Source organism: Bradyrhizobium yuanmingense, from assembly GCF_900094575.1.
GTDB lineage: Bacteria > Pseudomonadota > Alphaproteobacteria > Rhizobiales > Xanthobacteraceae > Bradyrhizobium > Bradyrhizobium yuanmingense.
The window spans coordinates 166058-221616 of record NZ_FMAE01000008.1 but is presented as its reverse complement, the minus strand read 5'-3'; the positions used below and the strand labels follow the sequence as shown (position 1 = coordinate 221616).

Genomic DNA, 55559 nt, shown 5'->3' with positions numbered 1-55559 from the left:
TCGTCGATATCGATAATGCATCACTCGCGATGGCAGGCTCGAGCCTGCCCGGAGATCAACCTATCTTCATGATCAATCTTCTCCGTTATCGGAATGAGGCCTTGTACCGGGACAAGTCCGAGCTTCCGGCCTGTTGCGGCCGCGAAGCCTATTTTACGCGCTATGTCCCCGCATTTCGCAAGATCGCGACTCCGCAAGGGGTCAGGCCAACTTGGCTTGGATCTGTCGGAGCTCTGCTGGTGGCCGCGCAAGGCGAAGCCTGGCACGACGCCGCAATCGTCCGTTACCCTGACTTCGCGACCTTTCGAGCGATCGTCTTGAGCTCCGATTACCGGCGTGAGGCCGAGCCCCACCGTTTGGCCGCGCTCGCCGATTGGCGCCTGATTGCGACGACCGAGGTTCAGGTGCCGGCTGATCTGCAACCGCGCGCTTAAGCTGACCGTGTGGGATCGGGTTGCTTCTCCATCAACCACACGGTCGCGCTAGATCGCGCCGATCTCGGCAAGGCAGGCTTGCATCAGCGTCATGCGAGCCTCGATGTGCCGTGGCTCTTTGCAATCCATGTTGAGCGCGAACACGGTATGTGCCTCGCCCTTCTCGGCCCAGCCGACCATCCAGCCGAGCGACGGCTCGCCGCGCTCGGCGCCCAGGAGACCGGATTTGGCGCGGATGACGGCGTCGCCGACCTTCGTCGCCGGCAGGATATCGGCAACGAGATCCTGGCTGCGCTTTGAGATCGGCAGCGCGCGGCGGCGCAGCCGGTCGACGAAATCGACCTGCTCGACCGGATCGATGCGCAAGGCCCCGGTGAGCCAGAACTGGTCGATGCCGCCGCCGATGTCGCGATTGCCGTAGTCGAACGCGTCGACATATTGCTGCATGCGCGCCTCGCCGATGCGGCGCGCGATCTCCTGATAGACCGGCACCGCGCTCACCGCGATCGCGCTGCGCAGCGTGTGATCCTTGTTCCAGGCCTCGATCGGGCGCTTGACGCCGTCCCAGGCAAACACGTCCTTGTCGGGGTCAGTGACGACACCGGCCTCGAGCGCAATCAGCGAGTTGGGAATCTTGAAGGTCGAGGCCGGCAACTTGCCCTCGCCCGAGCGCTCCTTGTCGCTGGCGACGATCAGATAGTCCTCGACCTTGTAGCCGACGAAGGTGCCCGACGTGCCGAGGTCGGTGAAGCGCTTTGCAAGAGCGTCGCGGATTTCATTGCGCGGCGGCGCGACATGGGCGCGCGCGCGTCGAGGCAGGATCGCGGTTGCGGCGAGGAGGCCGAGGGTGGAACGGCGGGTCAGCAAAAGCGATATCCGTGAGCAGCGAAAACCAGCGCGACCATGCAGCCGCTAAGTGTTGAAACGATGACAGGTTGTGTTTACCGCCCCCGGCCCGACAGCCGCAGCACGAACACCAGCACCTCGGCGACGGCCTTGTAGAGATCTGGCGGGATCTCGTCGCCGAGCTCGACCTTCGACAGCGCGCCGGCCAGAACCTCGTTCTCCTCGATCGGAATGTCGTGGGCCTTGGCGATCTCGACGATCTTCTCGCCGATCGTGCCCTTGCCCTTGGCGACGACGACGGGCGCGCCAGATCCCTTCTCGTAATGCAGCGCGATCGCGAGCTTGGAGGGATTGCTCATGTGGCGCGATCCAGGAAGTGGCCGGCGCGAGCGGGCGCCGGAGCCGGCGGCGTGCCGTCGCGGACCACGATATCGCCGGGCTTGAGCTCGGCCTTCGTCAATGCCTGGCTGAGCTCACCGATGCCGGCGCGGAGCTGCTGCGCCGTGACCGGCCGCTCCGCCCACATCCGAACGAAGGTCTTGTCGCCGTTCAGCGTGATCAGCGCATGCACGGGTCCGGCCGGCTCGACATCGAGCGAGAAGCGCGCGCGCCAGGCGCGCTTGGCGGGATCGTCCGACTCATTGCCGCCGTCGCGCGAGATCTCGAACTGCGCCATCGCGGTACCTTGCGGGGTCGCGAACGGAATCTCGAAATTCCACTGCGGCACGGCCGGATCGATGCGGTGGCCGCTGGCGTCGGTGCGATCGGGAAGCGAGGCAATTTGCAACAGCGTCTGCCGCGCGATCGCGGCATCGGTGTCATCGAGCAGACGATGCACGGTCGCAGCCAGCGGCGTATCCGGTGCGAGCGACGGCGCGGCGATGGACTGAGGCGCCGGCAGCGCACCGCGGACCGGTGGAGGTGTCGGGTGTGCGGCCGCCTCGAAGATATGGGCGTCCGGCACGGACTTGTTGGAGCCCGGCACGTTGCCGGTCAGGCGCGGCAGGTTTTCGGTGACCTCCTGCAGCAAGCTCGCGGCAAGGCCCCCGGACATGGTGCGCGACACCAAGGCTTGCGGATTGTTCCCCGCCGCATGGGCCAGCACGGCGACAGCGAGCGCGCCGCGCGACGCTTGCGCCGGTTGAGCGAGTTCCGGCGACGCCGCTTGGGCCGTTTCGCCCGCCAGCGCGGAGGCTGCGGTCTGCGTCGTGGCCGCAGCACTCGCCGGCAACGGCACAGCTGACGCAGTTGCCTGCGCCGCGCCGGAGGTCGATGCCAGGGTCTGGCGCAACACCAGCAGTGCGGCCTTCAAGTCCGGGATCGCGCCGGAGGACGGTGTCGTGCCTGCGGCCAATGACGACTCGAGAAACAATCCGGATTTCTGGAAGGCGGATTCGATATCACCGCCGTCGAGGGCGGTGTTGAGCGGCGTCTGCTGCGCCAGCACGTCGAGCACCGCCTGCTTCAGCCCGGCGGGCAGATTGCTGCTCGTCACGACGGAGGCCAGGTTGGCAAACAGCGGCGCCTGGCTGCCCTGTTTGGTCACGGCCCCGGCAGAGGCCGTTTGGACGGCGACCTGCTCGGACGGAGTGAGGGTGTTCCGTGCCGTCGCCACCGACGGCGCCAGCGGCGGGCTGTCCACCAGCGAGGCCGCGCGCGGGGTCAGCGTGACCTGATCTCCCGCCGCCTCGCCCGCCCCGGCCATGACTGCAAGGCGAATGGTGCCGTTGCTCTGCGAGACCGCGAGCTGGAGATTCTGCCCCGGCGTCAGCGCCACCTCCGACATCACGTCCATCGCCAGGTTGGCGATCGCGATCCGCACCAGATTGTCGGCGAGCACGCTGACCACCCTGGCATCGACGACACTGCCGGCTTGCAGCACGAGATCCGGCGTCGCCGCATCAGCCGGGCGGCTGGCAGCGTTGACGGGAGCGATGGGGGTGACCGGCGTCGGCATCTCGGCAGCCCTAGGGGAATGCTGGCTACCGTAACCGCTGCCTCGTAAACCTCTCGTTAACCTGGCACGGCCGGCGGCTTCACCGCCGCCAGAACCGTCGCAGCGGCCTGGAAATCCTTCAGGCGGGCGGCGCGGCGGGCGGCCGCCTCCTCGTCCAAGCCCCATTGCTCGACGTTCCAGTCCTCGTCGACATGGGCGGCGGCCCAGACCTGGTCGGCATCGCGCACGTCCTGGTCCAGCGCCAGCGCGAGCAGCGCCGATCCGGTCAGGGTGGTCACCATGTGGAGCGCGGCGACCGACCAGGGGTCGCCGGGCAGCGCGGCCCGTACGGCCTTCACCGCCTCGTCCGGCTGCTTCACGTGCATGACGCCTTCAGACAGGATGAAATGCGCACCCAGCGTCTGCGCCGCCCAGGACAGCACAGGATCCCAATGCGCGGCCTCCCGGGCGACCAGTCCCTCAGGATGGCCGGCACGATAGAACAGCAGGTCAGACTCGAAATATTTGGCGAGGTCGTCGCTGACGAGCTCGACGCGATCGACAACGCCCTCGACCACGCTGTTGGCGATGCGCGTCAACGGCATGGTCACGGGATCGATCGCCTCGCCTTGGGCGGACCATTCTGCGGCGACACTATCTGCGAGCGCGCGCGTCGGGATCACCAATTGGCGGCCGGAGGGCGTACGGATCGGCTTGCCGTCGAGAGTGATGGCGAAGCCGCCCTCGGCATCGACGACGCCGGCCTCCTTGTAGAAGCGCTTGCGCAGCGGCGTGCGCGCGGACGCGCGCGCCGATTCCCGGGGATCAGGCGGGAGCTGCCCCGCAGCTTCTTCGAACAATTCGCGCATGTCGTTTTCTTGTTCCTGTCGTCAGTCGAATTACCAGTGTCGTCACGACCTCGCCAGTAGGACCAGGAGTGCTGCTAGTTCGCACACATGCGCGCGTACGTGCCGCGATCGGCCGGCCCCAGTCCTGCGGCTGCGCCGTCGTGAAGACATTTCGTGACGCGATCGCTGAACGAATTGCGCGGGAGCGGCTGGTAATTGTAGCGCGGCGGCGCGTCAAACTGCGGAACCTTGGGCACCTCGATCTTCGGCGGCGGTGGCGGCGCAGGCAGCGGTGGAGCGAGCCGCGCGGCGTCCGGCGAGACATATTGCGCGCGGGCGGCAGGCTCTACCAACAGAGTAGCCAAGAGCGCAAAGCAGATCGACAATCGTCTCATGGGGGAACATGTCGTGCGCCAGCCGCCCCTATTCAACCTCACTATTCTTCAGGCGCGTTCTCGATCGGATCAAATCTGGTTGCGTCCAGACCCAGCAGGTTCCACGACTGCTGCATGTGCGGCGGCAACGGCGCGGTGGCGTCGATCACGCCGCCGCGCGGATGCGGGATGACGATCCGGCGTGCGAGCAGATGCAGCCGGTTCTGCAAGCCGCCCGGCAGCTGCCAGTTCTCGATGTTGAAATATTTGGGATCGCCGACGATGGGATGGCCGATATGGGCCATGTGGGCGCGCAGCTGGTGGGTGCGGCCCGTCACCGGCTTCAGTGACACCCAGGTCAGCTTGTTGCCGGCGGTCTCGACCACGGCGTAGTACGTCACCGCGTGACTGGCGCCCTCATCGCCATGCTGGGCGATGCGCATGATGGTGTCGTCCTCGCCCTCCTCCTTTGCAAGGAAGGTCGAGATGCGGCCCTGCTTCGGCTTCGGCAGGCCCGGCACCAAGGCCCAATAGACCTTTCGCGCCGAGCGCGAGCGGAACGCGCCGGTCAGGTGTGAGGCAGCGAAGCGCGTCTTGGCGATCAGGAGACAGCCCGAGGTCTCGCGATCGATACGGTGGACGAGACGCGGCTTCTGGCCTTTGGCATCGCGCATCACCTCAAGCATCTGGTCGATGTGCCGCGTCATGCCCGAGCCACCCTGCACGGCAAGGCCGGCCGGCTTGTTCAGGACGAGGACGTCGTCGTCCTCCCAGATCGTCATCTCCTTCAGCGCCTTCAGCGTCTTCTGCGCGGCCTCCGAGAGCTCGCCGACGACCTTCGGCGCATCGAGCTTGAGCGGCGGGATACGGACGCTCTGTCCCTCCTCCAGCCGGTCTTTGCTGTCGACGCGCTTGCCGTCAACGCGCAGCTCGCCTTTGCGTACGACGCGCTGGATGTGGGAGAACGACAGGCCGGGAAAGCGCGCCTCGAGGAATCGATCCACGCGCATGTTGTTCTCGTCGGCCGTGACCGTGACGGTCTGCACCTTGGTCGGTAGCAGCGCCTCGACGGACTTTTCAGGCGCAGGCCTCTCCTGGACCGCTTTGGGCGGACGCCGCTCGGCGCGCTCGCCAACAAAGCGCGGCGGCTTACCGCCGGGCTTGCCACCCGGACGCGGTCCGGCCTTCTTCGCGCTACGCGCCTGATGCGCCCGCGAGTCGTCGCGCTCGTCACGCGAACGCGGCTTTGGGTTCATTCTCTTGATGCGGCGGCTCATGGTTGCCTGCGTACCCTAAAAGCGGCCTTCCGTCACGACGAAATGGCCGCTTCTAGGGCGAGCCGCCCCGCTCCTTGCGCAGCTTGGCCCAGTAATCCAGCCGCTTCCTGATCTCGCGTTCAAAACCGCGCTCGGGCGGGTCGTAGAAGGTCTGACGTCCCAGGGCCTCCGGGAAGTAGTCCTGGCCGGAGAAGGCGTCCGGCGCGTCGTGGTCGTATGCGTAGCCGGAGCCGTAGCCTTCCGACTTCATCAGCTTGGTCGGGGAATTGAGGATGTGCTTTGGCGGTAGCAGCGAGCCGGCCTGCTTGGCGACCTGCATCGCGCTGCCAAAGGCGGTGTAGACCGCGTTCGATTTCGGCGCGGTGGCGAGATAGACCACGGCCTGGGCGATGGCGAGCTCGCCCTCGGGATGGCCGAGGAAGTCGAAGGCGTCCTTGGCGGCATTGGCGATGACGAGCGCCTGCGGATCGGCCAGCCCGATGTCCTCGACCGCCATGCGCACGACGCGGCGGGCCAGGAACAGCGGGTCCTCGCCAGCGTCCAGCATGCGCGCGAGGTAATACAGCGCGGCATCGGGATCGGAGCCGCGCACCGATTTATGCAGCGCCGAGATGAGATTGTAGTGGCCGTCGGCCGATTTGTCGTAGATCGGCGCGCGGCGCTGCAGAATCTCCTGCAGCTGCGCGGCATTGAAAATCTCGTCCGCCCGCGCCGAACGCCAGACTTCTTCGGCGAGCGTCAACGACGCACGGCCATCGCCGTCGGCCATGCGCACCAGCACCGCGCGCGCCTCCGCATCGAGTGGCAGCTTCCTGCCCTCGACGGCTTCGGCATGCACGAACAGCTTTTCGATCGCGGCGGCATCGAGCGAGCGAAACACCAGCACGCGCGCACGCGAGAGCAACGCCGCATTGAGCTCAAAGGACGGGTTCTCGGTGGTGGCGCCGACCATGACGACAGTGCCGTCTTCCATCACCGGCAGAAAGGAGTCCTGCTGGGCGCGGTTGAATCTGTGCACCTCATCGACGAACAGCAGCGTGCCCTTGCCCATCTCGCGCCGGGCGCGCGCGGCATCGAACGCCTTCTTGAGGTCGGCGACGCCGGAGAACACCGCGGAGATCTGCTCGAAATGCAGATCCGTCGCGTCAGCCAGGAGCCGCGCCACCGTTGTCTTGCCGGTGCCGGGCGGGCCCCAGAACACCAGCGAGCCGAGCGTGCGCGTTTCCAGCATGCGCGTCAGCGCACCGTCCGGGCCGAGGATGTGGTCCTGGCCGACGACCTCCGACAGCGTGCGCGGGCGCAGCCGGTCCGGCAGCGGATGCGGAGCATCGTGTTCGAGCCCCGCCGCAGCAAAGAGAGTCGGTGTCTCCGTTGGTCGCTTCGGACTCATCCGCCCAGCGTGACGTTGATCTGCTGGCCACCACGCACCAGCGTGATGCGCCAGATCCGTGCCCGTTCACCTGCAGCCTTCTCGAGGTCGCCGGTCTTGCTGATCTTCTGATTGTTGACGGCCAGGATGATGTCGCCCTTCTGGAAGCCGACACTCGCAGCCGCGGTATCGCCGCCGATATCGGTGATCACGACGCCTTCAGTGTCGGCATCCAGACGCAGCTCATCGGCGACGGCCGGCGTGATGGTCGAAACCTTCGCGCCCTGGAACGGCGACCGCGCGGTGACGACGAGCTCGTTGCGCCCGGTGTCGGGCGCGGTCTCCAGCGCCACCGTCAGCTTCACCGACTTGCCGCCGCGCTGCACGTCGAGCTGCGCGGTGCCGCCGAGCGGACGGGTTGCGAAGCGATAGTCGAAGGCGTTGGGATCATCCACGATCTGGCCGTCGATCCCGGTGATGAGGTCGGAGGATTTCAGGCCGGCTTTCGCCGCCGGACCGTTCGACACCACGCTCGCGACCAGCGCACCGGTCGGCGAGCGCAAGCCGAGGCTCTCGGCGATGTCGGGCGTCACCGCCTGCAATTTTGCTCCTAACCAGGGCCGCTTCACCGCCTTGCCGCCGCTCTTGGCGGAGGCGACGACGACGCGCACCATGTTGGCGGGAATCGCAAAGCCGATGCCTTGCGAGCCGCCGGAGCGCGAATAGATCGCGGTATTGATGCCGGCGAGCTTGCCACCCATGTCGACCAGCGCGCCGCCGGAATTGCCCGGGTTGATCGCCGCATCGGTCTGAATGAAGAACTGATAGTCGGTGATGCCCACTTGCGTGCGCGCCAGCGCCGAAATGATACCCTGGGTCACGGTCTGGCCGACGCCGAACGGATTGCCGATCGCGAGCACGACGTCGCCGACCAAGAGCTCATCGGAATTGGTGAAGTCCAGCGTCGGGAACTTCTCCTTGCTGTCCTTCAGGCGCAGCACGGCGAGATCGGTCCGGGAATCCTTGAGCAGGATCTCGGCCTCGAACTCGCGCTTGTCCGACAGCGACACCTTCACCTGGTCAGCGCCCTCAATGACGTGGACGTTGGTGACGACGAGGCCGGAGGCATCGACGATGACGCCGGAGCCGAGCGAGCGCTGCATCTGCTCGGGCTGCTGGCCCGGCACACCGAAGAAGCGGCGGAAGATCGGATCGTCCAGTAGCGGATTGCGGTTCTGCACCACCTTTGCGGCATAGACGTTGACGACCGCCGGCTGCACCCGCTGCACGATCGGCGCATAGGACATCCGCAGCTCGGCCGGCGACGACGGGACCCGACGGTCCTGCGCTGCAGTCGGATTGAAGGTGGCCGAAAAGGCTATGCACAGCGCCGTAAGGGCGGCAGTCCAGGTCGCTCGAAACATTCCTACCTCTTGGAAATGACGCCGGAATATAGGCGCGTTCGCCCCCCAATAGAAGAGCGCCGGAGGGCAATATTCGGCCGCCTCGAAGCCGTGTCCGGGATGCAAGGGTGCCGTGCGAATCGGCCATTTGCCCGGCGGCGGATTGGCATGATGTGCGTCATCTTGCATGGTGGTGTGAGGCGGATTCGGTTGCGGCGAATTTGCATCAGTAGGAACCGACGCAACCGCTCGCAGCGTCGCGGGGCAGTCATCGATCACACCTAGGCTCTCCGTTCGCGACTTGGGGAAAACAGTCAGATGATGGAGCGTAACGTGAGCAGAACAAGAATTGCGGCCACCGCGATTGGTCTCGCCGGCGCGCTGGCGGCCTCGCAGGCCCAGGCCCAGTCGGCAAGCAGCAGCGAGCAGGAGATCGCGCTGTTGAAGCAGCAGTTGAAGATGCTCGAGCAGAAGCTCGACAAGCTGCAGAGCCAGACCGCGGCGAACACGGCAGCCGCAGCAAAGGCGAAAGTCGAAGCCAAGGCAGAGGCAAAGGCCGAGGCGCGCGCGGAGGCAAAGGCCGCGGTGGCCAATGCCAACGCGGCAATCCCCGTCAAGGGGCCGGCGCCGGCGTCCGGCGTCGTCGTGACGATGCCGAACAACCGGCCGACGATCTGCACCGCCGACCAGGCCAACTGCGTCGCCATCACCAGCCGCCTGCATTGGGATGTCGGCGGCTATGACTATCGTCCCAACACCGCGGCCACCGTGCCGCAAAAGCTCGATAGCGGCCAGAACGTCCGCCGCGCGCGCATCGGTGTCACCGGCAAGTTCTTCCACGATTGGAATTTCGCACTGGTCTACGATTTCGGCGGCTCGTCCGACGGATTTGGCGGCGCCGCGCCGGGATCGCTGCCCGGCGGCGGCGTCTCCGGCGTCGAGAACGCCTATATCAGCTATACCGGCCTGAAGCCGTTCGGCGGCAAGATGGCGATCGAGGCCGGCATCATGGACCTGCCCTACACCATGGATGAAGCCACGAGCTCCAACGACATCATGTTCATGGAGCGCGCCTCGCCCGGCGTGATCGCGACCAACATCGCCGCCGGTGACTTCCGTTCCGCAGCCGGTGCGCGCTGGTTCAACGACCAGCTCTGGATCGGCGGCTATGTCACGGGACCGACGACCGGTGCGATCCATTCCGCCTCGAGCGCGGCGCCGCCCGGCACCAGCGAGCAATATGGTGCCGTGGCGCGCGTCGCCGGCAATCCGATCAGCACCAAGGACTACTCGGTGCATATCGGCGCCAATGCGCAATGGCTGATCCAGCCGCCGCGCAATCTCATCGCCAACACCCAGACGGTCACGCTCAGCGATCGTCCGGAATTGCGTCTCGACCCGACCACGCTGATCTCGACCGGCGCTATCGCCAATGCCTCGGGCGCGCAGGTCTACAGCGTCGAGGCGGCGGCGACCTACGGTCCGTTCATCGTCCAGGGCGAGTATTTCTGGTACAATGTCGATCGTACCGCCAACACGGCCGTGCCGCTGACGGGTGCACCGAGCCTGAAATTCCAAGGCGGCTACGCGCAGGCCGGCTATGTGCTGACCGGCGAAGGCCGCTCCTACAATGCGGCGAACGCGGCCTATAGCGGCGTCAAGCCGGCACATCCGTTCTCGCTCGACGGCGGCGGCTGGGGCGCGTGGGAGATCGCAGGACGGTTCTCGACGATCGACCTCAACGATCAGCTCGCGACCGCGAGCGGCGTCGCAGGCGGCCGGCAGACCGTCTATACGCTCGCGCTCAACTGGTACGTCAACGGCAACGTGCGCTTCATGCTCGATTATCTGCACGGCACGGTGTCGCGACAGGCCTCGCCGATCTCGACCGCCGACGTCGGCTCGAAGTTCGACGCGGTCGCGATGCGCACGCAGTTCGCGTTCTAGAGCATGATCCGGAAAAGTGTGAAGCGGTTTTCCGAAAAGATCATGCTCAAACAAAACCTAAAGCGCGATCGCGCTTTTGAACGCGCTCGTTCGGGAGCGGCAGCGTCCGCTCCCGAACGATCACGCCGCGCGCTTCTTCTTCACGACCACGGGCGGCGGCGCGCAGGACAACCGCTCCTGGTGGCTCTCGCCCCAGGCCTTCAGGATGTCGATCACGGGCCTCAGGCTCTCGCCCAGTTCGGACAGGCAATACTCCACCCGCGGCGGCACCTCGGCATAGACCTTGCGGATGACGAGCCGGTCTTCCTCCAGCGCGCGCAGCTGCTTCGTCAGCATGCGCTGGGTGATGCCAGGCATCCGGCGGCGCAATTCGCCGAAGCGCTGGGTGCCGCTCTGCAGGTGGTAGAGGATCACGCCCTTCCACTTGCCGTCGATCAGGTCCAGCGTCGCCTCGACCGAGCAGCCTGGACGGCGGGCGAAGTTACGGCGTTTCATGCGGCTTTTTCCCAATAGTATCCAAACAGGGACTATATCCCCAAATTTACAGTACTTGCCAAATCGGAGCCAGAGCGACAGTTAAGGCAGCGGGCGAACAAAGCCATCTGATGGAGACACGCCATGAAAGCCGTCGGCTACAAGAAATCGCTTCCGATCGAGGACGCGGAATCACTGTTCGATTTCGAGACCGCTAAACCCGACCCCAAAGGGCGCGACATCCGCGTCGCGGTGAAAGCGATCTCGGCCAATCCGGTCGACTACAAAGTGCGCAAGCGCGCCGCCCCGCCCGAGGGCGAGACCAAGATCCTCGGCTATGACGCGGCCGGCGTGGTCGATGCGGTCGGGTCTGAGGTCACGCTGTTCAAGCCAGGGGACGAAGTGTTCTACGCGGGCTCGATCCTGCGCCAGGGCACCAACGCCGAATTCCATCTGGTCGACGAGCGCATCGTCGGCGCCAAACCGAAGAGCCTGTCGTTCGCCCAAGCCGCCGCTCTTCCCCTCACCTCGATCACCGCCTGGGAGCTGCTGTTCGACCGGCTCGGTGCGGTGCCGGGCAAGAGCGTCGATCCGCGCACGCTGTTGATCACCGGCGGCGCCGGCGGCGTCGGCTCGATCCTGATCCAGCTCGCCCGCCGCCTCACCGGGCTGACGGTGCTCGCCACCGCGACACGGCCGGAGTCGCAGAAATGGTGCCTCGATCTCGGCGCGCATGCGGTGATCGACCATGGCAAGCCGATGAAGGAGCAGATCGAGAAATTGAAGCTGCCGCCGGTTGCGCTGGTGGCCAGCCTCACCTTTACCGACCAGCACTACAAGGCGATCGCGGAATTCATGGCACCACAGGGCAAGTTCGGCCTGATCGACGATCCCCCGGAGTTCACGATTGCCGCATTCAAGGGCAAGGCAATCTCGGTGCATTGGGAATCGATGTTCACGCGCTCCTCGTTCCAGACGCCTGACATGATCGCGCAGCATCATCTGCTCAATGACGTGGCCGACCTCATCGACAAGGGCGTGTTGCGCACCACGCTCGACCAGACCTTCGGCACAATCAACGCAGCCAACCTGAAGCGCGCGCACGCGCTGTTGGAGAGCGGCAAGTCGCGCGGCAAGATCGTGCTGGAGGGATGGTAGCTTTCGTCGGGTGGGCAACGCGCACTTGCGCAGTGCCCACCATCTCTCTCTAGTCGCGACAATGGTGTGCACGCTTCGCTTTGCCCACCCTACGGCACCGGCGTCCCTTCAACGAACAACAGCCGCCGCTCCAGCGCCGTCTGCCGCACCTTGAGCGCTTCGGCATATTCCCGCGAGGCGTACCATTCCTTCAGCCGCGCCATCGACGCGAACTCGACGATGATAATGGCCTTCGGCGGCAAATTGCCTTCGGCAAGCTCGGCCTTGCCGCCGCGGACGAGATAACGCCCGTCGTACTGCGCGATCGTCTTGGCAGCCAGGGCGCGATAGGCCTCGAATGCGGCGGGATCGCGCACCTCGACCTCCGAGATCACATAGGCCGCCATGCGCATCTCCTCAGGCGATCGTGTTGACGATGCCACCTTCTGCGCGCAGCGCTGCGCCGTTGGTGGCGGATGCCTCCTTCGAGGCGACATAGACCACCATGTTGGCGATCTCGTCGACGCTGGCGAAACGCTGCAGCAGCGAGCTCGGGCGATGCTGCTTGACGAAGTTGGCGGCGGCTTCATCCACGGACTGGCCGTTCTGCTTCGCGAGATCCTTGACGAACGTCTCGACGCCCTCCGACATGGTCGGGCCCGGCAGCACGGAATTGACGGTGACGCCGGTGCCGCTGGTGAGCTGCGCCAGGCCGCGCGCCACCGAAAGCTGGGCCGTCTTGGTCATGCCGTAATGGATCATCTCGACGGGAATGTTGAGCCCGGATTCCGAGGAGATGAAGACGATGCGGCCCCAATTGCGCTTCAGCATGCCCTTCATGTAGGCGCGCGACAACCGCACGCCGCTCATCACGTTGACCTCGAAGAAACGGCTCCAGTCCTCGTCGGAGATGTCGAAGAAATCCTTGGGCTCGAAGATGCCGGCATTGTTGATGAGGATGTCGACCTCGGGCAGCGCCGCAACGAGTGCCTTGCAGCCAGCCGCGGTCGAGACGTCGGCCGCGATGCCGCGGACCTTCCCGCCCGTCCCTTCCAGCCTGCGCACCGCCGCATCGACTTTGTCCTGGCCGCGGCCGTTGATCACGACGCTGGCGCCGGAGCCGGCGAGACCCCTGGCGATGGCGTGGCCGATACCGGCGGTCGAGCCGGTCACGAGAGCGGTTTTTCCGGAAAGGTCGATCTTCATGCGATATCTCCATGGATGCGGATGGAGATATCGGAAGCGGCTCCCTCAGCTGCAATCGGGGCTCACCGACGCGTGAGGAGCGTGAATGGTGGGCACGGCGCGCTAAGAGCGGGCCTTTGTCCACCCGACCGTTCCAACAAAAAAGCGGCGCCAAAGGCGCCGCTCTTGAAACGTCATGCCGATCGGGCTTTACGCCGCCTCGGCTTCCTTCTCCTGCACCGGGCCGGAATCCTGGCCCTTGGCATCGACGTCGCGATCGACGAACTCGATCACGGCCATCGCGGCGTTGTCGCCGTAGCGGAAGCCGGCCTTGATGATGCGGGTGTAGCCGCCCTGGCGGTCCTTGTAGCGGGTCGCCAGCGTGTCGAAGAGCTTCTTGACCATGTCGACGTCGCGCAGCTCGGAGATGGCCTGACGGCGCAGCGACAGGCCGCCCTTCTTGCCGAGGGTGACGAGCTTCTCGACGATCGGGCGAAGCTCCTTGGCCTTGGGCAGCGTGGTGACGATCTGCTCGTGCTTGATCAGCGCGGCCGCCATGTTGGCGAACATCGCCTTGCGGTGCTCGGCCGTGCGGTTGAGCTTCCGATGAACCTTGCCGTGACGCATGTGTGTAGTCCTTCTTCGATTGTGTCGCGGTGGTTCAGCGACTGGTTTTCAGGTGGGCTTCCTGCGTTCGCCCTAGGCTGCGAGTGGCGAATGGTGAGTAGCGAATAGATCTTCTTCCCCTACTCGCCACTCCCTACTCGCCATTCGCTCAGTAATGATCCTCGAAGCGCTTGGCGAGCTCGTCGATGTTCTCCGGCGGCCAGCCCGGCACTTCCATGCCGAGGTGCAGACCCATCTGGGCCAGCACTTCCTTGATCTCGTTCAGCGACTTGCGGCCGAAGTTCGGGGTGCGGAGCATTTCCGCCTCGCTCTTCTGCACGAGGTCGCCGATGTAGACGATGTTGTCGTTCTTCAGGCAGTTGGCCGAACGCACCGACAGCTCGAGCTCGTCCACCTTCTTGAGGAAGGCTGGGTTGAAGGCGAGGTCCGGGATGATCTCCTGGGCGACTTCCTTGCGCGGCTCTTCGAAGTTGACGAACACGTTGAGCTGATCCTGCAGGATGCGGGCGGCGTAGGCCACCGAGTCATCCGGCGTGATCGCGCCGTTGGTCTCGATCGTCATGGTCAGCTTGTCGTAGTCGAGGATCTGGCCCTCGCGGGTGTTCTCGACCTTGTAGGAGACCTTGCGGACCGGCGAGTACAGGCTGTCGACCGGGATCAGGCCGATCGGCGCATCCTCGGGACGGTTGCGCTCGGCGGGCACGTAGCCCTTGCCGGTCGAGACCGTGAACTCCATGCGGATCTCGGCGCCCTCGTCGAGCGTGCAGATCTGCAGATCGGGATTGAGTACGACCACATCGCCGACGGTCTGAATGTCGCCGGCGGTGACGACACCCGGGCCCTGCTTCTTCACGACCATGCGCTTGGGGCCTTCGCCCTGCATCTTGATCGAGATGTCCTTGATGTTGAGCACGATGTCGGTGACGTCCTCACGGACGCCCGCGATCGAGGAGAACTCGTGCAGCACGCCGTCGATGTGCACCGACTGCACCGCCGCGCCCTGGAGCGAGGAGAGCAGGATGCGGCGCAGCGCATTGCCGAGGGTCTGGCCGAAGCCACGCTCGAGCGGCTCGGCGACGATGGTCGCGAAACGCGAGGAATCGCTGCCGGGCGTGACCTGGAGCTTGTTCGGCCGAATCAGTTCTTGCCAATTTTTCTGGATCGTCACTGTTTCACCCATACAGGCCAGTCAATTTGACGGTGCAAATACTGGCGTTGGAGAAAGGCCGCAGATCATTCCCGCGGCTTCTTGCAAAGTCGCCGCGGGCGCCGACGCGCCCGCAGCTCGTCAAAATCAAACGCGCCGACGCTTGCGGGGACGGCAGCCGTTGTGCGGGATCGTGGTCACGTCGCGGATCGAGGTGACGGTGAAGCCGGCAGCCTGGAGCGCGCGGAGCGCCGATTCGCGGCCCGAACCGGGACCGGCGACCTCGACTTCCAGCGTGCGCATGCCGTGCTCCTGCGCCTTCTTGGACACGTCCTCGGCGGCAACCTGCGCGGCATACGGGGTCGACTTGCGCGAGCCCTTGAAGCCCATCGTGCCGGCCGAGGACCAGGCGATCGTATTGCCCTGCGCGTCGGTGATGGTGATGGTCGTGTTGTTGAACGACGAGTTCACATGCGCGACGCCGGAGGCGATGTTCTTGCGCTCACGACGACGAACGCGGGTGGCTTCCTTGCCCATTGAGTCCCTTTCCTGAAGATCTCAAACGCCGCCGTAATGCCAGCGGCTACACCTATGGAAGCGAATAGCGAGTAGCGAGTGGCGAATAGGGAAGCCCCCTACTCGCCACTCGCCACGTCCAATTCGCCAGTTTACTTCTTCTTGCCGGCGATGGCCTTGGCCGGGCCCTTGCGCGTGCGCGCATTGGTGTGGGTCCGCTGACCGCGCACCGGTAGACCGCGACGATGACGCAGGCCGCGATAGCAGCCGAGGTCCATCAGACGCTTGATGTTGATGCCGACCTCGCGACGCAGGTCGCCCTCGACGAGATAGTCGCGGTCGATCACTTCGCGGATCTGGAGCACTTCGGCGTCGCTGAGCTGATTGACGCGACGATCCACGGGGATCTTCACCTTCTCGAGGATCTCACCAGCGATCTTCTGGCCGATGCCATGGATGTACTGGAGCGCGATCAGTACGCGCTTGTTGGTGGGAATGTTCACGCCGGCAATACGGGCCACGGCCTTCTCTCCTGTTGCCGATCCCTCGTCAGGGCTCGGGCTTTAAGTGCTTGCTTTCTCGGGCAGGTGTTCACAAACGCGAACACGACGCCCACCCCCGGTCTTCCTGGGGCCCGGCATCGTCTGAAACTATCCGACTTGGATGCGGGGCTTATTAGGGGATTCCGGGGGCTTTCGTCAACCGCTGCTAGCGCTTGGCTCGCTTTTTCGTGACCTTTTTTGCGGCCTTTTTGGCACCCTTTTTGACCGACTTCTTGGCTGCTTTCTTGACGGTTTTCGTGGTGGCTTTCTTGGAGGCTTTCTTGGCCGCCTTCTTTGGGCCTTTCACCGCCGATTTGGCGGCCTTTTTAGCCGATTTGACGCCCTTTTTGGCCGTTTTTGCCGGCCTTGCCGCCGCCTTCTTCCCCGCCTGGGCCTTTTTAGCCGGCGCCGCCTTGGCGGCGCTCCGGGCATGCGTCTTGGGCTCGACCGCCCCCAGAGCCAGCAGCTGGCGATGGATGGCGCGGGTGACCTCGTCTATGGTCATCATGCCGTCGATGGTCGAGAGCTTCCGCCGCTCGGAATAGTAGTGAATCAGCGGTTCCGTCTGGCTGCGATAGCTGGCCAGCCGCTTGGTCAGGACCTCCGGGGTATCGTCGAGCCGGACCTCCTCGCCGCGCTCCCGCATTTGGGCGACGCGGGTCTCGACGCGGCTCAGAAGCGCACTCTCATTGACCCGGAGCTCGATCACGGCGTCCAGCTTGAGGTGCTTGCGCTTGAGCAGCTCGTCCAGCGCCTCGGCCTGCGGCACGGTGCGGGGGAAACCGTCGAGGATGAAACCGCTCTTGGCGTCCGGCTGCTCGATGCGGTCGGAAATGATTCCCACCACGACGTCATCGGGCACGAGGCCGCCGCTCGCCATGATCTCCTTGGCCTTCAACCCGACCGGGGTGCCGGCCGCAACCGCGGCACGCAGCATCTCGCCAGTCGAGAGCTGGACGATGCCATAGCGCTGCACCAGGAGCTGGGCCTGGGTCCCCTTGCCCGACCCCGGCGGTCCCAGAAGTATAATTCTCATCGGCGTACGCCCCCCGGATTGGTGAGCGACACCTCGCGCACCTGCGTTTTGATATCAAGAACGGTGCAAACCACAACCAGCACTGCACCACCATTGACGACCATACTATAAGGCAGCCCGATCCCGTAAAGCTCGAACACCTCCGGAATCAACTGCAACGCCGTCAGGTAGACGGCTCCGACGACTGTCGTCAATGACACGACGCGATCGAGATAGTCCGCGGTGGCCTCGCCGGGAGCGACACCGGGAATTGCGCCCTCATGGCGGGTCAGGGATTTGGCGGTGTATTCGGGATCAATCACATAAGCAGTGTAGACGAAGGCGAGCACGAACACGGCGATCGACACGAGAATGAGGTGCGCCGGCTGCCCCAGCTGGAGATGCCGGTAGGTTGCGGCAACCAGGGGATGATCGCCTCCCAGGATGAAGCCCGCAAAGGCAAGCGGCAGATAGAATATCCACGGCGCCACGGTGACGGGAATCACGAACCCGGCGCTGTTGAGCTTGATCGGCAGTACTGCATCGCGCACAGGCAGTTGCCGCGTACCGACGCTTTGTGCTGCGAACTGGACCCGGATATTTCGCCGCGCACCTTCGACAAGCACGATCACGACGACGATCGCGATCCAAAACACGACATGGCCGAGCACAAGATTGCCCGAGATCGTCCCGCTCCTCACGAGATCCGCGATACCGGCAATGTTTTGCGGAACGGCGACGATGAAGCCGGCACTCAAGATCAGCGCCAAGCCATTGCCGATGCCGTAGCGGGTCATCTGTTCGCTGAGCCACACCAGCACGACGACGCCGCCGACCATCGAGGCCGTAGCCGTCGTCACGAACCAGCCGTCGGGATTTTTGACGAGGCCCGAGATCGACGTCAGTGCCGAGGCGATGCCGTAGGCCTGAAAGGCCGCAATTCCGAGTGTGAGCCCGAGCGTGGCACGTGCGATCTTACGCCGTCCGCCCTCGCCGGATCGTTCGAGCGAACTCAGGCCGCGCCAGACCATGGACAGCAGCCGGATCAAGATTGCCGCAGTCAGATAGGGAATGAGGCCGAGCGCAAAGATCGAAAGCCGGGAGACGAGATCCAGCGCCGGCGAGACGTCGGAGAGATTCAGTCCCGCAATCGGGATCTGCGTGCCGAGCCTGAAAAGGAGCAGCGCGCCGATCGTGAAAGCGATTCGGCGCGCGAGCTCCCTGCTCATCTACGGCGGCCCCGCAGCTTGGACTTGCGGATCAGACCTTCATACTGGTGCGCCAGCAGATAGCCCTGGACCTGCGCCACCGTGTCCATGGTGACGCTGACGACGATCAGCAGCGAGGTGCCGCCGAAATAGAACGGCACCGAAGCGTAGGAGATCAGGATTTCCGGGATCAAGCAGACGATGGCGAGATAAATCGCACCCAGCACGGTGATGCGCGACAGCACATAGTCGATGTATTCCGCGGTGCGTTCGCCCGGGCGAATGCCGGGAATGAAACCGCCGTGCTTCTTCAGATTGTCCGCGGTCTCGGTCGGGTTGAACACGATCGCGGTGTAGAAGAAGGCGAAGAACACGATCAGCGCCAGATACATGATCAGGAACAGCGGACGGCCATGGCCGAGCTGTGTCGTGATCCACTGGAACCATTCCGGCCCGCTGCCCGTGTTGAAGTTCGCAACCGTCGTCGGCAAGAGGAGCAGCGAGGATGCGAAGATCGGCGGGATCACGCCGGAGGTGTTGAGCTTGAGCGGCAGATGCGAGGACTGGCCCTCGAACATCTTGTTGCCGACCTGGCGCTTCGGATACTGGATCAAGAGGCGGCGCTGGGCGCGCTCCATGAAGACGATGAAGGCGATCACGACGACGGCCATGATGATGACGACCAGGATCAGGCCGGTCGACATCGCGCCCTGACGGCCGAGCTCGAGCATGCCGGCGAGTGCCGCGGGCAACTCGGCGACGATGCCGGCCAGAATGATCAGCGAAATGCCGTTGCCGATGCCGCGCGAGGTGATCTGCTCGCCGAGCCACATCAGGAACATGGTGCCGCCGGTCAGCGTGATAGAGGTCGAGAGCAGGAAAAACAGTCCAGGTTCGCTGACGACATTGCCGGCGCCCTGAAGTCCTACCGCGATGCCGTAGGACTGGAACGCGGCCAGGATCACCGTGAGATAGCGGGTATACTGATTCAGCGTCTTGCGGCCGGCTTCGCCTTCCTTTTTCAGCGCTTCGAGCTGCGGCGACACCGTGGTCAACAGCTGGATGATGATGGAGGCCGAGATATACGGCATGATGTTCAGCGCGAAGATCGCCATGCGGTTGATGCCGCCGCCGGCGAACATGTTGAACATGCCGAGGATGCCGCCGGCCTGCGAGCGGAACACCTGTTCCCAGGCGCTCGGGTCGATGCCGGGCAGCGGAATGTAGGTCCCGAGCCGATAAACGAGCAGCGCACCCAGGGTGAACCAGATGCGCTTCTTCAGTTCGTCGGCCTTGGCAAACGCGCCGAAATTGAGATTGGCTGCCAGTTGTTCCGCTGCAGAGACCATCTTGGACTTTCTCCCGCCGCCTATTGCGCCGTTGATGCCCGCGGCCGGGCTGAATTAGCGGACGCCGGACATTATCTGGGGCTCGGCTTCGATAAGTCCACGTCCCGCATGCGTAAAGGCCCGCGCGCCGCGGGCCAATGACGCAGTTGTTACGCCGCCTCGCCTTCTTCCTTGGGCTGGGCGAGGATCTTCACCGAACCGCCGGCCTTCTCGACCGCGGCGATCGCGGTCTTGCTGGCGCCGTGCACTTCGATGTTGAGCTTGGACTTGAGCTCGCCTCGGCCGAGCAGCCGCAGGCCGCCCTTGGCGCGGCGCAGCACGCCGCCTTTCACCAGGGCCTCGACGTTGACGACGCTGCCGGCGTCGATCTTCTTGGCGTCGACCGCTTCCTGGAGCCGGTCGAGATTGATCTCGGCGAACTCGACGCGGAAGATGTTGTTGAAGCCGCGCTTGGGCAGACGGCGATGCATCGGCATCTGGCCGCCTTCGAAACCCTTGATGCGCACGCCCGAACGCGCGGTCTGGCCCTTGCCGCCGCGGCCGGACTGCTTGCCCTTGCCGGAACCGATGCCGCGGCCGACGCGCATACGCTTCTTGCGCGAGCCGGCGTTGTCGGCGATATCGCTGAGCTTCATCGCCCTTCTCCTTGTGTCTTGCGCACGATCTTCACCGAAAACCGCTTCCCGCTCTCCGGGACCGTGCGCCTTTGCTTACTTCTCGTCGATGATGCGGACGAGATGGTGAACCTTCTCGATCATGCCGCGGACCGCCGGGGTATCCGGCAGTTCGCTGGTGCGGCCGATCTTGTTGAGCTTGAGCCCGATCAGGGTCGAACGCTGCGAGTGGTGGCGGCGGATCGCGCTGCCGGTCTGCTCGACCTTGATCGTCTTTGCGGCCTTGGCCATGGGAGTCTACTCCGAAAAGCTTCCGTTAGTCGGCGGCCGCCTCGGCATCGCCGCCGATACGACGGGACTGGAGGGTGGACACCTTGATGTTGCGGCGGGCTGCGACCGAACGCGGCGAATCCTGGTGCTTGAGCGCGTCGAAGGTCGCGCGCACCATGTTGTACGGGTTCGACGAGCCGATCGACTTCGCCACCACGTCCTGGACGCCGAGCGTCTCGAACACGGCGCGCATCGGGCCACCGGCGATGATGCCGGTACCGGCCGGAGCTGCACGCAGATAGACACGGCCCGCGCCATGACGGCCGGCGATGTCGTGATGGAGCGTGCGGCCCTCGCGCAGCGACACCCGCGTCAGGTTGCGCTTGGCGGACTCGGTCGCCTTGCGGATCGCCTCAGGCACTTCGCGCGCCTTGCCGTGACCGAAGCCGGCGCGGCCCTTCTGGTCGCCGATCACGACCAGCGCTGCGAAACCGAAGCGCTTGCCGCCCTTGACGACCTTGGCCACGCGGTTGATGTGGACGAGCTTGTCGACGAACTCGCTGTCGCGCTCCTCGCGCTCCCTGCGTTCACGTCCGCCGCCGCGTTGATCGCGTCCACCACGTTGTTCGCGTTCTGCCATTTTTCTAATCCTTCAGAGACTTACGCCTCAATCCTCAAATTCTGTTAGAAGCTCAGCCCACTCTCACGCGCTGCATCGGCAAGAGCCTTGACGCGCCCGTGATAGAGATAGCTGCCGCGATCGAACACGACTTCCTTGACACCCTTCTCTGCAGCGCGCTCGGCCAGCAGCTTGCCGACCGCCTTCGCCGCATCGATGTCGGCGCCGGTCTTGCCGCCGTCGCGCATCGACTTCTCGAGCGACGAAGCAGAGGCCAGCGTCTCGCCCTTCAGGTCGTCGATGACCTGGGCGTAGATGTGCTTGGACGAGCGGAACACCGACAGGCGCGGACGGCCGCCGGCGGAACGGCGCAGCTTCAGCCGCACACTCCGCTTGCGCCGGGCATTCGTAACCTTGGCTTTCGACATGACCGGCTCCGTTACTTCTTCTTGCCTTCCTTGCGGAAGATGAATTCGCCCACATACTTCACGCCCTTGCCCTTGTAGGGCTCCGGCGGACGATAGGAGCGGATCTCGGCGGCGACCTGGCCGACGCGCTGGACGTCGCTGCCCGCCACCGTGATCTCGGTCGGCTTCGGCACGGTGATCGTGATCCCCTCGGGGATCGGGTAGATCACGTCATGGCTGTAGCCGAGCGCGAGCTGCAGGTTCTTGCCCTGCATCGCGGCGCGATAGCCGACGCCGGTGATCTCGAGCTTCTTCTCGAAACCTTTGGTGACGCCTTCGACCAGATTCGCAACCTGGGCGCGAGCGGTGCCGTAGAGGGCCCGCGCGCGGTTGGTCTCGGTCCGCGGCTTGACCTTGACCTGGCCGTTCTCGAGCTTCACCTCGACGTCGTCGTGGACGACGAACTGAAGCTGGCCCTTCGGCCCCTTCATCTTGACGGTCTGCCCATCGACGGTCGCGGTCACACCCGACGGAACCGCCACAGGCCTTTTGCCAACTCGTGACATGGATGAAAAATCCTTCTCAGAACACCGTGAAGAGGACTTCACCGCCCACATTCGCGTCGCGCGCGCTGTGGTCGGCCATGATCCCCTTCGGCGTCGACAACACCGAAATGCCGAGACCGTTGTTCACCCGCGGCAGGTTCTTCACCGAGGCGTAGACTCTGCGCCCGGGCTTGGAAACGCGCTCAATCTCGCGAATGACGGGCTCGCCGTCGAAATACTTCAGCTCGATCTCGATCTCGCTGCGGCCCGAGGAGTGCTCGAGCGTGGCGTAACCGCGGATGTAGCCTTCGGCCTTCAGAACCTCGAGCACGTTCTCGCGCATCTTCGAGCCAGGCGTGGAAACCTTGGTCTTCGAACGCATCTGCGCGTTGCGGATACGGGTGATCAGATCGCTGATTGGATCGTGCGTAGACATCTAAACGACCCTCCTTACCAGCTGGACTTCACGAGGCCCGGGACCATGCCCTTGGAGCCAAGTTCGCGCAGCGCGATACGGGACAGCTTGTTCTTGCGATAGTTCGAGCGCGGACGGCCCGACAACTCGCAACGCAGGCGGATGCGGGTCGCCGACGAGTTGCGCGGCATTTCCGCCAGCTTCAGGGTCGCGGCGAACCGCTCCTCCATCGGCAGCGTCTTGTCGGCGATGATCGCCTTCAACCGCTCGCGCTTGGCGGCGGCGTTCTTCACCATCCGCTTGCGCCGGTTGTTCTTCTCGACTGAACTCTTCTTTGCCATGCTTGGCTCCTGGGTATCCGCGTTTGAGAGGCTCTAAGTCAGCGTCTCACTGCCGGAACGGGAAATTGAAAGCGGTCAACAAGGCCCTCGCCTCTTCGTCGGTCTTGGCCGTGGTGCAGACGGTGATGTCCATACCGCGGGCTTCCGTGACCTTGTCGAAGTCGATCTCGGGGAAAATGATGTGCTCCTTGATGCCGAGCGAGTAGTTGCCGCGGCCGTCGAAGCTCTTCGGGTTCAGGCCGCGGAAGTCGCGCACGCGCGGCAGCGCGACGTTCACCAGGCGATCGATGAACTCGTACATGCGGGCCTTGCGCAGCGTGACCTTGCAGCCGATCGGCTGGTTCTCACGCAGTTTGAAGGTCGCGATCGCAATGCGCGAATAGGTGACGATCGCCTTCTGGCCGGCGATCTGGGTCAATTCGGCAGCGGCGGTCTCGGCCTTCTTGCGGTCGTTGACGGAATCGCCAACGCCCATGTTCAGCACGACCTTGTCCAGGCGCGGAACCTGCATGACATTCTCGTAACCGAACTTCTCGGTCAGAGCCGTGCGGATCTTCGCGTCATATTCCGCGCGCAGGCGCGGCGTGTAAGCGGCCTCAGCCATCGATCTCAGCTCCCGAGCTCTTGGCGATGCGGACCTTCTTGCCGTCCGCCAGAATCTTGAATCCGACGCGGGTCGGCTTTCCGTCCTTGCCGACATACGCGATGTTGGACAGTTGGATCGGCGCCTCTTTCGAGATGATGCCGCCCTCCTGGGCCTGCGTCTGCTTCTGGTGACGCTTGACCATGTTGATGCCGCGCACCAGCGCGGTGCCGGCGTCGGGGCGAACCTCGAACACTTCGCCGGTGCGGCCCTTGTCGCGGCCGGTCAGCACGACGACCTTGTCGCCCTTGCGGATCTTCGCAGCCATCACAGCACCTCCGGCGCGAGCGAGATGATCTTCATGTGGTTCTTGGCGCGCAGCTCGCGCGGCACGGGCCCGAAGATACGGGTGCCGACCGGCTCGGACTGGTTGTTGATCAGCACGGCGGCGTTGCGGTCGAAACGGATGACCGAGCCGTCGGCGCGGCGGATGTCCTTGCGGACGCGCACCACGACGGCCTTCATCACGTCGCCCTTCTTCACCTTGCCACGCGGAATGGCTTCCTTGATCGACACGACGATGATGTCGCCGATCGTGGCGTAGCGGCGCTTGGAGCCTCCGAGCACCTTGATACACATGACACGGCGTGCGCCAGAATTGTCGGCCACGTCGAGGTTGGTCTGCATCTGAATCATTGATGCACCTCGTCCTCTTTCTCTTTGCGCCAGCCCAGCCGGCGCTCAACATTTCCCTGAAGTCAGTCGGCTAAAGCCAACAGATCAGGCGCTTTTCTTGTGTTCGCCCCGGATCACGACCCAGCGCTTCAACTTCGAAATCGGCTTCGTTTCCTCGATCCACACCATGTCGCCCGGCTTGAACTGGTTGCTCTCGTCGTGCGCGTGGTAGTTCTTCGAACGGCGGATCGTCTTCTTGTAGATCGGGTGCGTGAAGCGGCGGTCGACGCGCACCACGATGGTCTTGGCTTGCTTGTCGCTGACGACCACGCCCTGCAAAGTACGTTTCGGCATCTTCGTAAGCCTCTTACTTCTTCTTCGCGCGCGTCTGCGCGGCGATGGTCTTGATCCGGGCGATGTCGCGGCGGGCCTCGCGCAGGCGCGAGGTGTTCTCGAGCTGCCCGGTGGCGCGCTGGAAGCGCAGGTTGAAGCGCTCCTTCTTCAGGTTCAGGATGGCCTCATCCTGCTGGTCGGGGCTCATCGCGCGGATGTCTTCGATCTTCATCTGTGCCATGGCCATTACTCCGCAATGCGCTCGACGAAGCGCGTCTTGATCGGCAGCTTGGCGGCCGCCAGGGTCAGCGCCTCACGCGCCGTCTGGGTATTGACGCCGTCGATCTCGAACAGCACCCGGCCCGGCTTGACGCGCGCGACCCACAATTCCGGCGAACCCTTGCCGGAGCCCATGCGGACTTCGGCCGGCTTCTTCGACACCGGAACGTCGGGGAACACGCGGATCCAGACGCGGCCGGCGCGCTTCATGTGGCGGGTCAGCGCGCGGCGGGCGGCTTCGATCTGGCGCGCGGTGACGCGCTCAGGCTCGGTCGCCTTCAGGCCGAACTGGCCGAACGCCAACGTCGCGCCCGAAGACGCAACGCCGTGGATGCGGCCCTTATGCGCCTTCCGGAACTTCGTTTTCTTAGGTTGCATCATGGCTTTAAGCCCTCAAATTCCTGTCTGGCCTTAGGCAGCGGCCGTCTCGCGGCGCTGACGGCCACCGCGATCGCCACTGCCGCCGGTCTCGCCTTCGGCCATTCTCTTGTCCTGGGCCATCGGATCGTGCTCGAGGATCTCGCCCTTGAAGATCCAGACCTTGACGCCGCAGGTGCCGAAGGTCGTGAACGCGGTCGCAACGCCGTAGTCGATGTCGGCACGCAGCGTGTGCAGCGGCACGCGGCCTTCGCGGTACCACTCCATGCGCGCGATTTCCGCACCGCCCAGACGTCCCGAGCAGTTGATGCGGATGCCCTCCGCGCCGAGACGCATTGCCGACTGCACGGCGCGCTTCATGGCACGGCGGAACGCCACGCGGCGCTCGAGCTGCTGCGCGATCGATTCGGCCACCAGCGTCGCATCGAGCTCCGGCTTGCGGATCTCGACGATGTTGATGACGACGTCGGACGAGGTGATGTCCGCGACCCTCTTGCGCAGCTTGTCGATGTCGGCGCCCTTCTTGCCGATCACCACGCCCGGACGGGCCGAGTGGATGGTGACGCGGCACTTCTTGTGCGGACGCTCGATCACGATGCGGGCGACGGCCGCCTGCTTGAGCTCCTTGTGCAGGATCTCGCGGATCTTGACGTCCTCGTGCAGCAGCTTGCCGTATTCCTGCTTGCCGGCGAACCAGCGGGAATCCCAGGTCCGGTTGATGCCGAGACGCAGACCGATCGGATTGATCTTTTGACCCATCGTGTTCTCCTGCGCCCTTAAGCGGCGGCTTCAGCTTCGACCTGACGAACGATGATCGTCAGCTGCGAAAACGGTTTGTAGACACGGCCCGAGCGGCCGCGGCCGCGGGCGGCGAAGCGCTTCATCACGAGGCCATTGCCGACGAAGGCCTGCGCCACGACGAGATCGTCGACGTCGAGGTCGTGGTTGTTCTCGGCGTTGGCGATCGCCGATTCCAGGCACTTCTTCACGTCGACCGCGATCCGCTTGCGCGAAAACTGCAGGTCGGCGAGCGCGGCAGACGCCTTCCGGCCGCGAATGAGCTGGGCGACCAGGTTGAGCTTCTGCGGGCTCACCCGCAGCATCCGGGCGACCGCCTTGGCCTCGTTGTCGGCGAGGCTCCGTTCGCGCTTAGGTTTGCTCATCGTTTAATCCTCAAGCCTTCTTGGCTTTCTTGTCGCCGGAGTGGCCATGGAAGGTCCGGGTCGGCGAGAACTCGCCGAACTTGTGACCGACCATTTCCTCGTTCACGGCCACCGGCACGTGCTTCTGACCGTTGTAGACGCCGAAGGTCAGGCCGACGAATTGCGGCAGGATCGTCGAGCGACGGCTCCAGATCTTGATGACGTCGTGACGGCCGGACGCGCGCGCGGCATCTGCCTTCTTGAGCAGAGAACCCTCGACGAACGGGCCTTTCCAGACTGAACGAACCATGTCCGGCGTTCCTTACTTCTTCCGCTTGTGGCGGCTTAGGAGAATGAATTTGTTGGTCGACTTGTTGGTGCGGGTCTTCTTGCCCTTGGTCGGCTTGCCCCACGGGGTGACCGGGTGGCGGCCGCCCGAGGTACGACCTTCACCACCGCCGTGCGGATGGTCGATCGGGTTCATCGCGACACCGCGGTTGTGCGGCCTGCGGCCCATCCAACGCTTGCGACCGGCCTTGCCGATCGAGGTGTTCATGTGATCCGGGTTCGACACCGCGCCGATCGTGCCGCGGCAACGACCGTGCACGAGGCGCTGCTCGCCCGAGTTCAGGCGGATGATGACGTAATCCTGGTCACGGCCGACGAGCTGGGCGTAGGTGCCGGCGGAACGCGCCAGCTGGCCGCCCTTGCCGATCTTGACCTCGATGTTGTGGATGATCGTGCCGACCGGCATGTTGCCGAGCGGCATGACGTTGCCCGGCTTCACGTCGACGTAATTGCCGGCGATGATCGTGTCACCCACCGCCAGGCGCTGCGGCGCCAGGATGTAGGCCTGCTCGCCGTCCTGATACTTGATCAGGGCGATGAAACCGGTGCGATTGGGATCATACTCGAGACGCTCGACGGTCGCGGGCACGTCGATCTTCTCACGCTTGAAGTCGACGGTACGCAGCGTCTGCTTGTGACCACCGCCGCGGAAGCGCACGGTGATGCGGCCGGTGTTGTTGCGGCCGCCCGAGGACTTCTTGCCTTCGGTGAGCGCCTTGACCGGCTTGCCCTTGTAGAGGGCCGAACGATCGACCATGACCAGCTGGCGCTGGCCCGGCGTCGTGGGATTGAATGTCTTCAGTGCCATCGTCGTACGACCTTACAGACCGGTGGTGACGTCGATCCGGTGACCCTCTTCGAGGGTCACGATCGCGCGTTTGCTGTTCGACTGCGAGCCGATGGTGCCGCGGAAGGCCTTGACCTTGCCCTTGCGGACCAGCGTGTTGACGCTCTTGACCTTGACGTCGAACAGCTTCTCGATCGCTTCCTTGATTTGCGGCTTGGTCGCCTTGGCGGCCACCTTGAACAGCACCTTGTTGTGCTCCGAGGCGATCGTCGCCTTTTCGGTCACGACCGGCGACAGGATCACGTCGTAGTGGCGAGGCTCGATGTTCTTGCTCATTTGAAGCGCGCCTCCAGCGCATCGATGGCGGCCTTGGTCAGAACGAGCTTCTGACGGCGCAGGATGTCATAGACGTTGATGCCCTGGATCGGCAGCACGTCCATGTTCGGGATGTTGCGAGCCGCAGCGGCGAAGCCGTTGTTGAGCTCGGCACCGTCGATGATCAGCGCGTTGGTGAGGCCGAGGCCCGAGAAGTGGCCGAGCAGCGCCTTGGTCTTGGCGGCTTCCAGCGCGGCCTTCTCGATCACGACGAGATCGCCGTCCTTGGCCTTGGCCGAGAGCGCATGCTTCAGAGCGAGCGCACGGACCTTCTTCGGCAGGTCGGTGGCGTGCGAACGCACCACCGGACCGAAGGCACGACCGCCGCCGCGGAACTGCGGCACGCGGGCCGAGCCGTGACGAGCACCGCCGGTGCCCTTCTGCTTGTACATCTTCTTGCCGGTGCGCCAAATCTCGGCGCGGCCCTTGGCCTTGTGCGTGCCGGCCTGGCGCTTGTTGAGCTGCCACTGCACGCAGCGCGCGATGATGTCCTCGCGCGGCTCGAGGCCGAAAATGGCGTCGGACAGCTGGACGGAGCCGGCTTCCTTACCTTCGAGGGTGGTGACCTTCAATTCCATCTCACGCCTCCTGCGCAGCCGGAGCGGCTTCCGCGTCGCCAGCAACCTTGAACTTGCCGGGCTTCGGGGCTTCCTTCGGCAGCGGCTTCTTGACGGCGTCGCGCACGCGGATCCAGCCGCCCTTGGAGCCGGGAACGGCGCCTTCGACGAGGATCAGGCCGCGCTCGACATCGGTCTGGACGACGCGAAGGTTGAGCGTGGTGATGCGGTCGACGCCCATGTGGCCGGGCATCTTCTTGTTCTTCCAGGTCTTGCCGGGGTCCTGACGGCCACCGGTCGAACCGATCGAGCGGTGCGAGATCGACACACCGTGCGTGGCGCGCAGACCGCCGAAGTTCCAGCGCTTCATGCCGCCGGCGAAGCCCTTACCGACCGAGGTGCCGGTGACGTCGACGAACTGGCCGACGACGAAGTGGTCGGCCTGGATCTCGGCGCCGACCGGGATCATGGCGTCCGCGGTCACGCGGAATTCCTCGACCCGGCGCTTCGGCTCGACCTTGGCGACCGCGAACTGGCCGCGCTCGGCCTTCGGCATGTAGACGGTCTTGCGGCTGCCCGAACCGAGCTGGAGCGCGACGTAACCGTTCTTCTCTTCGGTGCGGTGGCCTACGACCTGGCAATTGCCGAGCTTCAGCACGGTCACGGGGATATGTTCGCCGGCCTCCGTGAAGACCCGCGTCATCCCGACCTTTTGTGCGATCACTCCGGAGCGCATCGGCTTGCTTCCTGTTCTCTTTGTCCGCTTTTGGCGAACGGGATCCAAAATCTTAGAGCTTGATCTCGACGTCGACACCGGCGGCCAGGTCGAGCTTCATCAAAGCATCGACGGTTTGCGGGGTCGGATCGACGATGTCGAGCAGGCGCTTGTGAGTGCGCATCTCGAACTGTTCGCGGCTCTTCTTGTCGACGTGGGGCGAACGGTTGACGGTGAACTTCTCGATGCGGGTGGGCAGCGGAATGGGTCCGCGGACCTGCGCGCCGGTGCGCTTCGCCGTGTTCACGATCTCACGGGTCGACGTATCGAGGATACGATGGTCGAACGCCTTGAGACGGATACGAATGTTTTGGCCGTTCATTGCCGAATCTTTCTTAGTGAGTGGCGAGTAGCGAATAGCGAATAGAAACTATTCGCCACTCGCCATTCCCTATTCGCGTTGTTACTCGATGATCGAGGCGACGACGCCGGCGCCGACAGTGCGGCCGCCTTCGCGGATCGCGAAGCGGAGCTTCTCTTCCATCGCGATCGGCACGATCAGGTGCACTTCCATCGCGATGTTGTCGCCCGGCATCACCATCTCGGTGCCTTCCGGCAGGTGCACGACACCGGTCACGTCGGTGGTGCGGAAGTAGAACTGCGGACGGTAGTTGGTGAAGAACGGGGTGTGGCGACCGCCCTCTTCCTTGGTGAGGATGTAGGCCTCGGCCTTGAACTTGGTGTGCGGCTTGACCGAACCCGGCTTGGCCAGAACCTGGCCGCGCTCGACGTCTTCGCGCTTGGTGCCGCGGAGCAGCGCGCCGATGTTGTCGCCGGCCTGGCCCTGATCGAGCAGCTTGCGGAACATTTCGACGCCGGTGACGGTGGTCTTCTGGGTGGCGCGGAGACCGACGATCTCGATTTCCTCGCCGACCTTGACGACGCCGCGCTCGACACGGCCGGTCACGACGGTGCCGCGGCCCGAGATCGAGAACACGTCTTCAACCGGCATCAGGAACGGCTGGTCGATCGGACGCTCCGGCTGCGGGATGTACTCGTCGACGTTCTTCATCAGCTCGAGGATGGCGTCGTGGCCGAGCTTCTTGTCGGAGTCTTCGAGAGCGGCGAGCGCCGAACCCTTGATAATCGGGATCTTGTCACCGGGGAATTCGTACTTGGAGAGCAGCTCGCGGACTTCGAGCTCGACGAGTTCGAGCAGCTCCGGATCGTCGACCATGTCGCACTTGTTGAGGAACACGACGAGCGCGGGCACGCCGACCTGGCGGGCGAGCAGGATGTGCTCGCGGGTCTGCGGCATCGGGCCGTCAGCGGCCGACACGACCAGGATCGCGCCGTCCATCTGGGCAGCGCCGGTGATCATGTTCTTGACGTAGTCGGCGTGGCCGGGGCAGTCGACGTGGGCGTAGTGGCGGTTCGGCGTCTCGTACTCGACGTGCGCGGTCGAGATGGTGATGCCGCGGGCCTTCTCTTCCGGCGCCTTGTCGATCTGGTCGTACGCGGTGAACGTCGCACCGCCGGCTTCGGCGAGAACCTTGGTGATCGCCGCGGTCAGCGACGTCTTGCCATGGTCGACGTGACCGATGGTGCCGATGTTGCAGTGCGGCTTGGTACGTTCAAACTTTGCTTTGGCCATTTGACTCTCCGTTCAATCGTCAGCTTTCAACCGACGACAATCAGGCAAACTTCTTCTGGACTTCTGCCGACACGTTGGCCGGCGCTTCTGCGTAGTGATCGAACTGCATGGTGAAGGTCGCGCGACCCTGGCTCATCGAGCGCAGATTGTTCACGTAACCGAACATGTTCATGAGCGGCACCATCGCGTTGATGACGTTGGCGTTGCCGCGCATGTCCTGCCCCTGGATCTGACCGCGCCGGGAATTCAGGTCGCCGATGACCGAGCCGGTGTAGTCTTCCGGGGTCACCACCTCGACCTTCATGATCGGCTCGAGCAGGACCGACTTGCCCATCTGCAGCGCTTCGCGGAAGCAGGCGCGCGAGGCGATTTCGAAGGCGAGCGCCGACGAGTCGACGTCGTGATACTTGCCGTCGACGAGCTGCACCTTGACGTCGACCACGGGGAAGCCCGCGACCACGCCGGACGACAGCACGCTCTCCAGGCCCTTCTCGACGCCCGGGATGTATTCCTTCGGCACCGCGCCACCGACGATCTTCGATTCGAACTCGAAGCCCTTGCCGGCTTCGTTCGGCTCGACGATGAACGACACGGCCGCGAACTGGCCGGTACCGCCGGTCTGCTTCTTGTGGGTATAGCTGTGCTCCACCCGCTTGGTGATGCGCTCACGGAACGCCACCTGCGGCGCGCCGATGTTGGCGTCGACCTTGTAGGTGCGCTTGAGGATGTCGACCTTGATGTCGAGGTGGAGTTCGCCCATGCCCTTGAGGATGGTCTGGCCGGACTCGTGGTCGGTCGACACGCGGAAGGACGGATCCTCCGCGGCGAGCTTGGCCAGCGCCACGCCCAGCTTCTCCTGGTCGGCCTTGGACTTCGGCTCGATCGCGATCTCGATGACCGGCTCGGGGAACTCCATCTTCTCCAGGATCACCTGCTTGTCGGGATCGCACAGCGTGTCACCGGTGCGCGCTTCCTTCAGACCGGCCAGCGCGACGATGTCGCCGGCATAGGCTTCCTTGATGTCCTCGCGGTTGTTCGCATGCATCAACAGCATGCGCCCGATCCGCTCCTTCTTCTCGCGGGTCGAGTTCACGACGCCGGTGCCGCTCTGCAGGATGCCGGAATAGATGCGGCAGAAGGTGATGGTGCCGACGAACGGGTCGTCCATGATCTTGAACGCGAGCAGCGCCAGCGGCTCCTTGTCGTCCGCCTTGCGCACGACCTCGTTGCCCTTGTCGTCGGTGCCCTTGATCGCGGGCACGTCGAGCGGCGACGGCAGATAGTCGACCACGGCGTCGAGCAGCGGCTGCACGCCCTTGTTCTTGAAGGCCGAGCCGCACAGCACGGGATAAAACGCGCCGGTCAGCACCGCCTTGCGGATCAGGCGCTTCAGGGTCGCCTCGTCCGGCTCCTTGCCATCGAGATAGGCGGCCATGGCATCGTCGTCGAGCTCGACGGCGGCTTCCACCATCTTCTCGCGGTATTCCTTGGCCTGGTCGGCAAGGTCTTCCGGAATATCGACATAATCGAACTTGGCGCCGAGCGATTCATCGTTCCAGACGACGCCCTTCATCTTCACGAGGTCGACGAGACCCTTGAAGTTGTTCTCGGCACCGATCGGAAGCTGGATCGCGACGGGCTTGGCGCCCAGACGGTCGACAATGTCCGCCAGACACTTGAAGAAGTCGGCACCGATCTTGTCCATCTTGTTGGCGAAGACGATGCGCGGAACCTTGTACTTGTCGCCCTGGCGCCAGACGGTCTCGGTCTGGGGCTCGACGCCCTGGTTGGAGTCGAGCACGCAGACGGCGCCGTCGAGCACGCGGAGCGAACGCTCGACTTCGATGGTGAAGTCGACGTGACCGGGCGTGTCGATGATGTTCAGGCGCTTGCCGTTCCAGAACGCGGTGGTCGCAGCCGAGGTGATCGTGATGCCACGCTCCTGCTCCTGCTCCATCCAGTCCATCGTCGCGGCACCTTCGTGCACTTCGCCGATCTTGTGGCTCTTGCCGGTGTAATAGAGGATGCGCTCGGTCGTCGTGGTCTTGCCGGCGTCGATATGCGCCATGATACCGAAGTTACGGTAGTCCTCGATGGCATGTTGGCGGGGCATGGGTCGTTCCTTGCGAGTCCGAGTGTGTCGCCGTTACCAGCGGTAGTGCGAGAAGGCGCGGTTGGCTTCCGCCATGCGGTGCACGTCTTCGCGCTTCTTGACGGCGTTCCCCCGGTTGTTCGATGCGTCCAAGAGCTCCGCCGAGAGCCGCTCGGTCATGGTCTTCTCGTTGCGCTCGCGCGCAGCCGCGATCAGCCAGCGAATGCCGAGCGCCTGCCGGCGGGTCGAGCGGACCTCGACCGGAACCTGGTAGGTCGCGCCGCCGACGCGGCGGGAGCGGACCTCGATGGTCGGCATGACGTTCTCGAGCGCCTGCTCGAACACGCCGAGCGGGTTCTGCTTGGTCTTGGATTCGATGATGCCGAACGCACCATAGACGATGCCTTCCGCAACCGACTTCTTGCCGGCGTACATCACCGAGTTCATGAACTTCGTGACGATGATGTTCCCGAACTTCGGATCCGGAAGAACTTCGCGCTTTTCCGCAGAGTGGCGACGAGACATAGGCTTGGTTCCCGCTTACTTCGGACGCTTGGCGCCGTACTTCGAACGACGCTGCTTACGGTTCTTGACGCCCTGGGTGTCCAGAACGCCGCGGAGGATGTGATAGCGCACGCCCGGCAAGTCCTTAACGCGGCCGCCGCGGATCATGACCACCGAGTGCTCCTGGAGGTTATGGCCCTCGCCGGGGATGTAGCCGATCACCTCGAAGCCGTTGGTCAGGCGCACCTTGGCAACCTTACGAAGCGCCGAGTTCGGCTTCTTCGGGGTCGTGGTGTAGACGCGCGTGCAAACACCACGCTTCTGCGGCGACTGCTGCAGCGCCGGCACCTTCTTGCGCGACTTCTGCACTTCCCGCGGTTGAGCGATCAGCTGGTTGATCGTCGGCATACTGGCCTTCACCCTTTTTCTGCCGCGGCCCCTCTCGGGTCCGCTGTCTTGCCGCGGCCCGTCACCGGGTCCGCAAATTCTGCTCGAGCTACCCGCCCGAACGGGCCGCCTGGCGCGAAAGACCCGCGCAAAGCGAAATTGCGCCAACCGCTCCATCAACGAGCGGAAAGCGCTTCGACGCCACAGAGGACCGCAGTCTCGAAGCCGTTCAGCGTAACGCCGCGGCCCGCGCACTGAGGTCATGCATCCGAATTCGATCTCAAGAGAACGTGCTCGAGAGAACTAAAGTCGCACTGGCATTGCCTAGCTATGATCGACAGCGTTTGAGCGGCATTCGTCGAGGTTGGTGCCCGTCTTTGCGACCCCTGGCAGATCTAGTCTTTGGGGATCAACGGGTGGCCCGTTCCGACGCTGGCGATGCTCACCGCCTGTCGTTAAGTGAGGCGCTTTCTATAAGTGGGAATCGGTCAAGTCAAGGTGAAACGACAGTCACAAAGCGCTTCATGCGCCTGCAAAAAATCGCCTCTTCGCCGCCTCCCCGCGCCTGCCTGATATAGGAGCGAGGCGACTGACCTGCCAGATCTGAAACAATTATACCCGGGTCTAATGTAGTTTTATTACCAAGCTGAGGGGCTTTTCACCTGCCTGCGCTCGGTTTGCTGGCTGGTGGCCGGTCTACCAGCTTTTCCCGGCCCGCCGCGATGCCCGGTGTGACGGGGCTTCAGCCCGGACTGGTCGATCCGCGAATGGCTCTTGCCCCAAACCATGCGTGCGAAAAAACGCGGCGCGCGGCGGCCGAACGCCTTGCATCAGAGAATCGACGAGTCGACGCTGAACCGCGCGTTGCCGTGAGACGAGACGATCAGACGCGGCCGCTCGAAGCTCACCGCCCGCGGTTACTCCTCCTCGTCGTCCTCATCGTCATCGAGGTCTTCGTCCTCGTCGTCATCGTCGCGGTCGGCGTCGGCATGAGCTGCCGCGCCATGGGGCTGGTGGATCTGGTCGTTCCACAGCTTGCGATAGGTGCCATTCTTGGCGAGCAACTCGGCATGGGAACCGCGCTCGATCGCCCTGCCCCCTGAAATCACGATGATCTCGTCCATCTCGACCACCGAGGTCAGGCGGTGGGTCGACCAGATCATGGTGCGACCCTTGGCGACCCTGAGCAGCGTGCGGTTGATTGCGGCCTCGGTGGTCTGGTCCAGCGCCGAAGTTGCTTCGTCCAGCAGCAGCACGGAAGGGTTGCGTATGATCGCGCGCGCGATCGCAATGCGCTGGCGTTGGCCGCCCGACAGCGTGTCGCCGCGCTCGCCGACCGGCGTGTCGTAGCGCTGCGGCAGGCTCATGATGTAGCGGTGGATCTCGGCCTTCTTGGCCGCCTCCTCCACCTCCTCGTCGGTTGCGCCCTCCTTGCCGAGCCGGATGTTCTCGCGGATCGACATGTTGAACAGCATGTTCTCCTGGAACACCACCGCCATGCTCCGGCGCAGCGAGTCCAGCGTCACCTTGCGGACGTCGACGCCGTCGATGGTGACGCGGCCTTCGTCGGGCACGTAGAGCCGCAGGATCAGATTGAGCAGCGTGCTCTTGCCGGAGCCGCTCGGACCGACGATCGCGATGCGCTTGCCGGCGTCGAGCTTGAGGCTGAGATTGTCCAGCACCGGCGTCTGACCACCCTCGTACTGGAAGGTGACGTGATCGAATGTAATGTCGTGGGTGATGCGCGGCAGATCGGGTGCGCCCGGGCGATCGGCGCTGCGGGTCGGCTCGTCGAGCAATTCCTGAATGTGGCGGATCGCGGCGGCCGAGGAGATCGACACCGGGATGAAATGCATCACATGGGCGATGTTGTAGGAGACCTCCCAGAACGCGCTCTCGAAAGTGACGAAGGTGCCGATGGTGATATGGCCCTTGGTCGCCAGATACGCGCCGATCGCGAGCACCACAAGGTGCAGGAGGAGCACCGAGATGGTGACTGTCCGCTCCACCATGGTCGAGAGGAATGTGGCCGAGGCCATCTTGTTGCGGGTCTCGTCGTTGCGCAACCGGAAGAAGCCGAACATCTTGCGTTGCAGGCTGAACGCCTTGATGACCGCCTGGGCGGCCACGTTCTCCTGGACTTGGCCCAGCAACGCCGATTCATTGAGCTTCTGTTCGTAATTGGCCTGCACCGCCTTCGGCGTCAGGATCCGCGGGCCGATCAGCGTGATCGGGAACACCAGCAGCGCGACGACGGCGAGCTGCCAGTTGAGGAACAGCATCAGGATGATGCCGGCGATCAGCTCCAGGAACGGCAGCGCGGCACTGTTGGCGAACGTCTTGACCGAGCCTTCGAAGGCCGAGAGATCGACCGAGAAGCGCGACAGGATCTCGCCGCGCCTGGTGCGGCCGAAATAGGCGGCGGGCAGGTCCTGGACGTGCTCGAACAGGCGTGTGCGGACATCGGAGATGATGCAAGCGGCAAGTCGCGCGTCCCAGCGTTCGTACCAGACTGCAACGATCGAGGTGAAAATGCCGGCGACGGCGAGCACGCCGAGGATCTTGTAGAGCGCCTGAAAATCCTCCTCGCCGAGCGCATCGTCGATCAGGAACTTGAGGCTGAGCGGCATGATGACGTTGAACAACGTCTCGACCACGACGCCGAATGCCACGAATGACAGCATCCGCTTGTAGTTGGAGAGATAGGGCTTGACGAACCCGACAATGGTCGCAAGGGCCCCGGCGGCTTCGCGCGCGGTAAAGACGACGAGGTCCTCGTCCTCATCGTCCTCGTCGAGCTCCAGCTCGTCATCCCCCTCGTCTTCGGCGTCCTCGTCGTCCTTGAGATCCGGCTTGGCAGCGTCGGCGAGCTTGCCATCGAGCCCGGCCGCCTCCTCCGCGGCGAGCTTCTGTTGATCGGGAGATAGAGGCTTGTCGCCAGGCAAGAAAGGCTTGGATGCCATGAAACCAACCGATGCTGACGGCCGGCATGACCGCAGAGAACGCAGGAAATAGCGGCAACCGCTATTGCACCGATTCTATGCGATCAAGATGAATTCGGCAAAACAATTGGCGAATTCGGTTGGCGTCCCCCGGGCTAGTCCTCGTCCTCGACCTTGTCGAAGAAGGAATAGCGCAAGCTGTCCGCGTCGGCGTACCACTGCCCCGGCCCCTTGTTGGCGGCGAGCGTCGCCTCCCACAGCGCATCGGTGCAATCCTTGCGGTGCATCGATAGGTCGAAGCCGTTGCCGAAGAAGAGCTCGGACCATTCCCACCAGGTGCCGAGCTTCTTGACTCCGCGCAAGAGGTCGTAGCGGTCAATCAATGCCGGCGCCATGTCCGAGGTGATGGAGCCGAACACGAGGCCGGTCCTGACCACGCGGTTGAGCTCGCGGATCGCGCGGACCACTTGCTTGGGGGAAACGTGGCAGAGGCTGGTCTCGAACACGAAGTCGAACGTGCCGTCCTTGAACGGCATGTCGGTGATCGTGCCGAGCTTGTTGTACTTCTTCAGCGATTTCGGCGTCCTGGCGTGGATCGCGCGGTTGTTCTCGATTCCCCATGCATCGATGCCGCGATCGCGCAGGGCGCCGACCAGTTCGCCGCTGGCGGAGCCCGCGACCAGCAGCTTGGCGTCCGCCGCCCTGCCCCAGACGATGCCGATCAGCTTCGTCAGGTAGTCGGGATCGGTGAAGTGCCGCCACGCCTGATGATAGGGGCCGAGACCGCGATAATTCTCGAAATATTTGCGATCGATCTTGTCCGAGAGCGGCTTGTCGTCCTGCGCGCGCTGGCGGCGCAGGCGCATCATCTCGGTCAGGATGATGTCGGTCGCCGCGTCCGAGGAATCCAGCAGGCCGTTCAGCGTCGAATCGAACAGATAGTCGCCGACCACCACGATGCCGGGGTGCTCCTTCGGCTCGGGCCGGTGATTGGTCATGACGTCGCGCGCGGGCAAACCACCAGGCAGCGCGTTCACCGAGGACAGCCAGCGGTGGATCTTGCCTTCCATGAAATGCAGACGCGCATCGCCGAGAGAAGCCGGCAGCGATTTCAGGGCGGTCTCGATCAGCTCCTGGTCCGACAGATTGGCAAAAGCCAGCGCGTCAGAGCCGGGAATGAGCCAGTTCAGAACACCATGCTTGCCGACGTCGTGACGTGCGCCCTCGTTGTAGACGCAGCAGCCGCCGAAGGCTTCCGACATGAACCAGGCGCCCGGAATCTTGTCGCCCCAGAACGGCTCGTCGAACAGGATCGAGACGCGCAGATAGTGCGCGGGCCGGTCGAAATAGGCCACGTGCTTGACCATCGACCTGCGCAGCTGCTCGCCCTCCCAGCCGAGAGTGGCGAGCCAGGAATGCGGCAGGCAGACCAGCACGAGATCGAAGTCACGGGTCTCCGGCCCCTTGCCGTTCATCATCTTGAGCTGATACCGGCCGGTCGGCGCCTTGCCGACGGTGAGCACGCGGTGATTGAGCTGGATGTCGGCATTGACCTCCGACTGCAGGCATTCGATCAGCTGCTCGTTGCCGTTCTGGATGGAATAGAGGCCGATATAGCCGTCGACGTCCATCAGATAGTTCTTGAGCGCGTTGAGCCCGTTGGTGTTGTGGCTCTCGGTCGCGATGTCGGAACGCGCCATCACCTTGAAGAAGCGCTTTGCGGTGACGTCCTCGACCTCCTCGTCGAGCACCTGCTCGGCGGTCTTGTAGGCCCAGGGATGTTCGTTGTCGTGCGCGCCGACGCCCTCGTAATATTCCACCGGCGACATCACCTCGGCGCAGCGCTTGCGGAAGGCTTCGATCGCGGCGGCAGTCCTGGCGCCGTATTTGCGGCGCATGCCGGGAACGTCGTTGAGCAGCTCACCGCCGAACTGCACCTGTTCGGCATCCATCGGAATGGTCTGAAGGCCGAAATGCTGGATCAGCTCGCGCAGCGGGTCCGGGCCTGTCATGGAGTAGTCGTAGATCTCGGCAACGCCGGCCTCGTACATCGCGGGCGCCGAATCGAACTTGCGGGTGACGATCTTGCCGCCGAGCCTGTCGGAGGCCTCGTAGATGGTGACGCGGCAGAGGTCGCCGAGCTTGCGCTTCAGGTACCAGGCGCTCATCAGCCCGCCGGGGCCGCCGCCTACGATTGCGAGATCAAGCATGAGAGTTCCGTGGTCTTCCGGCCCTGCCCCCTTGGCGGGACCACCGGTCTAAGGCGCCATAGCACAAGCGCTTTTGCGGCTGAAGGAAAGATGAACAAAGGTTGATCCCGCATCGCAACAAAGCAGCAAAAAGGCCGGCAAAAGCCGGCCTTTTCATTGTCCTCGGTATTCCTACGGATGAACGATCATTCCGCGGGCGGCAGCGCAGGAAGCTCGGCTTCCGGCGCCGGCGACACGACGGCGGCCTGCTTCTCCCGCTCGTCCAGGATCAGCTTGTCGCGCTTCATGGCGACTTCGCGGATCTTGGCCATGGAGGCGCCGGTGCCCGCCGGGATCAGCCGGCCGACGATGACGTTCTCCTTGAGGCCTTCGAGCGGATCGATCTTGCCGTTGACCGCCGCCTCGGTGAGGACGCGGGTGGTCTCCTGGAACGATGCCGCCGAGAAGAAGGAGCGGGTCTGGAGGCTCGCCTTGGTGATGCCGAGCAGAACCGGCGTTCCCGTGGCGGGCTTCTTGCCCTCTTCCTTGGCCTTCACGTTCAGCGCGTCGAACTCGATCTTGTCGACCTGCTCGCCGGAGATCATGTCCGTGTCGCCCTGGTCGGTGATTTCCACCTTCTGGAGCATCTGACGGACAATCACCTCGATGTGCTTGTCGTTGATGAGCACGCCCTGCAGCCGGTAGACCTCCTGGATCTCGTTGACCAGATAGGCAGCGAGCTCCTCGATGCCCTTGACCGCGAGGATGTCGTGCGGCGCCGGGTTGCCTTCCACGATGAAGTCGCCCTTTTCGACGACGTCGCCGTCCTGAAGGTGGATGTGCTTGCCCTTCGGGATCAGGTACTCGCGCGGCTCGTCGGTCTTGTCCATCGGCTCGATCGAGATGCGACGCTTGTTCTTGTAGTCGCGCCCGAACCGGATGGTGCCCGCGATTTCGGCGATGATCGCCGCATCCTTCGGGCGCCGAGCCTCGAACAGTTCCGCCACCCGCGGCAGACCGCCGGTGATGTCACGCGTCTTGGCGCTTTCGGTCGAGACACGGGCGAGGATGTCGCCCGGCTGGACCTTGGCTCCGATGTCGACCGAGAGAATGGCGTCGACCGACAGCATGTAGCGGGCATCGCCGCCACGGGCGAGCTTGAGCACCTTGCCGTCCTTGCCCTTCACCACGATGGCCGGACGCAGGTCCGAGCCGCCGCGCGTCGAACGCCAGTCGATGACCACGCGCTTGGCGATACCGGTGGCCTCGTCGAGCGTTTCCGAGATCGACTGCCCCTCGACCAGATCCTCGAAGCCGATGGTTCCTTCGACCTCGGTGAGCAGCGGACGGGTGTAGGGATCCCATTCGACGATGCGCTGGCCGCGCTTGACCATGTCGCCCTCGTCGACGTGCAGACGCGAACCGTACTGGATACGGTGCGTCGCACGCTCGGTGCCGTCGGCATCGACGATCGCGACAACCATGTTGCGCACCATCGCGATAAGGTGACCTTCGCTGTTGCGGGCGATGGCCTTGTTCCTGATCACGATCTTGCCGTCGAAGTTGGCTTCGACGAAGGACTGCTCGTTGAGCTGCGCCGCACCGCCAATGTGGAAGGTGCGCATGGTGAGCTGGGTGCCCGGCTCGCCGATCGACTGCGCCGCGATGACGCCAACCGCTTCGCCATGGTTGACCGGCGTGCCGCGGGCGAGGTCGCGGCCGTAGCACTTGCCGCAGATGCCGTTGACGAGCTCGCAGGTCAGCGCCGAGCGGATCTTCACCTCCTGGATGCCGGCCTGATGGATGGCATCCACGTGGCTCTCTTCCATCAGCGTATCGCGCTTGACGATCACCTGGCCCGAGCTGTCACGCACGTCTTCGCAGGCCGTGCGTCCGAGGATGCGCGAGCCGAGCGAGGCGACCACGGTACCGGCGTCGACGATGGCGCGCATCTTGATGCCGAGCTTGGTGCCGCAGTCGCTCTGCGTGATGATGCAGTCCTGCGCCACGTCGACGAGACGACGGGTCAGGTAGCCGGAGTTCGCGGTCTTCAACGCGGTGTCCGCGAGGCCCTTGCGGGCGCCGTGGGTCGAGTTGAAGTACTCAAGCACCGAGAGGCCTTCCTTGAAGTTCGAGATGATCGGCGTCTCGATGATCTCGCCCGACGGCTTGGCCATCAGGCCGCGCATGCCGGCGAGCTGGCGCATCTGGGCCGGCGAACCGCGGGCACCGGAGTGAGCCATCATGTAGATCGAGTTGATGTCGGCATCGGCCCCGCTCGCCGTCTTCTTGGTGGCGGAGATCTCCTTCATCATCGCCTTGGCGATTTCTTCCGTCGCCTTCGACCAGGCGTCGACCACCTTGTTGTACTTCTCGCCGTGGGTGATCAGGCCGTCGTTGTACTGCTGCTCGAAATCCTTCGCCAGCGTACGGGTGGTGTCGACGATCTTCCACTTGCCGTGCGGCACGACCATGTCGTCCTTGCCGAACGAGATGCCGGCCTTGAACGCGTTGTAGAAGCCGAGCGCCATGATGCGATCGCAGAAGATCACCGTCTCCTTCTGGCCGCAGTGGCGGTAGACCTGGTCGATGACGCCGGAGATCTCGCGCTTGGTCATCAGCTTGTTGATGATCTCGTAGGAGATGCGCGGGTTCTTCGGCAGCAGATTGCCGAGCATGACGCGGCCGGCGGTGGTTTCGATCCAGCGCTTGGAGACCTTGCCGGTCTCGTCCATGCCTTCCCACCGATACTTGATCTTGGTGTGGAGGTGGATGACCTTCGCGTGCAGCGCGTGCTCGAGCTCGGCCATGTCGCCGAACACCTTGCCCTCGCCGGGCAGGCCTTCACGCATGATCGAGACGTAGTACAGACCGAGCACGATGTCCTGCGACGGCACGATGATCGGCTGGCCGTTCGCCGGATGCAGGATGTTGTTGGTCGACATCATCAGGACGCGCGCTTCCAGCTGCGCTTCGAGCGACAGCGGAACGTGCACGGCCATCTGGTCGCCGTCGAAATCGGCGTTGAACGCGGAGCAGACCAGCGGGTGAAGCTGGATCGCCTTGCCCTCGATCAGCACGGGCTCGAACGCCTGAATGCCGAGGCGGTGCAGCGTCGGTGCGCGGTTGAGCAGCACCGGATGCTCGCGGATCACCTCGTCCAGGATGTCCCAGACCTCGGGCCGTTCCTTCTCGACCAGCTTCTTGGCCTGCTTCACGGTGGTGGACAGGCCCTTGGCGTCGAGCCGCGAATAGATGAACGGCTTGAACAGCTCGAGCGCCATCTTCTTCGGCAGGCCGCACTGATGCAGGCGCAGCTCGGGACCGACCACGATCACCGAACGGCCCGAATAGTCGACGCGCTTGCCGAGCAGGTTCTGGCGGAAGCGGCCCTGCTTGCCCTTGAGCATGTCGGCGAGCGACTTCAGCGGACGCTTGTTGGCGCCGGTGATGACGCGGCCGCGGCGGCCGTTGTCGAACAGCGCATCGACCGCTTCCTGAAGCATGCGCTTCTCGTTGCGGATGATGATGTCGGGCGCGCGCAGCTCCATCAGCCGCTTCAAGCGGTTGTTGCGGTTGATGACGCGGCGATAGAGGTCGTTGAGATCAGAGGTCGCGAAACGGCCGCCGTCCAGCGGCACCAGCGGACGCAGGTCCGGCGGAATCACCGGGATCACGGTCATGATCATCCATTCCGGCTTGTTGCCGGAATGGCGGAACGCTTCCACGATCTTCAGACGCTTGGCGAGCTTCTTGTGCTTGATGTCGGAGTCGGTCTCCTGCATCTCGGCACGCAGCGAGGCCTCGAGCTTCTCGAGGTCCATGCCCTTGAGCAGCTCGCGGATCGCCTCGGCGCCGATCATGGCGGTGAAGCTGTCCTGGCCGTACTCGTCCTGCGCCTTCAGATACTCGTCTTCCGACAGCAGCTGACGGTCCTTCAGCGCGGTGAGGCCCGGCTCGAGCACGACGTAATATTCGAAGTAGAGGATCCGCTCGAGATCCTTCAGCGTCATGTCGAGCAGGAGGCCGATGCGCGAGGGCAGCGACTTCAGGAACCAGATGTGCGCGACGGGGGCTGCGAGTTCGATATGACCCATGCGCTCGCGCCGGACGCGCGACAGCGTGACCTCGACCGAGCACTTCTCGCAGATGATGCCCTTGTACTTCATGCGCTTGTACTTGCCGCACAAGCACTCGTAGTCCTTGATCGGCCCGAAGATGCGGGCGCAGAACAGGCCGTCGCGCTCGGGCTTGAAGGTACGATAGTTGATGGTCTCCGGCTTCTTGATCTCGCCGTAGGACCAGGACAGAATCTTCTCTGGAGACGCGATCGAGATCCGGATCTGGTCGAAGACCTGAGCCGGCGTCGTCGGGTTGAAGAGATTCATAATTTCTTGGTTCATCGTCTTCTCCTCGCGTGCCGGTCGCCTCCGGCCGCAAATTCGAAAATCACTTCTGCATGGCGCCCTGCCCTCAAGGCCTCGGGCGGGGCGCCGATGCCCGGCCGCGAAGGCCAGGCATGACAGGTCGAATTACTCGGCCGCTTCCGACGTCGGCGCCGGTCCCATCTTGGAGTTGTGCAGGTCGACGTTGAGGCCGAGCGAGCGCATTTCCTTGACCAGCACGTTGAACGATTCCGGAATACCGGCCTCGAACGTGTCGTCGCCGCGCACGATCGCCTCGTACACCTTGGTACGGCCGGCGACGTCGTCCGACTTCACCGTCAGCATCTCCTGGAGCGTGTACGCCGCGCCGTAAGCCTCGAGCGCCCACACCTCCATTTCGCCGAAGCGCTGGCCGCCGAACTGCGCCTTGCCGCCCAGCGGCTGCTGGGTGACGAGCGAGTACGGACCGATCGAACGCGCATGGATCTTGTCGTCGACCAGATGGTGCAGCTTGAGCATGTAGATGTAGCCCACCGTCACCTTGCGATCGAACGGATCGCCGGTGCGGCCGTCATAGACGGTCGACTGACCCGAAGCGTCGAGACCGGCGAGCTTCAGCATCTCCTCGATATCGGCTTCCTTGGCGCCGTCGAACACCGGGGTTGCGATCGGCACGCCGCGGCTGAGGTTATGGCCGAGCTCGAGCAGCTCGTTGTCGTTGAGCGACTTGATCGTCTCGTCCTCGCCGTAGACCTTCTTCAAGGTCTCCTTCAGCGGCTTGATGTCCTGCTTCGACAGGTACGCATCGACGGTCTGGCCGATACGCTTGCCGAGGCCGGCGCAGGCCCAGCCGAGATGGGTCTCGAGGATCTGTCCGACGTTCATGCGCGAAGGCACGCCGAGCGGATTGAGCACGATGTCGGCATGCGTGCCGTCTTCGAGGAACGGCATGTCCTCGATCGGCACGATCTTCGACACCACGCCCTTGTTGCCGTGGCGGCCGGCCATCTTGTCGCCGGGCTGGATCTTGCGCTTCACCGCGACGAAGACCTTGACCATCTTCATCACGCCGGGCGGCAATTCGTCACCGCGCTGAAGCTTCTCGACCTTGTCGAGGAAGCGCTGTTCCAGTCCCTTCTTCGACTCGTCGTACTGCTTCCGCATGGCCTCGATCTCGGCCATCAGCTTGTCGTTGGGCGAAGCGAACAGCCACCATTGCGACTTCGGATACTCCTCGAGCACCGCACGGGTGATCTTGGTGTCCTTCTTGAAGCCCTTGGGACCTGCAATGCCCTGCCGCCCCTCGAGCAGCTCGGCAAGACGGTTGTAGACGTTGCGGTCCAGGATCGCCTGCTCGTCGTCGCGGTCCTTGGCGAGGCGCTCGATCTCCTCCCGCTCGATCGCCAGCGCACGCTCGTCCTTGTCGACGCCGTGGCGGTTGAACACGCGCACTTCGACGATGGTGCCCTGCACGCCCGGGGGAACGCGCAGCGAGGTGTCGCGGACGTCGGAGGCCTTCTCGCCGAAGATGGCGCGCAGCAGCTTCTCTTCCGGCGTCATCGGGCTTTCGCCCTTCGGCGTGATCTTGCCGACCAGGATGTCGCCGGCGCGCACTTCCGCGCCGATGTAGACGATACCGGCTTCGTCGAGGTTCTTCAGCGCTTCTTCCGAGACGTTCGGAATGTCGCGGGTGATTTCCTCAGGTCCGAGCTTGGTGTCGCGGGCCATCACCTCGAACTCCTCGATGTGGATCGAGGTGAAGACGTCCTCCTTCACGATCCGCTCGGAGAGCAGGATCGAGTCTTCGAAGTTGTAGCCGTTCCACGGCATGAACGCGACCAGCACGTTGCGGCCGAGCGCGAGCTCGCCGAGATCGGTCGAAGGACCGTCGGCGATGATGTCGCCCTTCCTGACGACGTCGCCGACCTTCACCAGCGGACGCTGGTTGATGCAGGTCGACTGGTTCGAGCGCTGGTACTTCATGAGGCGGTAGATATCGACGCCCGACTTGGTCGGATCGAGATCTTCCGTGGCGCGGATGACGACGCGGGTCGCATCGATCTGGTCGATCACGCCCGAACGGCGCGCCGCGATCGCAGCGCCCGAGTCACGGGCAACCACGCCCTCCATGCCGGTGCCGACGAACGGCGCCTCGGCGCGAACCAGCGGCACCGCCTGGCGCTGCATGTTCGAGCCCATCAGCGCGCGGTTGGCGTCGTCGTTCTCGAGGAACGGGATCAGCGCCGCGGCGACCGAAACGAGCTGCTTCGGCGACACGTCCATGTAGTCGACCTTGTCGGGCGTCATCGGCACGACGTCGCGGGTGCCGCTCGAACGGCAGACCACGAGGTCTTCGGTGAAGCGGCCCTTGGCGTCGACCGGCACGTTGGCCTGGGCCACGGAATAGCGCCCTTCCTCCATCGCCGACAGGTACACGACCTCGTCGGTGACACGGCCATCCTTGACCTTGCGATACGGCGTCTCGACGAAGCCGTACTTGTTCACGCGCGCGAAGGTCGCGAGCGAGTTGATCAGGCCGATGTTCGGACCTTCCGGCGTCTCGATCGGGCAGATGCGGCCGTAATGCGTCGGGTGCACGTCGCGCACCTCGAAGCCAGCGCGCTCGCGGGTGAGACCGCCCGGTCCGAGCGCCGAGAGGCGGCGCTTGTGGGTGATCTCGCTGAGCGGGTTGGTCTGGTCCATGAACTGCGAGAGCTGCGAGGAGCCGAAGAACTCGCGCACCGCGGCGGCGGCCGGCTTGGCGTTGATCAGGTCCTGCGGCATGACCGTGTCGATGTCGACCGAGGACATGCGCTCCTTGATCGCGCGCTCCATGCGCAACAGGCCGATGCGGTACTGGTTCTCCATGAGCTCGCCGACCGAACGCACGCGGCGGTTGCCGAGATGGTCGATGTCGTCGATCTCGCCCTTGCCGTCGCGCAGATCCACCAGCGTCTTGATGACGGAGAGGATGTCCTCCTTGCGCAGCGTGCGCTGGGTGTCGGGCGCATCGAGGTCGAGGCGCATGTTCATCTTGACGCGGCCGACCGCGGAGAGGTCGTAGCGCTCGGCGTCGAAGAACAGCGACTGGAACATGGCCTGCGCCGATTCCAGCGTTGGCGGCTCGCCCGGACGCATCACGCGGTAGATGTCGAACAGCGCGTCCTCGCGCGTCATGTTCTTGTCGGCCGAGAGCGTGTTGCGGATGTAGGGGCCGACATTGACGTGGTCGATGTCGAGCAGCGGCAGTTCTTTGTAGCCCTGCTCGTTGAGCGCCTTCATCAGCTTGTCGGTGATCTCCTCACCGGCCTCGGCGTGGATCTCACCGGTCTTGGGGTTGACGAGATCCTCGGCGACGTAGTTGCCGACCAGTTCCTCGTCGGCCATGCGCAGCGCCTTCAGCCCCTTCTCCTGGAGCTGGCGGGCGGCGCGGACGGTGAGCTTCTTGCCGGCCTCGAGCACGACCTTGCCGGTGTCGGCATCGATCAGGTCGTTGACCGTGGAGTAGCCGCGGAAGCGGTTGGCGTCGAACGGAACGCGCCAGCCTTCCTTGGTCCGCTTGTAGAGAATCTTCTTGTAGAACGTGGACAGGATCGCCTCGCCGTCGAGGCCGAGGGCGAACATCAGCGACGTCACCGGAATCTTGCGGCGACGGTCGATACGCGCATAGACGATGTCCTTGGCGTCGAACTCGATGTCGAGCCAGGAACCGCGATAGGGGATGACGCGGGCGGCGAACAGCAGCTTGCCCGAGGAATGGGTCTTGCCCTTGTCGTGGTCGAAGAACACGCCGGGCGAACGGTGCATCTGCGAGACGATGACGCGCTCGGTGCCGTTGACGATGAAGGTGCCGTTCATCGTCATGAGCGGGATGTCGCCCATGTAGACGTCCTGCTCCTTGATGTCCTTCACCGACTTCGCGCCGGTTTCCTCGTCGATATCGAACACGATGAGGCGCAGCGTCACCTTGAGGGGCGCAGCGAAGGTCATGCCGCGCTGGCGGCACTCGTCGACGTCGTATTTCGGCTGCTCGAACTCGTAGCGGACGAATTCCAGCATCGAGGTGCCGGAGAAGTCGGAGATCGGAAACACCGAGCGGAACACCGCCTGCAGACCCTCGTCGAGACGTCCGCCCTGGGGTTCGTCCACCATCAGGAACTGGTCATAGGACGCCTTCTGAACCTCGATGAGGTTCGGCATCTCGGCGACTTCCTTGATGTGTCCGAAGAACTTGCGAACGCGTTTGCGACCGGTGAATGTCTGCTGCGCCATCGTGGCCTCTCATTTTCGTCGCCCGCCCTGGGCGCACCGTCCGGACCGCGGCTGCCACCGCTTTCCGGGTTGAATTTTCGAACCCGTCTTGGGGGGCCGGAGACGCAGTTTCAGGCGCCGATGTCCTGAATCTGTTCTTCAGACCTTCAAAACGCAAAACGACGCGCGGGGCGCAGATGCGCGCCCGCCCGTCACAACGATCATCTTCACGGACTGCAAAAGCCCGAAATAGCCTGCTCTCCCAACGGCTTACAGGGAAATCCGGCATCCCTGCCCACCGCGCTTTCGTGCTGCCGACCCGATATGGGGCGACAATAGTGCAGATTCGAGGGTCAAACCCTCAAATCCCCACACTTTTTCGTGTTTGGCCTGCGTCGGATCGTTCCGTCGCACGCCTTTTGCATTCCGGTCCACCCTCTCGAAGGGGGACCAGGATCCCGGGCAGAGCCGTTGCCCGCCCGGGATCCCGCCAGTAAGCAGTGCTTACTTGAGCTCGACCTTGGCGCCAGCCTTCTCGAGCTGGGCCTTGATCTTGTCGGCTTCGTCCTTGTTCACGCCTTCCTTCAGCGGCTTCGGAGCACCCTCGACGAGGTCCTTTGCTTCCTTCAGGCCGAGACCGGTGATGGCGCGGACTTCCTTGATGACCTCGATCTTCTTGTCGCCGGCGCTGGCGAGAACGACCGTGAACTCAGTCTTCTCTTCCGCCGGAGCGGCAGCACCGCCGCCGCCAGCGGCCGGGCCGGCCACGGCGACAGCCGCGGCAGCCGAAACGCCCCACTTCTCTTCGAGGAGCTTCGCGAGTTCGGCAGCTTCGAGCACGGTCAGGCTCGAGAGGTCGTCAACGATCTTCTGCAGGTCAGCCATTGTTCAGTTTCCTTAACTGTAAGTCTGGTTCGGGTTTGAGTTTTGCGAAGGGCGTCAGGCCGCTTCGCCCTTTGAGGCATGAGCCTGGATGACGCGCGCGAGCTTGCCCGCGGGCGCGTTGGCGAGCTGGGCCAGCTTGGTCGCCGGGGCCACGATGAGGCCGACGATCTTGCCGCGCAGTTCGTCAAGCGACGGCAGCGAGGCAAGCGCCTTCACGCCATCGACATTCAGGACGGTCTTCCCCATCGATCCGCCGACGATGACGAACTTTTCGTTCGCCTTGGCGAATTCGATGGCGACCTTTGGCGCCGCTACCGGATCGTTCGAAGTCGCGATCACGGTCGGCCCCTTCAGCATGGGGCCGATGGCAACGACGTCAGTGCCTTCAAGAGCAATTTTGGCGAGACGGTTCTTCGAGACCTTCACCGCGGCACCCGCCTGCTTCATCTGCTGGCGCAGCTTCTGCATCTGGGCGACGGTGAGGCCGGAATATTGAGCAACGATCGCGACGCTCGTGGTCTTGAAGACCTCGTTGAGCTGTTCGACCGCTTCTTTTTTTGCCGCTCGTTCCACAGCAAGCTCTCTCCGGTTGGCGGTCATCGCGAGAAGCGGGACCGCCGGGTTGCACCCATCGTCCCGCCCAAACCTGAACCTCCGGGTCAAAAACCCATCGGACACGCCGGGCAAGACGACAATTCAAAGCCTGCCCTCCGGGAGCCCAAGGGCCCACGGCGTGTCGAGGTCCGAACCAGACCCGTTTCGCAAAACCAGCCCTTAAAGCTGGATGCGAAGTGAAATCCGGTCTTCACCCGTCTATGCAGGCCATGCGATTAAGCCGTTGAGGAATCGAGATTCCCCGCGGGCGCCTGCAGTCTTGGACAGGACGAGGTCAGCCGGCGAACCGCCCGACCTCTGCCCGCATCCCTGCCAAAAGACGGATCTTCCTTCCTTTTCGGGCAAATCCTCACGGACGTCCTGAAAAGGAATGATCTCCTGTCGTGTCGGGTTTTCGGAATGCGTGCACGAACGCGCCAGCCGAGGCCGGCACGTCCGGAGGCGGTTCTTTAACCGCTCGGAGCCTGCTTGCCAAGAGCAAAATTCACACCAGTTCCAATCGATTGGCGGTTGGCCTTGAGATGGCCCAACAAGGGCCGATTCAGGCCGATTTGATCCGGTACGGCAGCGTTTTGCCCTCGAAGAACGCGGTCAGGTTGGCCAGCACGCAGTTCTGCATGGCGACGTGCGAATCCAGGGTGTGGCCGCCGATATGCGGGGCGAACACCACGTTGGGGAGTTCGGTCAGGGCGTCAGGCGCGTGCGGTTCCTTCTCGAAGACGTCGAGGCCCGCCCCCGCGATGGTCTTGTCGGTGAACGCCGCGACCAGGGCCTTCTCGTCGATGACGGAGCCGCGGGAGATGTTGACGACGTAGCCCTCCGCCCCGAGGCGCCTGAGGATATCGGCGTTGACGGCATGTTGGGTCTCGGCCCCTGCCCGCACCGCGATCATCAGGACGCTGCACCAATCGGCGAGCGCCTCCAGGGTCTGAAAGTACTGATAGGGCAGATCATACCGGGTGCGGCTGAAATAGCCGACCTCGCTCTCGAAAGCAGCACAGCGCGCGGCGATCTTGCGGCCGATCTCACCCATGCCGTAGATGCCGATGCGGCGGCCGGGCATGCCGGCCTGGGGACGCATCATCGGCGACTGTTTCGAGGCCGCCCAATCGCCGCTGCGGACATATTGGTCGGCCACCAAAATCCGCCGCGTCGTCGCCAGCATCAAGGTCATCGCGATGTCGGCGACAGAAGCCGCATTGGCACCTGGGCTGTGACCGACCGCGATGTTCCGGCTGGCCGCCGCCTTCAGGTCGACGCCATCATAGCCAGTCCCATAGCAGACGATGGCGCCGAGCTTCGGAAACAGGTCCATCGCCTCCGCACCGAGTGGCGAGCCGCCAGCAGTCAGCAGTGCGCGGATGCCGCCCAGCTCCTCCGCCGGAAACACCTCCCGCACGGGCTTGCCGCCGGTGTCGAGCAGCTCGAACCGCTCGGCGAAGCGCGCCATCATCGACTTGGGAAAGCGCGAGTAGATCAGGACCTTGTCAGCCATTGTTGTTGTTTCCGAAGAGCGCCGCCACAAACGACGAGGGGCGGAATCGGTCGCCCGATCCCGCCCCTCGCCTCATGCAATTTCCAAACCTCAGCCGAGAATGGTGCCCGGCTCGACCTTCACGCCCGGGCCCATCGTCGAGGACACTGCAACGCGCTGGATGTAAGTGCCCTTGGAACCGGCCGGCTTCGCCTTGGAGACCGCGTCAGCCAGAGCCTTGATGTTCTCGACCAGCTTCTCCTCGGAGAACGAGGCCTTGCCGACGCCGGCCTGCAGGATGCCGGCCTTCTCGACGCGGAACTCGACCGAGCCGCCCTTGGCGCCCTTCACCGCACCGGTGACGTCCATGGTCACGGTACCGATCTTCGGGTTCGGCATCAGGCCGCGCGGGCCGAGCACCTTACCGAGGCGGCCGACCAGCGGCATCATGTCGGGGGTGGCGATACAGCGGTCGAAATCGATCGTGCCGTTCTGCACCTTTTCGACCAGGTCCTCGGCGCCGACGACGTCGGCACCGGCGGCCTTGGCTTCATCGGCCTTGGCGCCGCGGGCGAACACGCCGACGCGGAGCGTACGGCCGGTGCCGTTCGGCAGGGTAACGACGCCGCGGACCATCTGGTCGGCGTGGCGCGGATCGACGCCGAGATTGATCGCGACCTCGATGGTCTCGTCGAACTTCGCTTTCGCGCGTTCCTTGACCATCTTGATGGCGTCCGCGAGCGGGTAAAGCTTTTCGCGGTCAATGCCTTCGCGGGCTTTGTTCAAACGCTTTCCGATTGCCATGGCCGCTTACCCCGCAACTTCCAGACCCATCGAACGGGCCGAGCCCTCGACCATCTTCATGGCCGATTCGATGGTGTCGCAATTCAAGTCCTTCATCTTCTTCTCGGCGATCTCGCGCACCTGCGCCTTGGTCACCTTGCCGGCCTTGTCGCGGCCCGGCGCCTTCGAGCCGGACTGGATTTTTGCAGCCTGCTTGAGGAAGTAGGACATCGGCGGCGTCTTCATCTCGAAGGTGAAGGAACGGTCCGCATAGATGGTGATGATCACCGGGATCGGGGTGTTCTTCTCTTCCTTCTGGGTCTGGGCGTTGAACGCCTTGCAGAACTCCATGATGTTGAGACCGCGCTGACCGAGCGCGGGACCGATCGGGGGCGAGGGATTCGCCGCACCGGCCGGGACCTGAAGCTTCAGGTATCCGGTCACTTTCTTTGCCATGTATCACTCCTGTTGTGCCGGCAGGACCGGCGGTTTCAGGTTCGTGGTCTGGGTCGGATGCGGCTGGCAACCGCCCCCCCCTCCCACGGCCTCTTGTTGCGCGAGACCGAAGCCTCCCGCGTTACCCGATCAGACCTTCTCGACCTGACCGAATTCCAGCTCGACCGGCGTCGCGCGGCCGAAGATCGACACGGCGACCTTCACGCGCGAGCGCGCCTCATCGATCTCCTCGACCACACCCGAGAACGAGGCGAACGGGCCGTCGGCCACGCGCACGTTCTCGCCGATCTCGAACGACACCGACGCCTTCGGCCGTTCCACGCCCTCCTGCACCTGGTGCAGGATGCGCATGGCCTCGGCTTCCGAGATCGGCATCGGCTTGTTCTCGGCGCCGAGGAAGCCCGTGACCTTCGGCGTGTTCTTGATCAGATGGAACGCCTCGTCGGTCAGCTTCATCTTCACCAGCACGTAGCCGGGGAAGAACTTGCGCTCGGCGTCGATCTTGCGGCCGCGGCGCACTTCCGTGACCTTCTCGGTCGGAACCAGCACCAGCTCGAACAGCTCCTCGAGCCCGCGCTGCTTGGCCTGCTCGCGGATCGATTCGGCGACCTTCTTCTCGAAGTTCGAATAGGCGTGGACGATGTACCAGCGCTTGTCGGACACTTGAGCGGTTGCTGTTGCCATCATTGAATGCCCAGGAGGAAGGTGACGAGGTAGCGAATGATCAGGTCGGCGGCGAAGAAGAAGATCGAAGCCACCGCGACCATGACGAACACCATGATGGTGGTGATCGTGGTCTCACGGCGGGTCGGCCAGGTGACCTTGGCAGTCTCCGAGCGCACTTCCTGCAAGAACTTGAACGGGCTGACTGCCATCGCTTGAGGTCCAGCGTCCGTCGACAGACGCAAATGAATTTCAGGGATCCGAACAGCCGCCGTTGGCCCAGCCCTCTGTCTCGAAGGATGAGCCGGAAACCGGGCTCGATTGTTCGGGGATTTCAAGGCCGCGCCGGAAATCCGCGTCTAACGGGCCGGCTGCGAGTGCCGGGTATCTACTGCGGATGCGGCCAAAGGTCAAGGTAGAGAGAGTTCGCCCCGGGCAGGCCGCCCTCCCCCCGAGGGTCGTGCAGAGGCCATGTGGATCAAGGACTTGTCGACCGCCCGGAACGCGCCATCCCATCCCCGGCAAGGCTAATCGGGAGCCGTCAGTCGGCCCGGTCGACCATGGAAATCCCCGGCAGCGGCACCACGAACTTCCCGCCTTCGGCGAAATAGCGGGCGTGCTTGGCCCGGATCGGGTCGACATAGCGCCAGGCGAAGACCACGACGAACGCGGGCTTGCGCTCGTAGAGAGCGGCAGGCGGCAGGATCGGGATGTCATAGCCGGGGCCCGCCATCACCTTCCCCTTGTTGGGATCGTCGTCCACGAGGAAGTCGATCTTGTTCTCCAGGCCGAACTGCGGCAGCAGCGTCGTGGTGCCCACCGAGACGCCATAGCCGGCGACCAGCTCACCGCGCGCATGGGCGGCATCGGCCATCGCGACCAATTCGTCACGGATGGCGGCGATCCTCTTCACGTACGGCACATAATAGGCCGGCTGATCGACGCCGAGCCGGTCTTCCTCGGCAACGAAACGCGCGACCTCGGCCGACGGTTTCTTGGCGCCGCCGGCGCGCTGCACGGTCACGCGGATCGAGCCGCCCTTGGTCCAGATGTGCTGGACGTCGATCAGCTCCATGCCCAGCCGGGCGAAGAAACGGATCAGCGGCTTGATGTTAAAATACGACAGATGCTCGTGATAGACGGTATCGAGCAGGTTCTTCTCGGTGACGTCGACGCCGTATTGCGTTTCGAAGACGAACAATCCGTCCGGCGCGAGTACGTCGCGAACCCCGATCACCAGCGGATCCAGATTGTCGACATTGGCGATCATGTTGTTGGCGATCACGACGCTCGCCGCGCCATGGCTCTGCAGGATGCGGCGACCAACGGCATCGGTGAAGAAATCGCCGATGGTCTCGATGCCCGCCTCCGTGGCGCGCCGCGCGATGTCGACGGCGGGATCAACACCCAGCACCCGCATCCCCCGCTCCTTGAAGAAGCCGAGCAGCGATCCGTCATTGCTGCCGAGCTCGACCACCAGCGAACCCGACGCAATGCCGAAACGGCTGACGACGTCGTCGGCATAGGTAGCGAAATGCTCGCGCAGGCCGAGTGAGAGCGAGGTGGTATAGACATAGTTTCGGTACTGGATCTCCGGATTGCCGACATGGAGGATCTGGAGGTGGCCGCAGTCCCGGCACAGATGCAGCGCCATCGGGACCGCAGCACGGAAGACGGGATCGTCGACGCTGGCGTTCGGCACCTGGAAGTTCGGCGTGCCGATCGGCATGCCCGCCATCGGGACAACCAGCTCTTGCTTGTCGGAATGACAGAGGCGGCAGGTATTGCGGAGGTAGAACAGGTTTTTCATCGTGCAACCGAAGAATGAGTTACGCGCGCGAGTGAAGTAATCCCACCCTGTGAAGACCAGATCGGCAACGGGCTCCAGGGGGTCATGGATGGCTCGAGGCCTCGTTGCCCAGCCCGTAGCCGGGCGCGTCCTCCGCCGCCTTGGCCGCCTTGTCGGCCGAATACGAGCCGCGCTCCGGACTTGCCAGCCAGATGACGCCACCGACGAGTCCAATGATCACGCTGATGGCGCCCAGCAAGAGCGATACCGACAGCGCCTGCTCGGACGGCACACCCGCCAGACCAAGGCAGGCGACCATCGCTCCCTCGCGAACGCCCCAGCCGCTGATCGAGATGGGGACCGCCGTCAACAGCACCACCGGCGGAATCAGGATGCCGGCATCGAGGATCGAGAGCTGCGCTCCGACGCCGCGCGCCAAAGCGTAGCAAGCCGCGGCGGTGACGAGATGGATGAGGAGCGCCGATCCGAGCAGCAGCGCACGGCGCTCGGACTGCAGGAGCAAAAACCTGACCAGCGTTCCGAACCGGACGAAGCTCGCAATCGCTGGAAGCGCGATGAAGCGCTTCGGCAGACGGTCGAGAGTCAACAGGACCAGCGTGCCGACGACGCCGGCCACCGTCAGTCCGCCGATGGCCAGGATCGCAGCGTGATTCGACACGCGCGACAGCAGAAACGGCAATCCGGCCACCATCAACACGATCAGTCCGATCAATGCCGTAAAGCGGTCGGCAGCGACGCCCTTGACCGCCTCCGGCCACTGCACGTCGCGCTGGCGCAGCAGCCAGATCCGCACCGCGTCACCGCCGACCGACGACGGCAACACCTGGTTGAACCACAGGCTGATCATGAGGATCCGCCAGCCGGCGAGCCAATCCAGCGACACGCCGAGCGCGCGCATGATCAGCTCCCACCGGCCGTTGAGCACGAAGGTCTGAAAGAAGATCAGCGCAAGCGCGACGGCGAACAGGACCGGATCGACCGAGACGAGATGGTCGCGCAGCTGGCGCAGGTCGAGGCCACGCGCGATGTAGACCAGCACGGCGATCGACAGCAGCAGCTTCACCGAAAACAGGGCCGCATGCTTGAATCGCGACTGCATCGGATGCCCGCCTCAGGACGCCGGATATTCCGCGCGACCGATGATGAGGTCGATTGCGGCCATCATCCAGAACTGGTGCGTGGTCTCGACAATGTTGTAGCTGCGGCTGTCGACCCAGAAATTGACGTCGCCGAGATTGCGCAGCGGATTGTCCGCGTTCATGCCCGACAACGTGATCACGTCGAGCTTCATCTGGCGCGCCTGCGCGACCGCGTTGAGGATGTTCTTCGAACGCCCCGACGAGCTGATCGCGACGAGGCAATCGCCGGCGCGCGCGTTCAGCCGCACGGCGTGCGCGATCCAGTCCTCGAACCCGTAATCGTTGGCAAGGCACGACATCATGCTCGCATCGC

The 55559-nt window shown here is 64.0% G+C and carries 60 protein-coding genes (2 of these 60 running past the window's edge); 3 read left to right on the top strand and 57 right to left on the bottom strand.

Going from position 1 to position 55559, the window contains the following annotated elements; genetic code table 11:
* A protein-coding gene (locus GA0061099_RS28545) for a DUF1330 domain-containing protein (protein WP_036027565.1) crosses the window boundary here: on the top strand, window positions 1–434 show its 3' portion. The gene continues 4 nt to the left of window position 1, outside the view; only the last 434 of its 438 coding nucleotides appear in the window; its start codon lies beyond the left edge, outside the window; its stop codon occupies window positions 432–434.
* Between the two features lie 48 nt (window positions 435–482).
* Here GA0061099_RS28545 and blaOXA read toward each other — a convergent pair whose 3' ends face one another.
* The 8 genes from blaOXA to GA0061099_RS28505 form a co-directional block, all read right to left on the bottom strand.
* A complete protein-coding gene (blaOXA, locus tag GA0061099_RS28540) occupies window positions 483–1301 on the bottom strand; it encodes a class D beta-lactamase (protein ID WP_074448157.1) in 819 nt (272 codons plus the stop codon).
* 74 nt (window positions 1302–1375) lie between these two features.
* Window positions 1376–1639, bottom strand: a complete 264-nt coding sequence (locus GA0061099_RS28535) for an EscU/YscU/HrcU family type III secretion system export apparatus switch protein (protein WP_036027569.1) — start codon at window positions 1637–1639, stop codon at window positions 1376–1378.
* The gene (gene fliK, locus GA0061099_RS28530; RefSeq protein WP_036027571.1) at window positions 1636–3237 is read right to left on the bottom strand and encodes a flagellar hook-length control protein FliK; all 1602 of its coding nucleotides are present in this window, start codon (window positions 3235–3237) and stop codon (window positions 1636–1638) included. Before fliK ends, GA0061099_RS28535 begins: the two co-directional genes overlap by 4 nt.
* Window positions 3238–3293: 56 nt before the next feature.
* Window positions 3294–4085 (bottom strand): ATP12 family chaperone protein, encoded by a 792-nt coding sequence (locus tag GA0061099_RS28525; RefSeq protein WP_036027573.1) that lies wholly within the window; start codon window positions 4083–4085, stop codon window positions 3294–3296.
* A gap of 74 nt (window positions 4086–4159) precedes the next feature.
* Window positions 4160–4417 carry a hypothetical protein gene (locus GA0061099_RS28520; RefSeq protein WP_311735310.1) on the bottom strand — a complete coding sequence of 86 codons (258 nt, stop codon included), beginning with the start codon at window positions 4415–4417 and terminating at the stop codon, window positions 4160–4162.
* 83 nt (window positions 4418–4500) lie between these two features.
* Window positions 4501–5715: an RluA family pseudouridine synthase gene (locus tag GA0061099_RS28515; protein ID WP_036027577.1), complete on the bottom strand. Its 1215-nt coding sequence runs from the start codon at window positions 5713–5715 to the stop codon at window positions 4501–4503.
* 52 nt (window positions 5716–5767) lie between these two features.
* Window positions 5768–7105 carry a replication-associated recombination protein A gene (locus tag GA0061099_RS28510; protein WP_036027579.1) on the bottom strand — a complete coding sequence of 446 codons (1338 nt, stop codon included), beginning with the start codon at window positions 7103–7105 and terminating at the stop codon, window positions 5768–5770.
* Window positions 7102–8508 carry a DegQ family serine endoprotease gene (locus GA0061099_RS28505; RefSeq protein ID WP_036027581.1) on the bottom strand — a complete coding sequence of 469 codons (1407 nt, stop codon included), beginning with the start codon at window positions 8506–8508 and terminating at the stop codon, window positions 7102–7104. The genes GA0061099_RS28510 and GA0061099_RS28505 overlap by 4 nt, the downstream gene beginning before the upstream one ends.
* A 312-nt stretch (window positions 8509–8820) precedes the next feature.
* Between GA0061099_RS28505 and GA0061099_RS28500 the strand changes: the two genes are divergently transcribed.
* Window positions 8821–10434, top strand: a complete 1614-nt coding sequence (locus GA0061099_RS28500; RefSeq protein WP_074448164.1) for an OprO/OprP family phosphate-selective porin — start codon at window positions 8821–8823, stop codon at window positions 10432–10434.
* Between the two features lie 120 nt (window positions 10435–10554).
* Here GA0061099_RS28500 and GA0061099_RS28495 read toward each other — a convergent pair whose 3' ends face one another.
* Window positions 10555–10929, bottom strand: a complete 375-nt coding sequence (locus tag GA0061099_RS28495; protein ID WP_036011060.1) for a winged helix-turn-helix transcriptional regulator — start codon at window positions 10927–10929, stop codon at window positions 10555–10557.
* 123 nt (window positions 10930–11052) lie between these two features.
* Between GA0061099_RS28495 and GA0061099_RS28490 the strand changes: the two genes are divergently transcribed.
* A complete protein-coding gene (locus tag GA0061099_RS28490; RefSeq protein ID WP_036011057.1) occupies window positions 11053–12066 on the top strand; it encodes a zinc-binding alcohol dehydrogenase family protein in 1014 nt (337 codons plus the stop codon).
* Window positions 12067–12155: 89 nt separating this feature from the next.
* Here GA0061099_RS28490 and GA0061099_RS28485 read toward each other — a convergent pair whose 3' ends face one another.
* The 48 genes from GA0061099_RS28485 to GA0061099_RS28250 form a co-directional block, all read right to left on the bottom strand.
* The gene (locus tag GA0061099_RS28485; RefSeq protein WP_036027590.1) at window positions 12156–12452 is read right to left on the bottom strand and encodes a DUF1330 domain-containing protein; all 297 of its coding nucleotides are present in this window, start codon (window positions 12450–12452) and stop codon (window positions 12156–12158) included.
* Between the two features lie 10 nt (window positions 12453–12462).
* Window positions 12463–13251: an SDR family NAD(P)-dependent oxidoreductase gene (locus GA0061099_RS28480; protein WP_074448156.1), complete on the bottom strand. Its 789-nt coding sequence runs from the start codon at window positions 13249–13251 to the stop codon at window positions 12463–12465.
* A 189-nt stretch (window positions 13252–13440) separates the two neighbouring features.
* Window positions 13441–13857, bottom strand: a complete 417-nt coding sequence (gene rplQ, locus GA0061099_RS28475) for a 50S ribosomal protein L17 (protein WP_025036979.1) — start codon at window positions 13855–13857, stop codon at window positions 13441–13443.
* A gap of 148 nt (window positions 13858–14005) precedes the next feature.
* The gene (locus tag GA0061099_RS28470) at window positions 14006–15037 is read right to left on the bottom strand and encodes a DNA-directed RNA polymerase subunit alpha (protein ID WP_036011050.1); all 1032 of its coding nucleotides are present in this window, start codon (window positions 15035–15037) and stop codon (window positions 14006–14008) included.
* Between the two features lie 114 nt (window positions 15038–15151).
* Window positions 15152–15541 carry a 30S ribosomal protein S11 gene (rpsK, locus tag GA0061099_RS28465; protein ID WP_007603045.1) on the bottom strand — a complete coding sequence of 130 codons (390 nt, stop codon included), beginning with the start codon at window positions 15539–15541 and terminating at the stop codon, window positions 15152–15154.
* A 131-nt stretch (window positions 15542–15672) separates the two neighbouring features.
* Entirely contained in the window at window positions 15673–16041 is a 369-nt protein-coding gene (gene rpsM / locus GA0061099_RS28460; protein WP_008549231.1) for a 30S ribosomal protein S13, read from the bottom strand.
* 187 nt (window positions 16042–16228) lie between these two features.
* The gene (locus tag GA0061099_RS28455; protein ID WP_036027593.1) at window positions 16229–17098 is read right to left on the bottom strand and encodes an adenylate kinase; all 870 of its coding nucleotides are present in this window, start codon (window positions 17096–17098) and stop codon (window positions 16229–16231) included.
* Window positions 17095–18306, bottom strand: a complete 1212-nt coding sequence (locus tag GA0061099_RS28450) for a preprotein translocase subunit SecY (protein ID WP_036027594.1) — start codon at window positions 18304–18306, stop codon at window positions 17095–17097. Before GA0061099_RS28450 ends, GA0061099_RS28455 begins: the two co-directional genes overlap by 4 nt.
* The gene (secY, locus tag GA0061099_RS28445; RefSeq protein WP_036011045.1) at window positions 18303–19634 is read right to left on the bottom strand and encodes a preprotein translocase subunit SecY; all 1332 of its coding nucleotides are present in this window, start codon (window positions 19632–19634) and stop codon (window positions 18303–18305) included. The genes GA0061099_RS28450 and secY overlap by 4 nt, the downstream gene beginning before the upstream one ends.
* A 149-nt stretch (window positions 19635–19783) precedes the next feature.
* On the bottom strand, window positions 19784–20269 hold the full coding sequence (rplO, locus tag GA0061099_RS28440) for a 50S ribosomal protein L15 (protein ID WP_036011044.1): 486 nt from the start codon (window positions 20267–20269) through the stop codon (window positions 19784–19786).
* 75 nt (window positions 20270–20344) lie between these two features.
* Window positions 20345–20539: a 50S ribosomal protein L30 gene (gene rpmD, locus GA0061099_RS28435; protein WP_025036984.1), complete on the bottom strand. Its 195-nt coding sequence runs from the start codon at window positions 20537–20539 to the stop codon at window positions 20345–20347.
* A gap of 25 nt (window positions 20540–20564) precedes the next feature.
* Window positions 20565–21158 (bottom strand): 30S ribosomal protein S5, encoded by a 594-nt coding sequence (rpsE, locus tag GA0061099_RS28430; protein WP_025036985.1) that lies wholly within the window; start codon window positions 21156–21158, stop codon window positions 20565–20567.
* A 44-nt stretch (window positions 21159–21202) separates the two neighbouring features.
* Entirely contained in the window at window positions 21203–21565 is a 363-nt protein-coding gene (gene rplR, locus GA0061099_RS28425) for a 50S ribosomal protein L18 (RefSeq protein ID WP_024342458.1), read from the bottom strand.
* A gap of 11 nt (window positions 21566–21576) precedes the next feature.
* Window positions 21577–22110 carry a 50S ribosomal protein L6 gene (gene rplF / locus GA0061099_RS28420; protein ID WP_036011036.1) on the bottom strand — a complete coding sequence of 178 codons (534 nt, stop codon included), beginning with the start codon at window positions 22108–22110 and terminating at the stop codon, window positions 21577–21579.
* Between the two features lie 16 nt (window positions 22111–22126).
* Entirely contained in the window at window positions 22127–22525 is a 399-nt protein-coding gene (gene rpsH / locus GA0061099_RS28415; RefSeq protein ID WP_024342456.1) for a 30S ribosomal protein S8, read from the bottom strand.
* A 14-nt stretch (window positions 22526–22539) separates the two neighbouring features.
* Entirely contained in the window at window positions 22540–22845 is a 306-nt protein-coding gene (gene rpsN / locus GA0061099_RS28410; RefSeq protein ID WP_028137018.1) for a 30S ribosomal protein S14, read from the bottom strand.
* A gap of 46 nt (window positions 22846–22891) precedes the next feature.
* Window positions 22892–23449 (bottom strand): 50S ribosomal protein L5, encoded by a 558-nt coding sequence (rplE, locus tag GA0061099_RS28405; RefSeq protein ID WP_025036988.1) that lies wholly within the window; start codon window positions 23447–23449, stop codon window positions 22892–22894.
* The gene (gene rplX / locus GA0061099_RS28400; RefSeq protein WP_011088142.1) at window positions 23442–23756 is read right to left on the bottom strand and encodes a 50S ribosomal protein L24; all 315 of its coding nucleotides are present in this window, start codon (window positions 23754–23756) and stop codon (window positions 23442–23444) included. The genes rplE and rplX overlap by 8 nt, the downstream gene beginning before the upstream one ends.
* Entirely contained in the window at window positions 23756–24124 is a 369-nt protein-coding gene (rplN, locus tag GA0061099_RS28395; RefSeq protein WP_007603030.1) for a 50S ribosomal protein L14, read from the bottom strand. The genes rplX and rplN overlap by 1 nt, the downstream gene beginning before the upstream one ends.
* Before the next feature lie 84 nt (window positions 24125–24208).
* Window positions 24209–24457: a 30S ribosomal protein S17 gene (gene rpsQ / locus GA0061099_RS28390; protein ID WP_024342452.1), complete on the bottom strand. Its 249-nt coding sequence runs from the start codon at window positions 24455–24457 to the stop codon at window positions 24209–24211.
* Window positions 24458–24470: 13 nt separating this feature from the next.
* Window positions 24471–24677 carry a 50S ribosomal protein L29 gene (gene rpmC, locus GA0061099_RS28385; RefSeq protein WP_025036989.1) on the bottom strand — a complete coding sequence of 69 codons (207 nt, stop codon included), beginning with the start codon at window positions 24675–24677 and terminating at the stop codon, window positions 24471–24473.
* A 5-nt stretch (window positions 24678–24682) separates the two neighbouring features.
* Window positions 24683–25096 (bottom strand): 50S ribosomal protein L16, encoded by a 414-nt coding sequence (gene rplP / locus GA0061099_RS28380; protein WP_008136349.1) that lies wholly within the window; start codon window positions 25094–25096, stop codon window positions 24683–24685.
* A 30-nt stretch (window positions 25097–25126) separates the two neighbouring features.
* Entirely contained in the window at window positions 25127–25852 is a 726-nt protein-coding gene (rpsC, locus tag GA0061099_RS28375; protein ID WP_036011029.1) for a 30S ribosomal protein S3, read from the bottom strand.
* Between the two features lie 17 nt (window positions 25853–25869).
* Window positions 25870–26256, bottom strand: a complete 387-nt coding sequence (gene rplV / locus GA0061099_RS28370; protein ID WP_008549264.1) for a 50S ribosomal protein L22 — start codon at window positions 26254–26256, stop codon at window positions 25870–25872.
* A 10-nt stretch (window positions 26257–26266) separates the two neighbouring features.
* Window positions 26267–26545 carry a 30S ribosomal protein S19 gene (rpsS, locus tag GA0061099_RS28365; protein WP_008136357.1) on the bottom strand — a complete coding sequence of 93 codons (279 nt, stop codon included), beginning with the start codon at window positions 26543–26545 and terminating at the stop codon, window positions 26267–26269.
* A 12-nt stretch (window positions 26546–26557) separates the two neighbouring features.
* Entirely contained in the window at window positions 26558–27391 is an 834-nt protein-coding gene (gene rplB, locus GA0061099_RS28360) for a 50S ribosomal protein L2 (protein WP_024342450.1), read from the bottom strand.
* A gap of 12 nt (window positions 27392–27403) precedes the next feature.
* On the bottom strand, window positions 27404–27706 hold the full coding sequence (locus GA0061099_RS28355) for a 50S ribosomal protein L23 (RefSeq protein ID WP_025036992.1): 303 nt from the start codon (window positions 27704–27706) through the stop codon (window positions 27404–27406).
* Window positions 27703–28323 carry a 50S ribosomal protein L4 gene (gene rplD / locus GA0061099_RS28350; RefSeq protein WP_018647243.1) on the bottom strand — a complete coding sequence of 207 codons (621 nt, stop codon included), beginning with the start codon at window positions 28321–28323 and terminating at the stop codon, window positions 27703–27705. The genes GA0061099_RS28355 and rplD overlap by 4 nt, the downstream gene beginning before the upstream one ends.
* A 1-nt stretch (window position 28324) precedes the next feature.
* Window positions 28325–29038 (bottom strand): 50S ribosomal protein L3, encoded by a 714-nt coding sequence (rplC, locus tag GA0061099_RS28345; protein WP_025036993.1) that lies wholly within the window; start codon window positions 29036–29038, stop codon window positions 28325–28327.
* 52 nt (window positions 29039–29090) lie between these two features.
* Window positions 29091–29399: a 30S ribosomal protein S10 gene (gene rpsJ, locus GA0061099_RS28340; protein ID WP_002712302.1), complete on the bottom strand. Its 309-nt coding sequence runs from the start codon at window positions 29397–29399 to the stop codon at window positions 29091–29093.
* 81 nt (window positions 29400–29480) lie between these two features.
* Window positions 29481–30671, bottom strand: a complete 1191-nt coding sequence (tuf, locus tag GA0061099_RS28335; RefSeq protein ID WP_025036994.1) for an elongation factor Tu — start codon at window positions 30669–30671, stop codon at window positions 29481–29483.
* Between the two features lie 40 nt (window positions 30672–30711).
* Window positions 30712–32784, bottom strand: coding sequence for an elongation factor G (fusA, locus tag GA0061099_RS28330; RefSeq protein ID WP_036027596.1), 2073 nt, complete (start codon window positions 32782–32784; stop codon window positions 30712–30714).
* A gap of 33 nt (window positions 32785–32817) precedes the next feature.
* Entirely contained in the window at window positions 32818–33288 is a 471-nt protein-coding gene (rpsG, locus tag GA0061099_RS28325; protein WP_018647239.1) for a 30S ribosomal protein S7, read from the bottom strand.
* 15 nt (window positions 33289–33303) lie between these two features.
* The gene (rpsL, locus tag GA0061099_RS28320) at window positions 33304–33675 is read right to left on the bottom strand and encodes a 30S ribosomal protein S12 (protein ID WP_007603006.1); all 372 of its coding nucleotides are present in this window, start codon (window positions 33673–33675) and stop codon (window positions 33304–33306) included.
* An 896-nt stretch (window positions 33676–34571) separates the two neighbouring features.
* Window positions 34572–36617, bottom strand: coding sequence for an ABC transporter ATP-binding protein (locus GA0061099_RS28315; RefSeq protein ID WP_036027604.1), 2046 nt, complete (start codon window positions 36615–36617; stop codon window positions 34572–34574).
* Window positions 36618–36751: 134 nt separating this feature from the next.
* Window positions 36752–38806, bottom strand: a complete 2055-nt coding sequence (locus tag GA0061099_RS28310) for an FAD-dependent oxidoreductase (RefSeq protein WP_036027610.1) — start codon at window positions 38804–38806, stop codon at window positions 36752–36754.
* A gap of 185 nt (window positions 38807–38991) precedes the next feature.
* Window positions 38992–43188, bottom strand: coding sequence for a DNA-directed RNA polymerase subunit beta' (gene rpoC, locus GA0061099_RS28305; protein ID WP_036011015.1), 4197 nt, complete (start codon window positions 43186–43188; stop codon window positions 38992–38994).
* A 129-nt stretch (window positions 43189–43317) separates the two neighbouring features.
* Window positions 43318–47442, bottom strand: a complete 4125-nt coding sequence (rpoB, locus tag GA0061099_RS28300; protein WP_036027612.1) for a DNA-directed RNA polymerase subunit beta — start codon at window positions 47440–47442, stop codon at window positions 43318–43320.
* Between the two features lie 483 nt (window positions 47443–47925).
* Window positions 47926–48306 carry a 50S ribosomal protein L7/L12 gene (rplL, locus tag GA0061099_RS28295; RefSeq protein ID WP_036027614.1) on the bottom strand — a complete coding sequence of 127 codons (381 nt, stop codon included), beginning with the start codon at window positions 48304–48306 and terminating at the stop codon, window positions 47926–47928.
* A gap of 54 nt (window positions 48307–48360) precedes the next feature.
* On the bottom strand, window positions 48361–48879 hold the full coding sequence (rplJ, locus tag GA0061099_RS28290; RefSeq protein ID WP_036010998.1) for a 50S ribosomal protein L10: 519 nt from the start codon (window positions 48877–48879) through the stop codon (window positions 48361–48363).
* A 583-nt stretch (window positions 48880–49462) separates the two neighbouring features.
* On the bottom strand, window positions 49463–50416 hold the full coding sequence (locus GA0061099_RS28285) for a 2-hydroxyacid dehydrogenase (RefSeq protein ID WP_074448155.1): 954 nt from the start codon (window positions 50414–50416) through the stop codon (window positions 49463–49465).
* A gap of 90 nt (window positions 50417–50506) precedes the next feature.
* Window positions 50507–51199 carry a 50S ribosomal protein L1 gene (rplA, locus tag GA0061099_RS28280; RefSeq protein WP_025037003.1) on the bottom strand — a complete coding sequence of 231 codons (693 nt, stop codon included), beginning with the start codon at window positions 51197–51199 and terminating at the stop codon, window positions 50507–50509.
* A gap of 6 nt (window positions 51200–51205) precedes the next feature.
* Complete coding sequence (gene rplK, locus GA0061099_RS28275; protein WP_011088164.1) at window positions 51206–51634, bottom strand: 50S ribosomal protein L11; 429 nt, start codon at window positions 51632–51634, stop codon at window positions 51206–51208.
* Between the two features lie 129 nt (window positions 51635–51763).
* Window positions 51764–52318: a transcription termination/antitermination protein NusG gene (gene nusG / locus GA0061099_RS28270; RefSeq protein ID WP_018647229.1), complete on the bottom strand. Its 555-nt coding sequence runs from the start codon at window positions 52316–52318 to the stop codon at window positions 51764–51766.
* Entirely contained in the window at window positions 52318–52509 is a 192-nt protein-coding gene (secE, locus tag GA0061099_RS28265; protein ID WP_036010992.1) for a preprotein translocase subunit SecE, read from the bottom strand. Before secE ends, nusG begins: the two co-directional genes overlap by 1 nt.
* Window positions 52510–52838: 329 nt before the next feature.
* Window positions 52839–54107: a class I SAM-dependent methyltransferase gene (locus GA0061099_RS28260; RefSeq protein WP_036027618.1), complete on the bottom strand. Its 1269-nt coding sequence runs from the start codon at window positions 54105–54107 to the stop codon at window positions 52839–52841.
* 82 nt (window positions 54108–54189) lie between these two features.
* Entirely contained in the window at window positions 54190–55206 is a 1017-nt protein-coding gene (locus tag GA0061099_RS28255; protein WP_036027619.1) for a lysylphosphatidylglycerol synthase transmembrane domain-containing protein, read from the bottom strand.
* 12 nt (window positions 55207–55218) lie between these two features.
* Window positions 55219–55559: the 3' portion of an SIS domain-containing protein gene (locus tag GA0061099_RS28250; protein WP_225151402.1), read on the bottom strand. It continues 247 nt past the right edge of the window; only the last 341 of its 588 coding nucleotides appear in the window; its start codon lies beyond the right edge, outside the window; it ends in the stop codon at window positions 55219–55221.

Excerpts from the sequence above, each read along its gene's own strand:
- GA0061099_RS28535 (WP_036027569.1), bottom strand. The coding sequence starts at position 1,639 with ATGAGCAATCCCTCCAAGCTCGCGATCGCGCTGCATTACGAGAAGGGA.
- fliK (WP_036027571.1), bottom strand. The coding sequence starts at position 3,237 with ATGCCGACGCCGGTCACCCCCATCGCTCCCGTCAACGCTGCCAGCCGC.
- GA0061099_RS28525 (WP_036027573.1), bottom strand. The coding sequence starts at position 4,085 with ATGCGCGAATTGTTCGAAGAAGCTGCGGGGCAGCTCCCGCCTGATCCC.
- GA0061099_RS28515 (WP_036027577.1), bottom strand. The coding sequence starts at position 5,715 with ATGAGCCGCCGCATCAAGAGAATGAACCCAAAGCCGCGTTCGCGTGAC.
- GA0061099_RS28510 (WP_036027579.1), bottom strand. The coding sequence starts at position 7,105 with ATGAGTCCGAAGCGACCAACGGAGACACCGACTCTCTTTGCTGCGGCG.
- GA0061099_RS28505 (WP_036027581.1), bottom strand. The coding sequence starts at position 8,508 with ATGTTTCGAGCGACCTGGACTGCCGCCCTTACGGCGCTGTGCATAGCC.
- GA0061099_RS28495 (WP_036011060.1), bottom strand. The coding sequence starts at position 10,929 with ATGAAACGCCGTAACTTCGCCCGCCGTCCAGGCTGCTCGGTCGAGGCG.
- GA0061099_RS28490 (WP_036011057.1), top strand. The coding sequence starts at position 11,053 with ATGAAAGCCGTCGGCTACAAGAAATCGCTTCCGATCGAGGACGCGGAA.
- GA0061099_RS28485 (WP_036027590.1), bottom strand. The coding sequence starts at position 12,452 with ATGGCGGCCTATGTGATCTCGGAGGTCGAGGTGCGCGATCCCGCCGCA.
- GA0061099_RS28480 (WP_074448156.1), bottom strand. The coding sequence starts at position 13,251 with ATGAAGATCGACCTTTCCGGAAAAACCGCTCTCGTGACCGGCTCGACC.
- rplQ (WP_025036979.1), bottom strand. The coding sequence starts at position 13,857 with ATGCGTCACGGCAAGGTTCATCGGAAGCTCAACCGCACGGCCGAGCAC.
- GA0061099_RS28470 (WP_036011050.1), bottom strand. The coding sequence starts at position 15,037 with ATGGGTGAAACAGTGACGATCCAGAAAAATTGGCAAGAACTGATTCGG.
- rpsK (WP_007603045.1), bottom strand. The coding sequence starts at position 15,541 with ATGGGCAAGGAAGCCACCCGCGTTCGTCGTCGTGAGCGCAAGAACATC.
- GA0061099_RS28455 (WP_036027593.1), bottom strand. The coding sequence starts at position 17,098 with ATGAGAATTATACTTCTGGGACCGCCGGGGTCGGGCAAGGGGACCCAG.
- GA0061099_RS28450 (WP_036027594.1), bottom strand. The coding sequence starts at position 18,306 with ATGAGCAGGGAGCTCGCGCGCCGAATCGCTTTCACGATCGGCGCGCTG.
- secY (WP_036011045.1), bottom strand. The coding sequence starts at position 19,634 with ATGGTCTCTGCAGCGGAACAACTGGCAGCCAATCTCAATTTCGGCGCG.
- rplO (WP_036011044.1), bottom strand. The coding sequence starts at position 20,269 with ATGAAGCTCAGCGATATCGCCGACAACGCCGGCTCGCGCAAGAAGCGT.
- rpmD (WP_025036984.1), bottom strand. The coding sequence starts at position 20,539 with ATGGCCAAGGCCGCAAAGACGATCAAGGTCGAGCAGACCGGCAGCGCG.
- rpsE (WP_025036985.1), bottom strand. The coding sequence starts at position 21,158 with ATGGCAGAACGCGAACAACGTGGTGGACGCGATCAACGCGGCGGCGGA.
- rplR (WP_024342458.1), bottom strand. The coding sequence starts at position 21,565 with ATGTCGAAAGCCAAGGTTACGAATGCCCGGCGCAAGCGGAGTGTGCGG.
- rplF (WP_036011036.1), bottom strand. The coding sequence starts at position 22,110 with ATGTCACGAGTTGGCAAAAGGCCTGTGGCGGTTCCGTCGGGTGTGACC.
- rpsH (WP_024342456.1), bottom strand. The coding sequence starts at position 22,525 with ATGTCTACGCACGATCCAATCAGCGATCTGATCACCCGTATCCGCAAC.
- rpsN (WP_028137018.1), bottom strand. The coding sequence starts at position 22,845 with ATGGCAAAGAAGAGTTCAGTCGAGAAGAACAACCGGCGCAAGCGGATG.
- rplE (WP_025036988.1), bottom strand. The coding sequence starts at position 23,449 with ATGGCTGAGGCCGCTTACACGCCGCGCCTGCGCGCGGAATATGACGCG.
- rplX (WP_011088142.1), bottom strand. The coding sequence starts at position 23,756 with ATGGCTGCGAAGATCCGCAAGGGCGACAAGGTCGTCGTGCTGACCGGC.
- rplN (WP_007603030.1), bottom strand. The coding sequence starts at position 24,124 with ATGATTCAGATGCAGACCAACCTCGACGTGGCCGACAATTCTGGCGCA.
- rpsQ (WP_024342452.1), bottom strand. The coding sequence starts at position 24,457 with ATGCCGAAACGTACTTTGCAGGGCGTGGTCGTCAGCGACAAGCAAGCC.
- rpmC (WP_025036989.1), bottom strand. The coding sequence starts at position 24,677 with ATGGCACAGATGAAGATCGAAGACATCCGCGCGATGAGCCCCGACCAG.
- rplP (WP_008136349.1), bottom strand. The coding sequence starts at position 25,096 with ATGATGCAACCTAAGAAAACGAAGTTCCGGAAGGCGCATAAGGGCCGC.
- rpsC (WP_036011029.1), bottom strand. The coding sequence starts at position 25,852 with ATGGGTCAAAAGATCAATCCGATCGGTCTGCGTCTCGGCATCAACCGG.
- rplV (WP_008549264.1), bottom strand. The coding sequence starts at position 26,256 with ATGAGCAAACCTAAGCGCGAACGGAGCCTCGCCGACAACGAGGCCAAG.
- rpsS (WP_008136357.1), bottom strand. The coding sequence starts at position 26,545 with ATGGTTCGTTCAGTCTGGAAAGGCCCGTTCGTCGAGGGTTCTCTGCTC.
- rplB (WP_024342450.1), bottom strand. The coding sequence starts at position 27,391 with ATGGCACTGAAGACATTCAATCCCACGACGCCGGGCCAGCGCCAGCTG.
- GA0061099_RS28355 (WP_025036992.1), bottom strand. The coding sequence starts at position 27,706 with ATGAGCAAGAACATCGAGCCTCGCCACTACGACGTGATCCTGTCGCCG.
- rplD (WP_018647243.1), bottom strand. The coding sequence starts at position 28,323 with ATGGAATTGAAGGTCACCACCCTCGAAGGTAAGGAAGCCGGCTCCGTC.
- rplC (WP_025036993.1), bottom strand. The coding sequence starts at position 29,038 with ATGCGCTCCGGAGTGATCGCACAAAAGGTCGGGATGACGCGGGTCTTC.
- rpsJ (WP_002712302.1), bottom strand. The coding sequence starts at position 29,399 with ATGAACGGCCAAAACATTCGTATCCGTCTCAAGGCGTTCGACCATCGT.
- tuf (WP_025036994.1), bottom strand. The coding sequence starts at position 30,671 with ATGGCCAAAGCAAAGTTTGAACGTACCAAGCCGCACTGCAACATCGGC.
- fusA (WP_036027596.1), bottom strand. The coding sequence starts at position 32,784 with ATGCCCCGCCAACATGCCATCGAGGACTACCGTAACTTCGGTATCATG.
- rpsG (WP_018647239.1), bottom strand. The coding sequence starts at position 33,288 with ATGTCTCGTCGCCACTCTGCGGAAAAGCGCGAAGTTCTTCCGGATCCG.
- rpsL (WP_007603006.1), bottom strand. The coding sequence starts at position 33,675 with ATGCCGACGATCAACCAGCTGATCGCTCAACCGCGGGAAGTGCAGAAG.
- GA0061099_RS28315 (WP_036027604.1), bottom strand. The coding sequence starts at position 36,617 with ATGGCATCCAAGCCTTTCTTGCCTGGCGACAAGCCTCTATCTCCCGAT.
- GA0061099_RS28310 (WP_036027610.1), bottom strand. The coding sequence starts at position 38,806 with ATGCTTGATCTCGCAATCGTAGGCGGCGGCCCCGGCGGGCTGATGAGC.
- rpoC (WP_036011015.1), bottom strand. The coding sequence starts at position 43,188 with ATGAACCAAGAAATTATGAATCTCTTCAACCCGACGACGCCGGCTCAG.
- rpoB (WP_036027612.1), bottom strand. The coding sequence starts at position 47,442 with ATGGCGCAGCAGACATTCACCGGTCGCAAACGCGTTCGCAAGTTCTTC.
- rplL (WP_036027614.1), bottom strand. The coding sequence starts at position 48,306 with ATGGCTGACCTGCAGAAGATCGTTGACGACCTCTCGAGCCTGACCGTG.
- GA0061099_RS28285 (WP_074448155.1), bottom strand. The coding sequence starts at position 50,416 with ATGGCTGACAAGGTCCTGATCTACTCGCGCTTTCCCAAGTCGATGATG.
- rplA (WP_025037003.1), bottom strand. The coding sequence starts at position 51,199 with ATGGCAATCGGAAAGCGTTTGAACAAAGCCCGCGAAGGCATTGACCGC.
- rplK (WP_011088164.1), bottom strand. The coding sequence starts at position 51,634 with ATGGCAAAGAAAGTGACCGGATACCTGAAGCTTCAGGTCCCGGCCGGT.
- nusG (WP_018647229.1), bottom strand. The coding sequence starts at position 52,318 with ATGGCAACAGCAACCGCTCAAGTGTCCGACAAGCGCTGGTACATCGTC.
- secE (WP_036010992.1), bottom strand. The coding sequence starts at position 52,509 with ATGGCAGTCAGCCCGTTCAAGTTCTTGCAGGAAGTGCGCTCGGAGACT.
- GA0061099_RS28260 (WP_036027618.1), bottom strand. The coding sequence starts at position 54,107 with ATGAAAAACCTGTTCTACCTCCGCAATACCTGCCGCCTCTGTCATTCC.
- GA0061099_RS28255 (WP_036027619.1), bottom strand. The coding sequence starts at position 55,206 with ATGCAGTCGCGATTCAAGCATGCGGCCCTGTTTTCGGTGAAGCTGCTG.